Consider the following 57,671-nt stretch of genomic DNA (forward strand, 5'->3'; position numbering starts at 1 on the left):
TTCTGGCGGGGGGGGGGGGGTTCCTTGCGCGGGGTGGGCGCCGGGACCCCGTGGTAGTGGGCGCGGTCGGCCGCGACAGCGAACAGGTCGATGCCGCGTTCGACGAGGTGGCGCGGCGCTGGAACGGCGAACTGAACGCGCTGGTCAATACGGTCGGCCCGAATGTGCAGGGCCGCTTCGACATCCTGACCGACGATCAGTGGCGAGAGGCCGTCGACGACGGCGTGCTGTCCATGGTGCGTTGCGTCCGTGCGGCGCTGCCGCTGCTGCGGCGGGCCGAATGGGGCCGCATCGTCAATTTCGCGGCGCATTCGACCCAGCGCCAGAGCGTTCCGCTGGCGGCCTATACCGCCGCGAAGGCCATGGTGACGAGTGCGTCGAAGAACCTCTCGCTGCTGCTGGCCGAGGACGAGATCCTGGTGAATGTGGTGTCGCCCGGGACCTTCGTGACCCCGTCACTGGTCGAGTGGGCCCGCTCGGTCGGCATCGACGGCGACGACCCGTATCGGCTGATGGCGGGGATCTCCGAGCATTACGGGCACCCGGCCCAGCTGCCCCGCGCGGGCCGTCCCGAGGAGATCGGTCCGGTCGTCGCCTTCCTCGCGTCCCGTCGCAACTCCTATATGACCGGCGCGAATATCAACGTCGACGGCGGTTCCGATTTCACCTGAGCCGCGGAAAATTCACCGAACCCGCGACCGCGTCAGGCGACCAGGCCGTCCGGCTCGAAGGGAGCGAAGAACGCGCTCATCCCGCGCGGTGTCAGCGCGTCGCCGAGCGCGACGAAGTCGTAGGACAGCTCCGGATTCCCTTCGACCCGGCCCACTTCCGCGAGCGCCTCGTGGCTGCCGTCGGCCAGCAGTGCCCGGTGCATTCGAATGAGGTCGGCGTCGAGTGATCCCGTCGAGCGCTCCGCGTGCGCGATCATCAGGTGCAGGCACAGCTGCTGTGCCGGGGTGTCCGGACGCGGGTCGGGTCCCTGCGCGAGTTTCGTTCGCAGCTCGTCGAACGTCTGCTCGATGTAGTACAGGAATACCGGGCGGGGGCAGTGCAGGATCCTGGTTCGCACCTGGCGGGCCAGTGCTTCGCTCGCGGCCAGCAGGGCCTCGACAGTGCGAGGTGTGAGACCGGGTATCTCTGTGTCGCTCATCATCCCTCCACCGCTCTCGTTGCATTAACTGTAATAGACTCAGTACCTTGTCACAAGGATTTGTCGGGTCAGAGGCGATAGTCGCGCAGCACACCCTTGCCGATGATCCGCTTCTGGATCTCGCTGGTGCCCTCGCCGATCAGCATGAACGGCGCCTCCCGCATGAGCCGCTCGATCTCGTACTCGGTCGAGTAGCCGTAGCCGCCGTGGATCCGGAAACTGGCCTGGGTGACCTCGTTGCAGAATTCGCTGGCGAGGTATTTGGCCATGCCCGCCGCGACGTCGTTGCGTTCGCCGGAGTCCTTGAGCCGGGCGGCGTTGACCATCATCAGGTGCGCCGCCTCGACCTTGGTGGCCATCTCCGCCAGGGCGAAGCCGATGGCCTGGTGCTCGACGATGGGCCTGCCGAAGGCCGACCGCTGCTGGGCGTAGCGGGCGCCGAGTTCGAAGGCGCGCAACGCGATTCCGCAGGCGCGGGCGGCCACATTGACGCGCCCGACCTCGATGCCGTCCATCATCTGCTTGAAACCGTGGCCCGGCGCGCCACCGAGCACCGCGTCCGCCGGGGCAACGTAGTCGTCCAGTAGCAGTTCGGTGGTGTCGATGCCCTTGTACCCCATCTTGTGGATCTTGCCGGGAATCGTGAGGCCGGGCGCGACGGTGCCGAGGCCCGTGGGCTTCTCGATCAGGAAGGCGGTGAGGTTGTCGTGCGGTCGCTCCAGGCCCTCGTCGGTGCGGACCAGGACCGCCACCAGGTTCGCCGTGGATCCGTTGGTGAGCCACATCTTCCGGCCGTCGAGGGTGTATGCGCCGGTGTCGTCGCGGACGGCCTTGGTGCGAATGGCCGCCACATCCGAGCCGAGTTCGGGTTCGGACATCGAGAACGCGCCGCGCAGTTCGCCGGTCGCCATGCGGGGGAGGAACTTCCGCCGCTGTTCCGCGGTGCCGTGGTGGATGAGCAGGTACGCCACGATGAAGTGGGTGTTGATCACTCCCGAGACGCTCATCCAGCCCCGGGCGAGCTCCTCCACGCAGAGCGCGTAGGTGAGCAGCGACTCGCCGAGACCCCCGTACTCCTCGGGGATGGTGAGCCCGAACAGCCCCATCTCCGCCATCTGGTCGACGATGGCCTGCGGATAGGTGTCGGTATGCTCGAGTTCCTGAGCATGGGGGATGACCCGCTTGTCCACGAAAGTGCGGACGGCGGCGAGGATTTCGGTCTGTGCCTCGGTCAGGCCGTGTGTCTGTGCGAGTTTCACGAGGGTGTCCGTTCGGGTGGGGCGATGGTGATGAGCGGGTCAATCCACCCGCTCGAAGACCGCGGCCAGGCCCTGTCCGCCGCCTATACACATGGTCTCCAGGCCGTAACGCAGGTCGCGCCGGTGCATTTCGCGTGCGAGAGTGGCGAGCATGCGACCGCCGGTCGCGCCGACCGGATGGCCCAGCGAGATGCCGGAGCCGTGCACATTGGTGCGTTCGAGGTCGCCGTCGCCGAACTTCCATTCGCGCAGGACGGCCAGGGCCTGGGCGGCGAATGCCTCGTTGAGTTCGATCAGGTCGATGTCGGCGAGGGTGAGCCCGGCGCGGTGCAATGCCGCATCTGTCGCGGGCACGGGTCCGATGCCCATGATGTCGGGCCGCACCCCCGCCACCGCCCACGACTTCAGGGTCACCAGCGGTGTGAGCCCCAGCCGCTCGGCCGTGTCGCGCGTGGTGACCAGGCACATCGATGCGGCGTCGTTCTGGCCGCTGGAGTTGCCCGCGGTCACCGTGGATTCCGGATCGATGTGCGCGCGAACGGGTTTGAGTCTGGACAAGGTTTCCAGGGAGGTGTCCGCGCGGGGATGCTCGTCGGTGTCGACGAGGGTTTCCCCGCTGCGCGAGGCCACGGTGACCGGGATGATCTGCTCGGCGCTCGCACCGCTGCGGGCGGCCTCGATCGCGCGCCGGTGCGATCGGACGGCGAGCAGGTCCTGTTCCTCGCGTGCGATGTCGTAGACCCGGCGCAGGTTCTCCGCGGTCTCCAGCATGCCGCCGGGGACGCGATGATGCCGCCCGCCCGCCGTTTCGCGGCCGCGTGCGAGGCCGTCGTGCACACGCACGCCGTCGCGGGCGCCGCCCCACCGCATATCCAGCGAGTAGAACGCGGCATTGCTCATGCTCTCCGCGCCGCCCGCGATCACCACGTCGTTCGCGCCGCTGCGGACCTGCAGCACGGCCTGGATCACGGCCTGCAGGCCGGAACCGCATCGCCTGTCGATCTGCATCCCGCCGACCGTGACCGGTAGTCCCGCATCCAGGGCGATGACGCGACCGAGGGCGGGTGCCTCGCTGTTCGGGTAGCAGTGGCCGAGTACGACATCCTCGATCAGTTCGGGACCGATTCCGGTGCGGTCCAGCAGACCTCGCAGTGCGGTGACTCCGAGGTCGACCGCGGTGAGCGACCGGAACACGCCACCATAGCGGCCGATGGGGGTGCGGACGGGTTCGCAGATCACGGCCTCGCGCATGGAATCACTCTCCGGGAGAAGGGAATTCGGCGGTAAGAACGGTATGGGTCACCGGCTGTCCGGAGTCGTCACCGATCACGGCCACCGCAATGTCGGTGTCGCTGTCGCGTTGTCGCCGAATGCGGGCCGGGCTCGGGCAGAACAGCGGGGCCAGGTTGCGGTGGCGCAGTCGGACGGGTGTGCGATCGGGCATGTCCAGCCGAAGCGTCTCGGCCAGCGCCAATGTCATCAGCGGACCGTGTACCACGAGGCCGGGGTAGCCCTCCACCGTGGTGGCATACGGCCAGTCGTAGTGAATGCGATGGGAATTCGCGGTGGCGGCGCTGAAGCGCATCAGCACCGTCGGGTCCGTGCGCAGTTCCCAGTCCCGGTCCGGCAACCGTCGCAGCGGCGCTCCGACCGGCTCGATCGCCGCCGGGTGCACGGTGCGGGCCGCCGGTGGCCCGGCCTCGCGATAGATCAGATTCTGCCGTTCCACCATCGCCGGAACCTGCTGTCCAGCAAACAATTCGATCTCGACCACGACGACCACGAGCTGCCCGCTGCGTCCCGTCTTCGGGGTCACCGAGACCACCCGGGCCTCCCGCCGCACCGTCGAACCGACGGCGATCTCGCCGGACCATCGCACCTCGCCGCCCGCGAACATGCGCCGCGGCAGCTCCACCGGGGGCAGGAAGCTCCCCCGCTCGGGGTGTCCGTCGGAGCCGAGGGACGAGGACACCGGCCAGCGCGGCAGCGCGGCCCAATGCCACAGCGGCGGAAGGGGATCACCGTGACCGACGGCCGGTGCGCCGGAGTCGAATACCGCGTGCAAGGCGGCGACCGGTGCGGGATCGACATACTCCTCGGTGACGACGGTGTGCGGTGTCCACGCGCTCACATGAACCGCCCGCCGGTCACTTCCAGCGTGGTGCCGGTCAGGTACGACGACAGGTCCGAGGCGAGGAACAACGCCACGTTCGCGACCTCCTCCGGCTCGCCCGCCCGCGACATCGGAATCTCCGACATCTTCTGCTCCCAGACATTTTCGGGCATGGCCGTGGTCATCGGCGAGCGAATCAGTCCGGGCTGGATCGCGTTGACCCGCACCCCGTATCGTGCCGCCTCCTTGGCCGCGGCCTTGGTCAATCCGACGATTCCGGCCTTCGCCGCCGAATAGTTCGTCTGCCCGGCCATGCCGACCTTGCCGGACAGGGAGGAGATGTTGACGATGCTGCCGCTCTCGCGTTCGCGCATGACGGCGGCCGCCTGGCGGGTGCCGTGCCAGGTGCCCTTGAGATGCACCGCTATGACCTGGTCGAAGTCGTCCTCGGTCATCCGTCGCATGGTGGCATCGCGGGTGATGCCCGCGTTGTTCACCATGATGTCCAAGGCTCCGAACTCCGAGAGTGCGGTGTCGACCAGGGCTGCGACATCGTCGGCCCGGGTGACGTCGCAGCGCACCGCGCGTACCACGTCCGGACCCAATTTGTCCTGGGCGAGACCGGGATTCAGGTCGCCGACGACGACCCTCGCACCCTCGCGCACGAACGCCTCGGCGATGGCGAATCCGATGCCTCGAGCGCCACCGGTGACGGCGGCGACACGACCTGCGAGCAGCGACATGGTGATACCTCTCAGAACTGGGTGGATCCCAGATCGACCGCGATCTGCGCGGCCGTGACATACCGTGCGTCGTCGCCCGCCAGCCAGCACACCGTGGCGGCGACATCTTCCGGCTCGGCTATCCACGCCGGGAGGAACGGTGTGATCATGTGGGCCAGAGGAGGATTGGTTTCGAATGCGCGGCCCAATGCGGCAACCATCTCGCCGCCGCCCATCGGAGTATCGACCGCTCCCGGGTGCACGCTGTTGACCCGTATGGAGTGTTTTCCGAGTTCGGCGGCCAGGGCGCGGGCCATGCCCGTGATGGCGTGCTTGCTGGCGGTGTAATGCACCATGAACGGCTGCATTTTCACACCGGCCGCCGAGCTGATCAGGATGATCGACCCACCGCGACCGCCGTCGATGATCCGCTGCGCACCGGCGGCGACGGTATTCCAGGTACCGGTGACATTGATGTCCATGACGTCGCGGAACGAGTCTGTTGTGATCGCGTCCCACGGCTCGGGCACACAGATTCCGGCATTGGCCACGATGGTGTCCAGGCGCCCCAGCGCGGCCACCCCGTCGTCGACCACCTTGCGAAGCCCGTCCAGATCCCGGGTGTCGACGGTGGAGGCGAGGATGCGGCGGCCGGTCCGCTCCACCAGGCGCACCGTCTCGGCGAGGTCGTCCGGGGTGGCCGAATCGTAGGGCACCGACGGTGGTAGCGGGCCCGCCACATCGACGGCGATGATGTCGGCGCCCTCGGTCGCCATTCGCACCGCATGCGCACGCCCTTGACCGCGCGCGGCGCCGGTGATGAACGCGACCTTGCCCGTGAGTCGGCCTGCCATCACGTGCCCTCCTCTTTGCCGTCGAGCAGCGACTGCCCGGTTCGTGTCCTCGGGCCGCGCCGCGGTCCCGCCGCTGCAGGCTTACGAAGCGCTGGACGTAGCTGTCGTAGGAAATATCGTAAGTGCAACAGTATCGCTTTTGGGATCACTGTATGGGCGCTGTGATCGCCACGCAAGGCGGTCGTTTCGCGGGCCGGTGCTTCTCCGGTATTTCCCAGTTCGAACCGGCGGCATGGTGTTACAGTTTGCGTTACTGGATGGGCCACTGTTCGAGGCTGTACCGTGTCCTCGACGCGGCGCCCGGGAAGATCGTGAGTGAGGAGTGCGCGGATGTCGCAGGTCGTCGGGTTCGTGGGGGCCGGGCAGATGGGTGAGCCGATGGTGCTCCGATTGGTGCGGGCGGGACACCGGGTGGTCGTCTTCGCGCGCCGGTCCTCGGTGCGGGAGCGAGTGCGGGCGGTCGGAGCCGAGGTAGTGGATTCGGTGGCCGAGGTCGCGGCCGCCGGAGACATCGTGGTCGTCTGCGTGTTCTCCGACGAGCAACTGGTCGAGGTGCTGGGCGGCCCCGCAGGCGTGCTGGCGGTGGCGGGCAAGGAGTGCGTCGTCGTGTCGCACACCACCGGCACGGTGTCCACGGTGCGTGGGCTGGCCGCGGGGTATCCGCAGGGTCCGGTGCTGCTCGACGGTCCGGTGAGCGGCTCCGCGGAAGATATCGCGGCGGGCAAGCTTACCGTGCTGCTCGGCGGCCCCGGGGCGGCGGTGGAGGCGGCGCGTCCGGTGCTGGAGTCCTACGCCGAAACGATCGCCGCGACAGGCGAATTGGGCACCGCGCTGAGCGTGAAGCTGGTGAACAACGCGCTGTTCGCGGCGAATGCGCAGTTGGTCGCGGCCGCGGCGGAGGTGGGTCGGCGCATGGGGATCGCCGACAACGACCTGCTGCGCGCACTGCTGGCATGCAGCGGTCGTAGCTACGCCGCCGAGTCCATTTTCCGCACCGGGGGGCTGCGGGGTTTCGAGCACATGGCCGCACCGTTTCTCCGCAAGGATGTGGCGGCGTGCCTGGCGGCTACGGCAGACAACGATATCGATCTCGGCCAGCTTTCCGCGGTGATTCACGATGGCCCGCTCGATCTCAGCTGAATTCCGAGGGAAAAGGCGTCACCCATGAGCACGGGAACCACCGAACCGGCGCTCGGCGATGCACGGGCCGAGCAGACGGGGCCTCCGGACCCCGCGGAGATTCTGACACTGCAGCGGCAGGCACACCTGCGGGCAGGTCCACCGTCGATCGCCATGCGGCGCAACAGGATCGACCGATTGCTCGCCATGGTCCTCGACAACCTCGACGAGTATGTCGACGCCCTGGCGCAGGATTTCGGAACCCGGTCGCGCACCGGGATCCTGTTCGCGGAGATCATGGGCATGCTCACGACCATCGAGCACACCCGATCGCACGTCGGCGCGTGGATGCGCCCGCGCAATCCCAAGCCGTCGGCCCGCCTGTACGGGATCCGCACCCAGGTGCGGCCCACACCTGTGGGCGTGGTCGGAATCATCGGTCCCTGGAACTTTCCCTTGCAGCTGGTCGTCGTGCCCGCCGCGGCCGCGTTCGCCGCGGGTAACCGGGTCATGATCAAGATGTCCGAGATCACCGCCCGCACCGCGGAACTGACCCGATCGCTGGCGCCCACCTATTTCGATCCGTCCGAACTCGCGGTGGTGACCGGCGGTCCCGAGGTGGCGGCGGCCTTCGCCCGACTGCCTTTCGATCACTTGTTCTTCACCGGATCGACCCGGGTCGGCCGCCTGGTGCAGCGTGCCGCCGCGGCGAATCTCGTCCCCGTGACCCTGGAACTGGGCGGGAAGAACCCGGTCGTCGTGGCGCCGGATGCCGATATCGCCAAGGCGGCCACCAGGATTGCCCGCGCCCGCATGGTCAACGGCGGGCAGGTGTGCGTGAGTCCCGACTACGTCTTCGTTCCCCAGGGCCGTCTGGACGCATTCGCCGACGGGGTCGGGGCGGCGTTCCGGGAGATGTTCCCGGCCATCGCCACCAACGACGACTACACGGCCTGCGTCGACCCGGCCAACTACGACCGGGTGCTCGCCCTCGTCGACGATGCCCGCGCCCGGGGCGCGCGCGTGGATCAGATCGCGCCGCCCGGTGAACCGCCGTCCGACCCCGGCTCGCGGAAGATCGCGCCCACCATCGTCCGCGACGTCACCGACGATATGCCGATCGCCACCGAGGAGATCTTCGGACCGGTTCTCGTCCTGCGGCCGTACGCGTCGCTCGCCGACGTGATCGATCACCTGAACGGAGTACCGTCGCCGCTGGTCGCCTACTGGTACGGGCCCGGCGGACGCGACTTCCGCTTCTTCGTCCGGAATACACGCAGCGGCGGCGTATCGCGTAACGACTTCGCGCTCAACATGTTTCCGGAGAACGCGCCCTTCGGCGGCGTCGGCGACAGCGGCATGGGCGCATATCGCGGCAAGGCGGGTTTCGACACCTTCACCCACTACCGCACCATCGGCGGCACCGATCTCCCGTTCGTCATCACCGCCTCGGCCGCTCCGCCGTTCACCCGGCTTCTCCGCCGCCTCATCGACATCGCACTGCGATATGCCCACCGCCGTACCCGCCGCCGCGTCCGGGGACGGCTCGGCCCCGGCGGCTCGGTGAGGTGAAGACAGTCCGCGGCTGCGCCACGCAGCAGACGACCCAGGAGGCACCGTTGTCTCGTTCCGCGACCGGATCCGAACCGAAGACGTCGCAGCTCACCCTCGTCGCGGCGGCCGATGCCGCGGCGGCCGCGCTCCCGGACCGGGAACTGGTCGTGCAGGGCGATCGGCGCTTCACCTACGCGCAGATCGCCGATCGATCGCGGCGGCTGGCCTCGTACCTGCGTTCTCGCGGACTGGGCTGTCGCACCGAGCGATCGGCGCTCGCGGGCCACGAGGTGGGGCAGGATCTGCTGGGCATCTATGCCTACAACGGGCCCGAGTTCGTCGAGGGGCTGATCGGCTCGTTCCGGGCGCGCGTGGCGCCGTTCAACGTCAACTATCGGTATGTCCGCAGCGAATTGCAGTACCTGCTGGTGGATTCCGGTGCGACGGCACTGATCTACCACGCCGCCTTCGCGCCCACGCTCGCCGAGGTTCTTGCCGAACTTCCCGACCTGCGTGTGCTCATACAGATCGCCGACGACTCCGGCAACGAATTGCTGGACGGCGCGGTCGATTACGAGAGCGTCGTGGCGTCGACCGAGCCGGATCCGTTGCTGCCGCAGCCGTCTCCCGACGATCTCTACGTCCTCTACACCGGCGGCACCACCGGCATGCCGAAAGGGGTGCTGTGGCGTCAGCACGACATCTTCATGGCCGCGTGCGGGGGCCGGGACAACAACACCGGTGCGGTGGTCGAATCCGTGGCCGAGATCGCCGCTCGGGCGGGGGCGAATCCCGGTGTCAACCTCATGATCCTGCCGCCGCTGATCCACGGCGCGGCGCAGTGGGCGGTCTTCACCGCGATGACGACGGGGCAGACGATCGTCTTCTCCTCGGTGGTCGACCGTATCGATGCCGGGGAGATCGTCCGCACCATCGAACGGGAGCGGGTCTCCATCGTGATCGTGGTCGGCGACGCGGTGGCCCGTCCGCTGCTGGCCGCGATCGAGACGCGGACGGCGGATGTGTCGTCGCTGGTGGCGCTGGCGAGCGGGGGCGCGGTGCTCAGCCCGGCGGTGAAGCAGCGCTTCATCGACGCGATCCCCGGATTGATCGTCCTGGATGCGGTGGGTGCCTCGGAGACCGGCGCGCAGCTCCACCACGTCTCCGGCGCCGGATTCGTGTCCACCGGCACCTTCGCCGCGGGGACCGATACCTGTGTCGTGGCCGAGGATTTCGGCTCCGTGCTGGCCCCGGGGCATGACGGGATCGGGTGGCTCGCGCAGCGCCGGTTCACCCCGCTCGGATACAAGGGCGACGCCGCCAAGACCGCCGCCACCTTCCCGCTCATCGGCGGTGTTCGCTTCGTGCTGCCGGGCGACCGGGCGCGGCACCTGGACAACGGGTCGATCGAACTGCTCGGACGCGATGCCGTCACGATCAACTCCGGTGGTGAGAAGATCTTCGTGGAGGAGGTCGAGATGGCGATCTCCTCCCACCCCGCCGTCGCCGACGTCGTGGTGGTGGGCCGCCCGAGTGAGCGATGGGGGCAGGAGGTCGTCGCGGTCGTCGCGTCCAATACCAAGGTCAGTGCCGAGGATCTGATCGCCCACGCGGCGAAATCCATTGCACGGTACAAACTTCCGAAGGCCGTCGTATTCCGGCCGGAGATCGTGCGCAGCCCGGTGGGCAAGGCCGACTATCGCTGGGCCCGCGAACAAGCGGTCGCCGCGGGCTGATTCGCGACAGCCGCCGAATCCGGCCCTTCACCTGCGGCGTTGGGCGCTCCTGACCAGGCCGCCGCCGATGATCAGGCGCTGGATCTCGCTGGTGCCCTCGTAGAGCCGCAGCAGCCGGACGTCGCGGTAGATGCGCTCGACCGCGACATCGCGCAGGTAGCCGGTGCCGCCGTGCACCTGGACCGCCGAATCTGCCACGCGGCCAGCCATTTCGGTGCAGTACAGCTTCGCCACCGACGGGGCCGTGCGCCGGTCCTCGCCACTGACCCAGGCGCGGGCGGCGTCGCGGACCAGGGCCCGGCCCGCCATCACGCCGGTCTGCATATCGGCCAGTAGCGCCTGCACCAGCTGGAACTGCCCGATCGGTGTGCCGCCCTGGGTGGCCGTCGCGGCGTAGGCCACCGACTCGTCCAGGGCGCGCTGGGCGGCGCCGACCGCCAGCGCGGCGATGTGGACCCGGCCGCGGGCCAGCGACGTCATCGCGGCGCGGTAGCCGATGTCCTCGCTGCCACCGACGAGTGCCTCGGGACCGACCCGCACGTCGTCGAATCGCACCTCGGCCGTCCAGGCGCCCTCCTGTCCCATCTTGCGATCCTTGGGCCCGACCTCGACTCCGGGTGTCTCGGCGGGCACGAGGAAGACCGAGATTCCGGGCCCGGCGTCGTCGGCGGGCCGGGTGCGGGCGAAGGTGACGAAGAGATCGGCCATCGGTGCGTTGGTGATGAATCGCTTCCCGCCGTTGATGATCCAGTGCTCGCCGGACCGGGTGGCCGTGGTCCGCAGTGACGCCGGGTTGGATCCCGCCCCGGATTCGGTGAGCGCGAACGACGCGACCACCGCCCCGGAGGCGATGCCCTCCAGCCACCGGGACTTCTGCCCGGTCGTGCCGTATCCCACCAGCACCTGCCCCGCGATGCCGTTGTTGGTGCCGAACAGGGAACGCAATGCGAGTGTGGTGTAGCCGAGTTCCATGGCCAGCTCGACGTCCTGGGCGAGATCCAGGCCGAGTCCGCCCCACTGCTGGGGTATGGCGTAACCGAACAGCCCCATGGCCTTGGCCTGGGCGACGATCTCGTCCGGCATGCGGTCGTCGTCGGCGATCTGCTGCTCCCGCGGCATCACCACGGATCGGACGAATTCGCGTGTCTGGGCGAGGATTTCGCGAAAATCCTCGGGGGTGACGGTATCGGCCTCGGTCGACGTGCTCGTCATGGCAGGCTCCTCAGGATCGGCCGCCCGGTGCGGCATTGCGCGGCACGTCCGTGCCGTTGGTAGCGAACTCGACGGTGGCGAAGCTGACCATGGCCAGTGCCGCCAGCTCCCTGCCGGGCATACCGATCACTTCGACCTGGACGACTATGGATCGCTTGCCCGCGTGCACGATCTTGGACAGCGCCCGTGCCGTGCCGCCGGTGATGGCGCGGAAGTAGCGCACGCTCAGATCCGAGGTGACCACGCCCCCGTTCGGCGGCCGCAGGTCGAGGGCGAGCGTGCCCGCCGCGATGTCGGCGAGCGTCGCGATCAGCCCGCCCTGCAGGCCGCCGGACGTGTTGACCACGTGCGGGGCGACCGGCAGCTCCCAGATGCGGGTGCCGTCGGAATCGCGTGCCGAGCGAAATCCGATGTGGTCCAGCAGTTCACCGATCGCTTCGACCGATTCCGTCTGTGTGGGTGCCATTTGTGTGCTTTCCGTTCACCGTGCGGGTTCGCTGAAGTGGAGGCGTACCGCGCTGAGATCAGCCTTGCCCGACGGAGTTCTCGGGATGGCTGGGACGATCGCGATATCGGTGGGAATCTCGTAGGGTGCCAGGCGGTCTCGGAGAAATTCGATCAGGTCGTCGGGCGCGGCCGACGCGGAGTCCCGCAGTTCCACCATCGCCACCGGCGTCTCGCCGAGGCGGTGGTGGGGCCGCGACACCACCGCCGCGCCCAGCACGGCGGGGTGGCTCTCCAAGGCGGTGCGGACATCGTCCGGCATGATCTTGAAGCCACCGCGGATGATCGCCTGGTCGGCGCGGCCCAGGATCCACAGGAATCCGTCCGCGTCGATGCGGGCCATATCGGTGGTCCGCATCCACTCCGCGGACGGTCCGAGCTGGCCGGGTACGACTTCCAGCAGGCCGGGCCGATCGACGCCCAGGTCCGCGCCGTCCTCGTCGACCACCCGCAACCGCGCCCCGCCGGTGGCGCGACCGACGCTGCCCCGCTTGGCATTCCAGTACTTCCGATGGTCGGGCAGCGTCCAGCCCGCGACGCCGCCGCCGAATTCCGTGGCGGCATACGAGGTGAGGACCGGGATTCCGAACTTCTCGTAGAACGCGTCGGCATCCGCGGCCGACAGCGGTGCGGTGCCCGAGGTGACGACCCGGATGCTCGACAGGTCTTCCCTGCGCAGTTCCGAGTGCAGCACCATGCGGACCGCCGCCGGGACGAGTGACACGGCCTTCGGCCGATGGGTGCGCACCGCGCGAGCCCACCGCTCGAGTTCGAATCGCGCCAGCAGCACGAAGGGGCGGGCGTCGACCACGCACTGCAATACCCGGAACACGCCGCCGATGTGGACCAGCGGGGCGTTGACGATCGCGATGCCGTGCCGCGGCTGCGCCGGGGCCGCGACCTCGTCCGGGTCCGGGCCGATCACGCTGCGGGCGAGCATGTCGTAGCCGATGTCGACGCGCTTCGGCGGTCCGGTCGTGCCGCTGGTGAGCATTCGCACCGCCACGCCGGACTGCGCCGTTCCGGTGAGAACCCGGCGGCCGGTGGCCACGGTCAGGTGCGGCTCGTCCGCCAGTCCGGAGATCGACACGGTGGCCGAGCCGGGTGCCCGTTCGACCAGGTTTGCCAGATCGTCCGCTGCTCCGATGATCAGGGGCAGGCGCAATGCGGCGATATCGGTCCGGGTGCGATGGTCGCCGCGTGCCGGGTTGATGACGACGACGGTGCCCTCGCCCAGCAGGACCCCGAGAAGCGCGGCCACGTGCTCGGGGCGATTGCGCAGCAGGATGCCGATCTGGCGACGGCCCCTGGGGTGTGCGGTAGTGAACGCGCGGACGCGTCCCGCGAAATCGCTCAGCTGGCGCCAGGTGTACCAGTGGTCGTCGAACTCGATCGCGTGCGTATCCGGCTGCAGGGCAAGGGTATCGGCGATCCTGCGAACCAGCGAATGGCCGGGGGAACTCATCGGCATCGCCATTCCGGCGTCCTCTTCTCGGCGAAGGCCCGGGGTCCTTCCAGCGCGTCCTCGGTGCGGGTCACGCGTTCGCGGAACGATTCCGCGAGCATCTCCGCCTCGTGCAGTGGCACGTCCAGGCCCTTGACGATGGCCAGCCGGGTTCCGCGAACGGCAAGGGGCGCATTGGAATTGACGATGTCGGCGATCTCGTGGGCGCGGTCGAGCAGCCGGTCGTGCTCGACGATCTCGGTGACCATGCCCAGTTCATAGGCCCGCTGCGCGCTCATCCGCTCGTGCTTGCCCAGCAATGCCATCCGCAACGCGACCGACCGCGGCAGCACCCGGGCCAGGCGCACCACCTCGCGGCCCGCCACGAGGCCGATGCTCACGTGCGGGTCGAAGAAGGTCGCCCGGTCCGAGGCGATGACGATATCCCCGGTGGTGACCCAGTCCAGCCCTGCGCCGCAACACAATCCGTTGATCGCGGCCAGGATCGGCTTGGTCATGGTGCGAAACGGCGGTGTGCCCTCCTGGGGTGCCTCCCACTGCTCGTAGGTGGACAGGTACGGCCGCTCGTTGATCACCTTGCCGTCGCCGGGAATCGCCTTCACGTCCGCGCCGGTGCAGAAGGCGCGACCGGTGCCGGTGACGATGATGGTCCAGACCTTGTCGTCGGCCTCGGCCTCGTCGTAGACGGTGCGCAGTTCGGTGATCATGTGCGGGCTCAGCGCGTTGAGGGCATCCGGACGATTGAGCGTGATCGTGGCCGTATGCCCGTCGACGTCGTACTCGATGGAGTCCAACGGCATCGGTTTCCTCCGCGGGATTGTGGTCGGGTCCTGGTGGGTGTACGCGTCTCACTCGGGCCTGTTCGAGGCCGCTGTACGGGGCATACTGATATATATACAGTATAGAATACCGTGAGTCTCCCGAAACGTGGTGAACCAGACACCGGCCGGGACAGCGACAGAAGGAAGACACACTCTGATGACCAGTTCCAGCACCGCCGACGGCCGCGTTCTCTGCGAGATGGACCCGGACCGGAGGATCGCCACCCTCACGCTGAACAACCCCCGCCAGCGCAACTCCTACGACGCGGCCATGCGCGACGGCCTGGCCCGCTACCTCGATCAGGTCGCCGAGGACGACGATGTCACCGTCGTGCTGCTGCGCGGAGCCGAGGGCGTCTTCAGTACCGGCGCGGATATGAACAACGCCTACGGCTGGTACGGCGACCGAGGTGGGGCGGCGAACGGTGACCGGCCCGCCAAGAGTCGGCCCAGCCAGCGGCGGAGGCTGACGGTGGATCGAAAGTCGTTCGGCTTCTATCACAATTTCATGGGCTTTCCGAAGGTCACGGTGGGGGAGATCAGCGGCTACGCGCTGGGCGGCGGCTTCGAGATGGCCCTGATGACCGACATCTCCGTGATCGCCCGCGACACCCGGATCGGCATGCCCGCAACGCGTTTCCTCGGGCCCGCGCTCGGCAGCCTGCACATGTTCTTCCACCGGCTCGGACCCGTACTCGCGCGCCGGTTGCTGCTGACCGGTGACATCATCGAGGCGGGTGCCGTCGAGCATCTCGGTGTCTTCACCGAGACCTGCGCTGCCGACGCCGTTATGGCGCGGGCGCGGTTCTGGGCGGAGAAGGCGGCGAAGATGCCCGCCGACGGCGTGGTCATCGCCAAGGAGGCATTCCGGCTCGTCGAACAGAGCCAGGCGTACCAGGGTGAGGAGGTGGCCAGCTACCTGTTCCACGCGTACGGCACGAATCTGCAGTTCGCCCCCGGCGAGTTCAATTTCGTCAAGACCCGCGCCGAGCACGGGACCAAGGAGGCATTCCGGTTGCGCGACGAACACTTTCACGTGCCGGAACCGGATGTGCGATAGCGCCTCTACGAGGCTGTTGCGTCGCGCCGACGGTGCGGCGCAACGGAATTCGTGCCCGCCGCCGCATTGGCTTCGATCAGCCGGCTCGTGTGATCGAGGATGCAGCGCAGCCCGTACTCGAAGTTGCGCTCGTCGGGCGCGCCCGATCGCATGCCCCTGGTCATGGCCTCGGCGAGCAGCGGTGTCGTCTCCGGATCGATCGGAATGCTGTCGTAGTACGCCCGCGCCTCCGCGCTCAGCCCCGAATTCTTGTCGTAGAGCCGTTGCAGCACAACCGATCCGCAGATGTGGAGGTTGATCGCCGAATAGGTGTCGACGGCCTGCTCGACCGACAGGCCCGCCTCCACCAGGATGGCCACCGTCCGCTCCACCTGCTTGGCCCCGACCCGGCTGGCGTGCTGGCTGAGCGCGGACCTGATCAGGATCAGATCGCACAGGATCGGGTTGTCCAGGAACGTGCGCCGCATGGTGCGAGCGTGGTTGTCCAGGGTCGCACGCCAGTTGTCCGCCTCGACGTACGGAAACGGGATGGCATAGACATGCAGCCGCAGTGCGCGGTCGGTCATCGCGTTGAGCAGATCGTCCTTCTTGCGGAAGTACCAGTAGATGCTGGTGACACCGACATCGAGGTGGCGGCCCAGCAGCGGCATGCTCAGGCCGTCGATCGAAACCCGTTCCGCGAGTTCGAATGCCCCGTCGATGATGTCGTCCGGGTTCAGCGAGCCCCGCTCGCGTCGCTGCCGCCGCTCTGCGGCTCCTCGCTTCGCCATCAGTGACCTCCTGTGCCCCAGGCGCCGGTGAAGACCGGCTCACGCTTCTCGGCGAAGGCCGCGAACGCCTCGATGACATCGGCGCCGGACAGGTTGATGGCCTGCGCCTTCGCCTCGTTGGCGAGCGCCTCGCGCAGCGTCCGATCGGTTCCGTCGTTGAGCAGCGCCTTGGTCTGCGCGAGCGCCATCGGCGGCCCGGCCGCCAGGCGCGCGGCCAGCTCGTCGACGAACTTGTCGAGGGTGTCGTCGGGTTGCACCCACGTCACCAGTCCGAGGGAGTGCGCCTCCTCGGCGCCGATCATGTCGGCCAGCAGGGCCAGGCGCTTGGCCTGCTGCAGGCCGACCAGCTTGGGCAACAGCCAGGAGCCACCGCAGTCCAGCGACAGCGCGCGCCGGGCGAAGATCTGGCAGAACCGAGCGTCGGGCGCCGCCACCACCAGATCGCAGCCGAGCGCGAGATTCCATCCCGCACCGGCCGCCACCCCGCGCACCTTCGCGATCGTGGGTACCGGGAGATCGTGCAGCTGCTGCACGGTTTCGTTGATCGCGCGCATCTCGCGGCTCGGATCGGGGAACTCGTCGACGCCCGCGGCATCGGAGATGTCGGCTCCCGAGCAGAACGCGCCACCGGCGCCGGTCAGCACCACCGCGCGGACGCCACGTCCGTGCGCGACCTGGTGAAAGGTGTCGCCTAGCGCCGCCCACAGGTCCCTGGTAACGGCGTTCTTGCGGTGTGGGCGATTGAGCGTCAGCGTCAGCACGCCGTCCACTTGCTGGGTGAGCAGCACGGATTGATCTGTCACGACGTCGTCCTAATCGGTAGTGGGGGTGGGGATTTCGCGTCGGTAACTGGGCCGACGGCGCCCCGGCCGCGCAGCCGCGCGATATCGTCGGAGTCGAACCCCGCTGCGGCCAAGACGGTTTCGGTGTGCTGGCCCAGGCCCGGGATCGCCCCCATCGGTGCCTCGTATCCCGCGATGACGGGAGGCGGCAGCAAGGCGGTGACCTCTCCCGCGGGTGTGTCGATCCGGCGCCAGCGATCGCGGGCCGCGAGGTGCGGATGCGCGACCATGTCGCCGGGTGTGTTGTAGCGGGAGTTCCCGATTCCGGCGGCGTCCGCGCGCGCCTGCACGGTGGCCAGGTCGTGCCGGGCGCACCAAGGTGCGATCGCGGCATCGAGTTCGGTTCGGTGCCTTACCCTTCCGGCGTTGGTGGCGTACCGCGGGTCGGCGGCCAGATCGGGCCGTTCGAGGATGTCGCGGGCCAGGCGCTGCCATTCCCGATCGTTGGTCGTGCCCAGCACGACCGTCCGCCCGTCCGCGGTGGGGTAGGCGCCGTAGGGGGCGACCGCGGGGGAACTCATGCCCAGTGGCTGCTGATCGACTCCGGTGTGCCGGGTATAGGTGAGCGCGTAGCCCATCAGTTCGGCTGCCGTGTCGAACAGGCTCACCGTCGCCGAGCGGGGGCCCTGAGCATCCCCGCCTGACCCTCGCCTGCCGCAGATCATCGCCACGATCGTCAACGCCGCGTACAGGCCCGAGCACACGTCGGCGATCGGCGGTCCGGGCTTGGCCGGGGAATCGGGGAATCCGGTGACCGCGCAGACCCCGGCTTCCGCCTGAATCAACAGGTCGTAGGCTCGTTTGTGGGAGAGTGGGCCGCCGGGACCGTAGCCATCGATCTCCATCACGATCACGTGCGGGTGCCGGGCGGCCAGATCGTCCGGAGCCAGGCCGAGCGCGGCGGTCGCGCCGGGTGCCAGATTGGAGACGAACACGTCGGCCGACGCCAGTATCCGGTGCAGGGCCGAAATCCCGTCCGGGTCCTTGAGATCGAGCGCCACCGACTCCTTACCGCGATTCACCCAGACGAAGTGTGCGGCGAGCCCGTTGACCACGTCGTCGTAGTGACGGGCGAAATCGCCGCCGCGCGGATTCTCGATCTTGATCACCCGGGCGCCGAAATCGGCCAGCGTCCGGGTGCACATCGGAGCCGAGACGGCCTGTTCCAGGGCCACCACCGTGATCCCGGCCAGCGGTCCCGCGGTCGGATCGGACATGGTCGGCGTCACCGAATTCCGTTGCGGCTCAGTCGATGACATCGAATGTGACCGGCAGTGTGTTGGGGGAGCGGAAGGGTTGGCCGAAGATGTGCGGATCCCCCTCGGGCAGGAGGGTGAACCCGGTCAGTCTGCTCAGCAGCGATTCCATCGCGACGCGCGTCTCCATGCGGGCCAGGTGCAGGCCGAGACAGGTGTGCGCGCCGGCGGTGAAGCTGATGTGCGGAGTATGCGTCCGGAAAATGTCGAACTCCTCCGGTCGCTCCCAGCGGGACTCGTCGCGGTTGGCGCCGCCCAGGCACAGGTCGAGCACCGCGCCCCGGGGGATGGTGGTGCCCTCCAGCTCGGAGTCCTCGGTCACGTACCGCTGCACCAGGGTGAGCGGTGTTTCGTAGCGGAGCCCCTCCTCGACGGCCTGCGGGATCAACTCGGGATTGCGCTGCACCGCCTCGAACTGCTCCGGATGGCGAAGTAGCAGGTAGAGCAGATTTCCGGAGGACCGGTAGGTGGTCTCCAGCCCCGCGGGCAGGAGCAGCCGGAGGAACGAGTAGATGGACTCTTCGGACAGATTCTCGCCGTCGATCTCGGCGGTGACCAGATCGCCGATGATGTCGTCGGTGGGTACCGACCGCCGCTGCTCGATCTGCCCGATGAAGTACTCCTTCAACTCGGTGGACGCCGCCAGCGCCTGCGGAACGCCCTTGGTGTAGTTGATGATGTCGACCGCGGCCTTGCGGAAGAAGGGCAGATCCTCCTCGGGCAGGCCGAGCAGACGCGCGATGACCCGGGTCGGGAACTCGAAGGTGAATTCCTTGACCAGATCGGCGTTCCCCCGCTCCGCGAACTCGTCGATGAGCGCATTGCAGATCGGCCGGACGATCTCCGGTTCCCAGCGGAGCAGCGACTGCGGCTTGAATGCCGCGGCGACCAGATTCCGGTGTGCCCGATGCGCCGTGCCGTCCATCGCGAGAATGGTCGGACCCATGAACAGCCCGATCGTGGAGTCGTAGAGCTTGGAGCTGTACACGCGGTTGTTGCGCAGCGCCGTGCTGACCGCCGAATACGAGACGGCGGCATAGGAATCCGCCGGGCGCAGTGACTCCGGAGTCCGGGTGTAGTCCATGACCGTTCCGTGGAACACGCCTCCCTCTCGCCGCTTCGCGGCGAAGAACGGGTAGGGGTCCCGGAGGTCGAGGGCGTTCCCGGCCGGTAGGGATTCGTCTTGAACAGGGATATCCACGGCTCACCTCTACATCGTTGCAGCGCGCACTGACAGTATTAGATACTGTAATCTATACAGTATATCGTGGAAGGGTCTGCGGGCGCGCGGTCGCGGGGCCGTCGCTACGGCTGAATCGGTGTCCCGGCCGCCAGTGGTGCGACGAATCCGCCGTCGACATGGATGTCCTGGCCGTTGATCCAGCGCGCGTCGGCCGAGCCGAGGAACGCGATCACGGGCACGATGTCGTCCACGGTGGCGTGCCTGCCGACCGTGGCCTTCACGGTGTCGAGGACGTCCTTGCCCATCGACGTCTCGAAATCGCCGAGGATCGGAGTCTCGGTCGGCCCCGGGCTCACGGTGTTCACCCGGATTCCGTACTTCTGCCATGCCGTCGGCGCCAGCCGCTTGGCGAAGATGATCGCGGCCTGTTTCGAGGTGCTGTACACCGGATAGGCGGGGTCCTGACCCTCTTGCCAGCGTTCGACGGCGACGGCGTCGGTGGCCTCGAGCAGGCCCGAAAGGTCGTTCACGCGCTGCTGCCAGCCGAGTGCCGCCACCGAGGCGACGGTGACGATCGCGCCGCCGTGCCGCAACAGCGGCAGCATGCCCTGGGTCAGCAGCCGCATCCCGAGGTAGTTCACCTTCAGCACGTCCGCGGCGGGTGCGGTGCCCGGCACCCCGGCGACATACGCCAGCAGGTCCCAGCCCGGGCCGACGCGGTCCAGCAGAGCCGCGATGGCCGAGGCGTCGCGCAGGTCGCACTGTTCGTGCCGGGACGCCGGAGTGTCGTTGGGGCGCAGGTCGACTGCGAGCACGAAATCGCCCCGCTCGTGGAAGTGGGCGGCGGCGGCAGCGCCGATGCCCGATCCGGCGCCCACCACGATGACCTTGCGTTTCTCGGATGCCATGGATACCACCGTTTCATGCGCCGGGGCGTTATAGAATGCTTGACAGTAAGGGCCACTATAAAACACTCTAGTGGCCGCTACAACGGCGCGGAACGGAAGAGCTGCTGATGGGTATGCCGATCGTCGACGATGCCGCGAAGGTACTCGCGGAACCTGCCGCATACGCGGATGAAGTGCGGTTGCACGCCGCCTTGACCGAATTGCGCGCCAACGCACCGGTGGCGCGAGTGGAGGTGCCCTCGTACAAGCCCTTCTGGGCGATCACCAAGCACGCCGACATCCTGGCGGTCGAGCGCGCCGACCGGCGGTTCACCAACTGGCCGCGGCCGGTGCTGATGACCGCGGCGTCGGATGAGATGCAGGCCGCGACCGGGATCCGCACGCTGATTCACATGGACGATCCCCAGCATCGGGTCGTGCGCGCCATCGCCGCGGACTGGTTCAGCCCGAAATCCATGAAGGCCATGGGGGAGCGGATCGAACAGCTCGCGAAACGCTATGTGGACCGGATGCGGGATGCGGGCGGGGAATGCGACTTCGTGCAGGAGGTCGCGGTGAACTTCCCGCTGTACGTGATCATGTCGCTGCTCGGCGTCCCCGAGTCGGATTTTCCGCGGATGCTGAAACTCACCCAGGAACTGGTGGGCAGCGACGACGACGAACTCAAGCGCAGCGCGCCCGCCGACGAGACGATGAATTCGCTGCTGGAGATGTTCCAGTACTTCCAGCACCTGACGGCGGGCTGGCGCGAAAACCCCACGGGGGACCTGGGTTCCACGATCGCCAACGCGCGCATCGACGGCGAACCGCTGTCGGATGTGGACACCATGTCCTACTACGCCATCATCGCCACGGCCGGGCACGACACCACCAGCAGCAGCATCTCCGGCGGCCTGCGCGCGCTGATCGAACACCCCGATCAGCTGGCGCGGCTACGCGACAACCTGGACCTGATGCCGCGGGCGACCGAGGAGATCGTCCGCTGGGTCACGCCGGTCAAGGCATTCATGCGCACCGCGGCCGAGGACACCTCGGTGCGCGGCGTACCCATCGCGGCCGGGGATTCGCTGCTGCTGTCGTATGTCTCGGGGAACCGCGACGAGGACGCCTTCGAAGATCCGTTCCGCTTCGACATCGAGCGCGAGCCCAACAAACATGTCGCGTTCGGATTCGGCGTGCACTTCTGTCTCGGTGCCGGACTGGCCCGCATGGAGATCAACAAGTTCCTCGCCGAGCTGCTGCCGCGGCTGACATCGATCGAACTGAACGGTGAACCCGAACTCAGCGCAACGACTTTCGTGGGTGGGCTCAAACATCTGCCGATTCGCTACTCGCTGACATGAGCGGCGGCGGCGCCGGATCAACTGACGAGGATGTGTCATGACGAATGCTCAGACCTGGAAGGAAACGCTCGAGGATCTCGAGCGCCGCCGGGAACGCGTGCGGGCGATGGGCGGGCCCGAGCGGGTCGCCAAGCACCGCGGGAAGGGCAAGCTCGACGCCAGGGGGCGCATCGAGCACCTGTTGGATCCGGGTACGTTCCAGGAGTTCGGAACCCTCGTGGGCGGCGAGGTCGCGGCCGACGCGATCGTGACGGGCTCGGGGCAGATCAACGGCTTCCCGGTGATGGTCGGTGCGGAGGACTTCACGACCCTGGCCGGGACCATCGCGCCGGGTAGCAACTCCAAACGCTACCGGCTGGCCGAACTCGCGGTGCGGAACAAGGTGCCGCTGGTGATGTTGCTGGAGGGCGCGGGCTTCCGGGCCACCGGCAATCATTATGGGCGCACCCCAACGGATCTGCTGGCCCAGGCGCGGTGCTCCGGCCGGGTTCCGATGGTCACCGGCGTGCTCGGTCCCTCGGCCGGGCACGGTGCGCTGGTCGCACCGGTGTCCGATTTCGCGATCATGAGCCGCCAGGGCGCGATCTTCACCGCCGGGCCGCCGGTGGTGAAAGTGTCCACGGGAGAAGACGTTTCGAAGGAGGACCTCGGCGGCCCGGATATCGCGCTGCCGAGCGGGGTGATCCACAATGTGGCCGACACGGACGAGGACGTCCTCGACGAGATCCGCCGCTATCTGTCCTACTTCCCCCCGAGCGCATGGTCGTATCCGCCCGTGTACCTGCCCGACGATTCCACCGGGCCGCGGGCGACGCCGGAACTGCTCGACATCATCTCCCGCGACAATCAGCACACCTACGATATGCGCGCCGTGCTGGACGTGGTCTTCGACGGCACCGACTGGTTCGAGGTGCAGCCCGGATTCGGCGGGGCGATCATCTGCGCCCTCGCCCATCTCGGCGGCCATCCGGTGGCCGTGGTGGCCAACCAGCCGCAGGTGCTGGCGGGCTCGATCGATTCCGACGCCGCCGACAAGGCCGCCCACTTCATCTCCGTGGCGGACGCCTTCCATCTGCCGATCATCTTCCTGGCCGACAATCCGGGCATGCTGCCGGGGAGCGAGTCCGAACAGCAGGGTGTATTGCGCAGTGGTGCAAGGATGTTCGTCGCGCAGACCGCGGCGACCACGCTGAAGGTGCATCTGACGCTGCGCAAGGCGTACGGGTTCGGCTCCATGGTGATGTCCCTGATCGGTTTCGACGGCCAGGAGTCGACCTTCGCCTACCCGGGGGCGACCATGGGCGCCATGGGCGCGGCGGCGCTGAGCAATGCCTCGCAGGCCGAGGAGGATCTCGCGGCCGCATTGCGTGACATGGAGCTGCGGGCCTCGTACCACTCCGCCGAGCACATGGGGTTCGACGAACTCGTCAGCCCCGAGGAGACGCGAAACGTCTTGCTGCGGTCCGTACAGCGCGGCATCTACGCCCGGCAGGCTGCCGCCGAGCCGGTGAACCGCACCGCCATCATGCCCTGACCGCCTCGCGGGGAGGCGGTACCCGAATCCGAATACCGAGGCCCGACGGCCGATCGGACCCTTGTGCAACGCACTACCGATAGGTATACAGTAGACATATCTATTCGACCTGCGGCAGGTCGTTCGACAGCAGGAGGTGGCGCCTGAGATGGACTGTCACACCGCACTATTCGGCTAGGTCGGCTGCCGGACACCCCTGAACGACCATCTGGCGAACTGGAAGGACGCTGATGACTGCGCTCGACTACAAGGCGATCGACGTCGACAACCATTACTACGAACCGCTCGACGCGTTCACCCGGCACCTGGACAAGAAGTTCCGGCGGCGCGGCGTGCAGATCGTCCAGGACGGCAAATACCACACGGCGATCATCGGCGACCGGGTGAACCGGTTCATTCCGAACCCGACCTTCGATCCGATCATCGTGCCGGGGTGCCTGGATCTGATCTTCCGCGGCCAGGTTCCCGAGGGCGTGGATCCGGCGACGCTGATGAAGGTCGAGAGCCTGGAACTGCGGCCGGAATACCGCGACCGCCAGGCCCGCGCCGCCGTGGTCGAGAAGCAGGGGATCGAGACGATCTTCATGTTCCCGACCTTCGGCTGCGGGGTCGAGGAGGCCCTCAAGGACGACGTGGAGGCGGCGATGGCGTCGCTGCACGCGTTCAACCTGTGGCTCGACGAGGACTGGGGTTTCGATCGGCCCGACCATCGGATCCTCGCCGCGCCGATGATCTCGCTGGCCGATCCCGAGGCAGCCGTCGCGGAGGTGGATTTCGTGCTGGAACGCGGCGCACGGGTCGTCCACATCCGGCCCGCCCCCGTGCCGGGTACGGGCAAGCCGCGCTCGCTCGGCCACCGCGCACACGATCCCGTGTGGGCGCGGCTGGCGGAGGCGAACGTGCCGGTCGCATTCCACCTGGGCGACAGCGGGTATCTGAAGATCGCCGCCATGTGGGGTGGGAAGGACACCTTCGAGCCCTTCGGCGGGCCCGGCGACGCGCTGGACAAGATCCTCGTCGACGACCGCGCCATTCACGACACGATGGCCTCGATGATCATTCACGGCGTCTTCGACCGCCATCCGGCGCTGCGGGTCGCCAGTATCGAGAACGGCTCGGACTTCGTGCATCGGCTGTGCAAGCGAATGAAGAAGCTGGCCAACCAATCTCCGAAATCGTTCCCCAACGACCCGGTCGACACTCTGCGCGAGCATGTGTGGGTAGCGCCCTACTACGAGGACGACCTGCCCGCGCTGAAGGAGAAGATCGGCGCCGAGCGCATCCTCTTCGGTTCGGACTGGCCGCACGGCGAGGGGCTGGAGGAGCCGGTGGCCTTCACCGACGAGCTGACCGCCTTCGACGCGGCCGACGTGCGAAAGATCATGCGCGACAACGCTCTCGAATTCCTGGGCGTGCCCGTCGCGGCGGCCGCGTGAGAGCACAGCGAGGAGCCGCGGTGATGAGTAAGCGACCGATCGTGGGCGCCGGTATCGGGGGGCCTCGTTGAGCGAATGGAGTATCGGGGCCGTCTTCGACGCTGTCGCGGAGGCGGTTCCGGATCGGACGATGACCGTCTGCGGTTCCCGGAGAACTACATTCGGCGAGTCGGCGCTGCGGACCCGCCGGTTCGCCAACTTCCTGGCGGACCGCGGATTCGGGGAGCACACACCCCGGCACGAGCTCGCCCGGTGGGAGTGTGGTCAGGACCGCGTAGCGCTGCTCATGCGCAGCGACATGTACCTCGACGTGCTGATCGGCTGCGCGAAGGCCCGCGTCGTCCCGGTGAACGTCAACTACCACTACACCCCGCGCGAGATACGGGAACTGCTGGCGTACGTCCGGCCGCGCGGGATCGTCTACCACCGGTCGTTCGGGCCGATCGTGTCCGAGGCGGCGCCGGACGACGTGGAACTGCTGGTGTCGATCGAAGACGGCAGCGACACCACCGAACTCGCCGACGCGGTGCCGTTCGACTCCGCCGTGCGGCAGGGTGATGCCGATCGGGTGATCGCGACGACACCCGACGATCTGGTCATGCTGTGCACCGGCGGCACCACCGGGCGGCCCAAAGGGGTGCTGTGGCGGCAGAGCGATATGTACGTGTCCTCGATGAACGGGGCCGACCACGAATCCGCAACGGCTCTACAGGATCTCGCGCGGGCGACCGGGCACGTCTGGTTCGCGGTATCGCCGCTGTCGCACGCCGCCGGAATCTGGACCGCGTTCGCCGGACTGCTGGCCGGGCAGACCATCGTGCTGTACGACGATCGTCACTCCTTCGATCCGCGCGTCGCCCTGGAGATCGCGCAGCGCGAGCGGGCCGCGCTGATGACGATCGTCGGCGACGCCTACGCCGGTCCGCTGGTCCGCGAGCTGCGCTCGGGTCGCTACGACCTGTCGTCGCTGCTGGCCATCGGGACCGGGGGAGCGGCAACCAACCCGATCCACAAACACGAACTGCTGGAACTGCTTCCGCACGTCTATCTGGTCGAGGGCTACGGCGCGACGGAGACCGGCGGTATGGCCTTCGGGCGCAGCCGCCACGGCGCCGAGGTCGAGACGTTCGCCCCGGGGCCGGGTGCGACGGCGGTGTCGCAGGACCGCACCCGCTTTCTCGAACCCGGGGATACGGAGATCGGATGGGCCGCCAGGACCGGCCGGGTCCCGCTCGGATATTTCGACGACCGCGAGGCCACCGAGCGCACATTTCCGGAGATCGACGGGCAGCGGATGGCCATACCCGGCGACCGGGCGACCATCGATGCCGACGGCACCCTGCGGTTGCTGGGCCGCGATTCGCTGGTGGTCAACACCGGCGGGGAGAAGGTCTTCGTCGAAGAGGTCGAAGAGGTGTTGCGGGCGCAGCCGGGAGTGGCCGACGCGCTGGTGGTGGGCCGGGCGAGCCCCCGCTGGGGTCAGGAGGTCGTCGCGCTGGTATGCCGCGCGCCGGATGACGCGATCACGGGCCTCGCGCTGCGGCAGGTGTGCAAGAGCGAGCTGGCCGGATTCAAGGTGCCGAAGGAATTCATTTTCGTGGCGGAGATCCGCCGCCTCGGAAACGGAAAACCGGACTACCGATGGGCCGCGAAACGGGTGGTCGCGGGAGTTCCCGGAGAAGTCGGGTCGGAGGAGATCGGGGCATGACTGTGCGCAAGGTGATCGACTGCCTGGTGAACGTCCATTTCGGGGAACGTGAGCAGCCGTCGTGGATGCTGAAGGTCCGTGACGACTACTTCAAGGGCCCGGCATCGCTGTACGAGCAGGTCGACATGGCGGAACTGCTCGACGAAATGGATGAGCAGGGTGTCGAGAAGGCCGTCCTGATGTATTCGATGGCGAAGCCGTCGACTACCGCGCTGAAGTTCGCGGAGGCGCGGCCGGACCGATTCTCGCTGGCGCTCAACGGAGTCGACCTGTTACACCCCGTGGCGTCCCTGCGTGAACTCGACGCGCTGGTGCGCGATCTTCCGGTGGCCTATACGGCCGTGGGGCCGAGTTTCTGGGGTGATGGGCAGTACCCGCCGACCGATGCGGCCTACTATCCGCTGTACTACAAATGCGCCGAACTCGGTCTGCCGCTCTGCATGAATACCGGTCTCCCGGGCCCGCCGATTCCGGGCGAGGTGCAGAATCCGATCTATCTCGATCGGGTGTGCTACCGATTCCCCGAGCTGCGCCTGTGCATGATCCACGGCGCGGATCCGTGGTGGGACACCGCGATTCGCCTTCTCATGAAGTACGAGAATCTTCGCCTCATGACCTCGGCCTGGTCCCCCAAGCGGCTTCCGGAGAGTTTGCTGCACTACATGCGGACGCGGGGGAAGCAGAAGGTGATCTTCGGCTCCGATTGGCCCGTCCTCCGCATGCGCCGGGTGGTGCCGGAGGCGCTGGCGCTCGATCTGCCGGAGGACGCGCTGGACAACTATCTCTACGCCAACGCACAGGAATTCCTTTTCGCCGAGCGATCCGCGAGCGACGGCGCTGCCCGCCGGAACGAGGAGTGAACAATGGACCGCTACGAATTGCGCAGGCAGGACTACACCCTGTCGGAAGACCAGACCGAACTCCGGTCCGCCTACGCGAAGTTCTTCAAGGCGCGGTGCCCGCTGGACGTGGTGCGCGCCGCCGAGGCGGAGGGTTTCGACAAGAATCTGTGGGAGCAACTGTGCGGCACCGGCGCGACCACCATGGCGCTGCCCGAATCCGCGGGCGGTGACGGGGCGACACTGGTGGATCTGACCCTGGTGGCCGAGGAACTCGGCCGCGCCCTCGCGCCGGTGCCGTGGATCGATCACGTATGCGCGGCGCGGCTGCTGGCGCGACTGGGAGCATTGCGGCCCGGTGCCGAGGATGCGGCGGATATCACCGAAGGCAGGCACCTGGTCGCGCTGGATCCGAGACTCGATGTCGCGGAAGGGATTCGGCTCATCGGGGCGGGTTCGGTCGCCGATCACCTCGTCCTGCGTGAGGGCGACGATATCGTCCGGCTGAGCTTCGACACCCGCCCCGCGAAGATCGACAACATCGGCCGCCTGCCCATGGCGTGGGTCGACCCGGCGGCGGCCGACCGGCGGACCGTGCTGGGCAGCGGCCCCGAGGCGCTCGCACACTACGAGCGGGCTCTCGACGAATGGCGGGTACTCACCGCGGCGGCGCTCGTCGGGCTTGTCGAAGAGACCATGCAGATCGCGGCGGAATTCGCGAAATCCCGCTACACCATGGGTGTTCCGATCTCGACGCTGCAGGGCATCTCCCATCCGCTGGCCGATATCGCGATCGTCGTGCAGGGCGGCCGCAGCCTCACCCGGCGCGCGGCGTGGTTCCTCGAATTCGAACCCGATACCCAGCCCGGGCTCGCGTCGGCGGCCTTCGTCTACCTGTCCGAGGAGGCCGCCAAGGCGGCCACCATGGCCGTGCACGTCCAGGGCGGACTGGGTGTGACCACGGAGGCGGCCGCGTCGGCCTATCTGGTGCGGGCCCGGGGATGGCCCTTGGCGGCAGGCGATCCGGGCGCGAGCGCCGTGCGGGTGGCCGAACTGTTCGCGCAGACAGCCGAGCTGTCCGCACAGGTTTAGGACGGAGATTCACGATGGACTTTTCCCGAGTCGACCTTTCCGCCGAGGATGCGGCATTTCAGGATCGCGTGCGCAAGTTCCTCGACACCCATGTCACCGACGACGTGCGGCGGCGCGACCGCGAAACCGGCGACAACTTCGACGAGGGCGTGCATCTGGCCATGGGTGCCGACGGGTGGTTGTCGGCCGAGATGAACACCGGTGCCGAGGGCGGTATGACGCGCGTGCAGCGGCGCATCTGGGATCTCGAGCGGCGGCGCGTCCACGTCCCGTGGGTCACCTGGGGGACCACCGTCATCGTGGCGAAATCGGTGGTGCAGTTAGGGTCGTCCGAACTGCAGGACGAGGTGATGCCCCGCGTCCTCACCGGCGAGGTCCGGTTCTGCCTGGGCTACACCGAGCCGGAGGGCGGGTCCGACGTCGCTACGTGCAAGACGCGTGCCGTCCGCGACGGGGATCAGTGGGTGATCAACGGCGCCAAGATGTTCACCACCGGCGCGCACAACTGCCAGTACGTCTTCCTGATCACCAATACCGATCCCGAGGCGCGTAAACACAAGAGCCTCACCATGTTTCTGGTGCCGCTGGACACCCCGGGCATCGAGATCCAGGGCATCCGGACCGTCGACGGCGACCGCACCAATATCGTCTATTACACCGACGTCCGCATCGACGACAAGTACCGGCTGGGCGAGGTGAACGACGGCTGGCGGGTGCTCATGGAGCCGCTCAGCACCGAGCACGGCATCGTCGACGCGGACCCGGACGGCCTGCAGGACGTCTCGATCATGGTCCACCAGGGGACCGTCATGGCGACGTCGGCGGACCGGGCCGCGGCGATCGCCGCGCGCCGGGGTCCGGACGGTCGCCGCCTGCTCGACGACGGGTCGGTCGCCTATCGCCTCGGGCGCAGCATCGCGCGGATGGAGGCGGCGCTATCGACGCCGAACATGTTCGGCCGCGTCGCTATCGCGCAGGCGATGCGCGACATCTCCCCGGATCTGATGGACATTCTCGGCTCCGCCGCGGCCCTGCCGATCGACACCGACGGCGCGATCGACGACGGCGGCGCCGAGTACATCTACCGCTGGGCCCCGCTGTGCGGGATCTACGGCGGCACCCTCGAGGTGTTCCGGAACCTGATCGCGCAGCACGTGCTCGGTCTCGGACGCCCCAACTATTCCCCGCCCAAGGCGAAAACCAGCTGAGAGGAGCGTGCCGCGATGCCGTCACGACAGGTCGGATTTCCGGTGTTCGACGCCGACAACCACATGTACGAGACGCGGGATGCGCTGACGAAATACCTGCCGGAACGCGCCGAGAATACGGTCCGCTACGTCGATCTGGACGGGCGCACCAAGATCGTGGTGCGCAATATGATCAGCGAGTTCATCCCCAACCCCACCTTCTCGGTGGTGGCGAAACCCGGTGCGCAGGAAGACTATTTCCGGCACGGGAACCCGGAGGGGAAGTCCTCGCGGGAGATCATGGGCGAGCCCATGAAGTCGATCCCGGCCTTTCGCGAACCCGCGGCCCGGCTGGCGAAGATGGACGAGCTCGGCATCGACTACGCCCTGATGTTCCCCACGCTGGCCAGCCTGGTGGAGGAACGGCTCAAGGACGATCCGGAACTCACCCACGATGTCATCCACGCGCTGAATCAGTGGATGCACGAGCAGTGGACCTTCGACTACGAGGGTCGCATCTTCGCGGTACCGGTGATCACCCTGCCGATCGTCGACCGGGCGCTCGAGGAACTGGAGTGGTGCCTGGAGCGCGGTGCCCGCACCGTGCTGGTGCGCCCGGCGCCGGTGCCGGGGTTCAAGGGGAGCCGATCGTTCGGGCTCGAGGAATTCGACCCGTTCTGGAAAGCCTGTGTGCAGGCGGGGATTCCGGTGTCGATGCACGCCTCCGACAGCGGCTATTCGGAGGTGCTGAACATCTGGGAACCGGCCGCGGAGTACAAACCGTTCATTCCCACGGCATTTCGCACCGCGGCCCTGGGCAGCCGGGCGATCGAGGACGCGATGACCGCACTCACCTGTCACGGCGCCTTGTCGCGGGTGCCGGACCTGAAGGTCGTGCTGATCGAGAACGGCGCCGACTGGCTGCCGACGCTGTTCCACAACCTCGAGCACGCCTATGCCAAGCTGCCGCAGCTGTTCCTGGAGAACCCCGTCGAGGCATTCAAGCGGTGCGTCTACGTGAATCCGTTCTGGGAGGACAACTATGCCGATGTCGTCGAGCTGCTCGGCGCCGATCATGTCATCTTCGGATCCGACTGGCCGCATCCCGAAGGGTTGCAGGATCCGCTGAGCCTGCTCGACCACTTCGGCGGGATCTCCGAGGGTGACGTCCGGAAGATCATGGGCGGCAACATGTTGCGGCTGCTCGGTCTCGATTCCAAGGTCGCCGCCGGTAGCTGGGCAGAGACGAAAGGTCGATCATGAGTACGGATCTCGTGTTGTACGACGCCGCCGAGGGAATCGCGACGATCTCGCTGAACCGTCCCGATGTGCACAACGCACAGAACATGGAACTGCTCGACGAGCTGGACGCGGCGTGGACCCGGGCGGAGCGGGATCCGGAGGTGCGGGTGATCATCTTGCGCGCCAACGGGAAACACTTCTCCGCCGGTCACGACATCGATCCCGGGACCTGGAACGACGGCCGGGACAAGTGGCTGGTCTCGGATATCTACGAGGTCGAGGCCCGCCGGTACGTGGGTTACTCACTGAAGTGGCGCAATGTTTCGAAGCCCTCGATCGCCGCGGTGCACGGCGTCTGCATCGCGGGCGGGCTGCTGCTGGCGTGGCCGTGCGATCTGATCGTCGCCGCCGACAATGCCCGGTTCTCCGATCCGGTCGTGGCGATGGGGATCGGCGGCGTCGAGTATCACGGCCACACCTGGGAGCTCGGTCCGCGGCTGGCCAAGGAGATCCTGTTCACCGGCCGGGCCATCCACGCCGACGAGGCGTTGCAGATCAGGATGGTCAACCGGGTGGTCCCCCGCGCCGAACTGGATTCCGCGACAAGGGAACTGGCCACCGAGATCGCCGCCAGGCACCCGTTCGCGCTGCGGGCGGCCAAGCGCGCGGTCAATCAGACCCTCGACATCCAGGGCTTCACCACCGCGGTGCAGTCGGTCTTCGACATCCATCAGCTCGGGCACGCCCACGCGATCTCCGAGACCGGGCAGCCGGTGATGGTGGCCTTGGCGGGGATGAAGGGTGAGATGTCCAAGCAGAAGTCGTCGGGCTAGTGTCCGCCGAACCGTCTCGGCCGTCGCCGTCGATCACGCCGCAGACCGAGTTCTTCTGGACCTCGGGTGCGGACGGCCGCCTGCGCATTCAGCAGTGCCGGTCCTGCTCCGCCCTGATCCATCCGCCGCAGCCGGTTTGCCGGTACTGCCGCGGCGAGGACATGGGCGAGCGGGTGGTGTCCGGGTTTGCCGTGCTCATCGGATTCACCGTCAATCACCGCTTCAGCCTGCCGGGCCTGCCCGCGCCCTATGTGGTGGCACAGGTTGCCCTCGAAGAGGATTCGCGGGTGCGGCTCACCACGAATGTCGTGGAGTGTGAGCCGGAGCGGCTGGAGCTGGGCCTGCGGATGCAGGTGGTGTTCGAGCAGCTCGGGGATGTCTGGTTGCCGCTGTTTCGTCCGGCCGCTGTGCCGAAACCGTTGGCGCCGTTACCCACCGACGAGATCGACCCCGCCGCGATGCCTCGCCACGTGCGACCGATGGCCTCGCCGGACAAGTTCGAGGACAAGGTCGCGTTGACCGGAATCGGGATGTCGCGGCTGGGGCGGCGCCTGATGGCCGACCCGCTGTCGCTGACCGTGCACGCCTGCCGCGCGGCGGTCGCCGACGCGGGCCTGAGCTGGGAGGATATCGACGGCCTGTCCACCTACCCGGGGCCGGGCGCCCTCGGACCGTTCACCGAAGGTGGTGTCACCGCACTGGAATCGGCCCTCGGCATCCGGCCGACCTGGTACAACGGCGGCGGGGAGACCTTCGGTCCCGGCGGTTCGGTGATCGCCGCGATGCTCGCGGTGGCGGCCGGTCTCGCCCGGCACGTGCTGTGCTTCCGCACCGTCTGGGAATCGACCTACGCGGAATTGGTGCGTGCGGGCCGGATCACGCCGTCCGGCGGCATCATCGACAGCTGGCTCGCGCCCTACGGCGCGATCTCGGCGGCGCATACGCTCGCCCAGACCGCGCAGCGCCACTTCCACACCTACGGCACCGACCGGGAGACTCTGGGCCGGATCGCGTTGAACCAGCGCGCGAATGCCGCGCTCGATCCGACCGCCATCTACCGTGATCCGCTCACGATGGACGACTATCTGACCGCACGGCCCATCACCACGCCGTTCGGGTTGTACGACTGCGACGTGCCGTGTGACGGTTCCGTGGCGGTGATCGTCTCCGCGCGCGACACGGCGCGGGATCTGGCGCAGCCGCCGATCCTGGTGGAGGCGGCGGGAACCCAGATCATCGAACGCCTGGAATGGGATCAGAGCACCCTGACCCACGAGCCGCAGGTGCTCGGCCAGGCCGCGCACCTGTGGACGCGCACCGACCTGCGGCCCCAAGACGTCGACGTGGCCGAGCTCTACGACGGGTTCACCTTCAACTGCCTGTGCTGGATCGAGGCCCTCGGGTTCTGCGGCATCGGCGAGGCGAAAGACTTTCTCGCGCAGGGCGAGACGATCGCGCGCGACGGACCGCTCCCGCTCAACACGCACGGCGGGCAGCTGTCACACGGCCGCACGCACGGCATGGGCCTGGTCCACGAGGCGATCACGCAGCTGCGCGGTCACGGTGGTGCCCGGCAGATTCCGGACGCCCGCGTCGCGGTGGTCACCAGCGGCGGCCTGACACCCAGTGGCGTGCTGTTGCTGCGCGCAGACCGATGACCGAAGGAAAAGCGCCGCAATGGAATACGTTCTCGAGTATCCGAGCGAACTACCGACCGCGTCCGGGGTGTTCCTGCGGCCGGAGGTGATCCGGGAGATCGTCACGACGGCCGAGCGGTCCGGTTTCTCGGCCGTGGCATTGAGCGAACATCCGGCGCCCTCGCTGAAGTGGCGCCGCAACGGCGGCCACAACACGCTCGATCCGATCGCGGCGCTGAGCTTCATGGCGGCAGTCACGACGCGGATTCGATTGCTGACGAACCTGTATGTGCTCCCGTTCCGCAATCCGTATCTGTCCGCCAAGGCGCTGGGCAGCCTGGATATCGTCTCGGGCGGGCGGTTGATCGCGGGTGTGGGCGCGGGCTATCTGCGCGCGGAGTTCGCGGCGGTGGGCGTCGAACACGCACGCCGCGCCGCGCTGCTCGACGAGGCGCTGGGCGCGCTGCGAAGGATCTGGACCGATCCCGAAACACCGGTTCAGGGAGATGATTTCGCGGCGCCCGGTCCGCTGTGGTTGCAGCGGCCCGCGCAACGGCCGCACCCGCCGATCTGGATCGGCGGCAACGGCCCGGCCGCCATCCGCCGGGTGGTCGAGCACGGTGCCGGATGGATGCCGATCATCGCCGACGCGCCCATGGCAGCCGCTATCCGCACCAGCGCCATCGAGAATCCTGAGCAGTTCGGTGACGGCGTGGACGCGCTGCGCAGGCGTCTGGAGAAGGCGGGCCGCGATCCGGATTCGGTCGATGTCCAGATCGTCTGCCCGCAGGTGGATTTCGGTGACATGGATACCGTCCGCGCCGCGGAGATGTATCTGGGCGATCTCGAAAAGCGCGGTGCCACTTGGGCAGTGGTGCGCGTCGATGGCTCGAGCCCGGAGGCCGCGTCGACCTTTGTCCGGACATTTGCGGAATTCGTGGCGGCCGAATGATCAGTGGCGGCAAGTGTGCTCTCGTGAGGACTGGAGGTGTCACGTGAAGGTTCCCTTCACCTGGAAGGTCACCGGGTGGTTCATGGTGGGTTGGTCGGCCGAATTTCCCCAGGGTGAGGCCCGGCCGCTCCGGTATTTCGGAGAGGATCTGGTCGCCTATCGCGACGACTTCGGTGAACTACATATCCTGACCGGACACTGCAGGCATCTCGGCGCCCATATCGGCCACGGCGGCAAGGTGGTCGGCGACTGCGTCGAATGCCCGTTCCACGGCTGGCGATGGGGTCCGGACGGCACCAATCGCAAGATACCCGGGGAGAACCGGACCAACCGGGGACTGCGATTGCGGGTCTACCCGGTCAACGAGCAGAACGGCTGTGTGTTCATGTGGCACCAGCCGGAGGGCAAGCAGCCGCAGTGGGAGATGCCCGACATCCTCGGGCTGTTCCCGGAACTCGGCACCGACCCCGCGGGCTACTACCGCCCGTACCCGGAGTTCTCCCGCAAGACCGAACGCGAGCCCGTGCATCCGCAGGTCGTCCTCGAAAACGGCCCGGACAGCCTGCATTTCGAGTATGTCCACGGCGCCACCGTGACCCCTCGCATGCTGGACTACAGCGTGGTCGACCACACCTGGAACTTCCTCACCGGATGGCCCGACGCGCGCAGCGACGATCCGGACAAGATGGCGTTGAAAATCCATGCGCAGATGTTCGGCCTGGGTGGCTCCATCAGCGCATTCGACGGATCGTCGAAGCACCGGCTCATCTTCGCCACGACGCCGGTCGACGACGAGTGCTCGGACCTGTTCTATTCGATCTGGTGGCCGCGGATCCCGGGGGACGCCTCCGACGTGCCGCCACCGGAGGTCCGCGAGCGCGTCGAGAAACAGTTCCTGGTGACGGTGTGGGAAGACTTGAGCATCTGGCGCTACCAGAAGTACGTCGAACGCCCACCGTTGTCGCCGAAGGACGCGAAACCGTATCTCTCGCTGCGCAAGTGGGCCACGCAGTTCTACGACGTCCCCCCGGTCGACACCGCGAGCACCCCGACGTGAACGAACGGTGCGGCGCCGGGCCGGGTCACGCCGCGGCGAGCGGTCCGGCGCCCGTTCCGGCGTTGCCCGGTTCGTAACGGACGTGCACTCCGGGGTCGTAGCGGACGCGCCATCCGGCGGCATGAAACTGCCAGGCCAGGTCGTCCCATCCGGTCATGCGTGACGCCATGTCGAAACCGGGCATCTCGCCGCCGATATCCGCGAACGCGTCGCGGCGAGCCAGCAGTGCCGTCGACGAGACGAACCCGATCGTTGAATCGGGGGTCACGCGAGCGGGCCGGTCGCCGAGATCGAGACCGTTCGCTCGAGTGCCCGGGGCCGTGATCCGCGGGGCGACCGCAGCGACCAGCGGATCGTCGAAATGTCCGGCGAGGCGTTCGATCCAGCCGGGGCTCGGCAGGCAACCGCTGTCCAGGTACGCGACGAGATCGGACTTGACCCGGTGCAGCGCGCACCTTCGGGCGGCCATCAGGTCCAAGCGTCCCTCGTGCCGCAACACGGTGATTCCCAAGCGGTCCGCCACGGCGGTCACCTCCGCCGGTGCTTCGGACTCGTCGTCGATCACCACGCGGACCGGGTACGCGCTCGCCAGTGCGGCCAGCGATCGCCGCAGGCGGCTCGGTGCGCTGCGGAGGACGACGATCACGGTGGCTTCGGGTCCGGTGCGCGGCGGGGGACAAGGGTGAGCGAAACCCGCGTCGGTGAGCAGGCGTGCCAGGTCACCCTCGGCTTCGCCGGAGATTCCACCCGCCTGAATACGTTGCCACAGCCGGTGGCCCGTGGACGTGAGGCAGATGATCTGGTTCGGCGCTCCGCCCCACCACAGCGTGTCGGAGATCATGCGCACATCCGGATCGATGACGATCGGAAGACCGGCGGGTAGTGGTTCGATCACGCGGACCTCCTCGGGAGAATGGTATTCTCACTTCTAAACTATAGGATTTTCACCCCGGGCCGTCTACGGCATCGGTCTCTCGCCTCAGTCGCTGGACGGCAGTGCCTTGGCCTGCTTGATTTCCAGGGGAGTGTCATCGACGGCGAGGGTGCCGAGGCCGGGACGGGTGACGAGAAGCTCGGCTCCGGTCTCGTGGACGTATCGCTTGCCGAGGGCCGCGCCGCCGGCGAATCGCGGGTCGAGATCGGTTGCGGCGCCCTTCTTCTCGCCGATCGGCACCATCGGGGCGCCGCCGCAGCGCAGCTTGTCGAGGGCGTCGGTCGCCCTGATGACGATCACCTGGGTTTCGCAGACCTGGCTCTCGAGCCGGGCGCCACTGTTGATCACGATGCCTCCTCGATGGTTCGTTCGGTCGGGGTGAGTTCTTCGACGAGGCTGCGCCGCAGCACCTTCCCGGTCGGAGTGGTGGGCAGCCGGTCGCGGAACACGACGCGGTCCGGTGTGCGCGAGCCACGGAGACCGGCCCGGACGTAGTCGCGCAGTGCCTGCGCATCCGGGGTGCTGCCGGGTATCGGGACGACGACGGCAACGATGATCTGCCCCCACTGCGGGTCGGCGACACCGACCACGGCGGCCTCGCGGACGTGCGGGTGTTCGACGAGGACATCCTCGAGTTCGGCCGGGGCGATGTTCTCGCCACCCCGGATGATGGTGTCGTCGCTGCGGCCGCCGAGGAACAGGTAACCGTCCTCGTCGAGAGCGGCGAGATCCCTTGTGGGAAACCAGCCTTCGTCGTCGAGCGCGGAACCGGTGCCCGTGTAGACTCCCGACACCTGGGGGCCGCGGACGAACAGCTCGCCCGTGTCGCCGGGCGCGGCCACCGCGCCGTTCTCGCCGCGGATCTGCAGTTCGACGCCCGGGACCGCCCGGCCGACCGAGCCCAGCCGTTTCGCGACGGCCGGATCCTCGGACCGGTACGCGTCTCGGTGATCGGCGGGGGTGAGCACGGCGATGGTCGAGCTGGTTTCGGTGAGCCCGTAGGCGTTGACCAATCCGACATCGGGGAGCAGCTCCAGGGTTCTGCGCACGAGCGGTAGCGGCGCCTTCGATCCGCCGTAGGCGAGGGTGCGCAGGGTCGGCAGCGCCGTCGGGGTCGCCTCCAGCGCGGTGACGATCCGGTCGAGCATGGTGGGCACGACGGTGGCGTTGGTGATCTTCTCGTCGTTCACCAGATCGATCCAGTGCCGCGGATCGAACTGCCTGAGATACACCATCTTTCGGCCCGCGTACAGATTGGACAGGGCCGCGCCGACGCCCGCGACGTGATACGGCGGCACGCAGATCAGCGCGGCGTCACCGGGCTCGGCCGAGGCGAAGTCGACGGTGCCCATGACGTAGCTCGTCAGGTTGGCATGGGTCAGCTCGACAGCCTTCGGACGCGAGGTCGTCCCCGAGGTGAACAGCACGACCGCGACGTCCCCGGGCGCGGCCTCGGCGTCCTCGGCTTCCGCCCCCGCGGACCGGGTGCTGGCGAGGAACAACTCCGAGTCGATGACGTGTTTGCCCGTATCCCTGATCGCTCCGGCGTATTCGGCGTCGGCCACCACCAGCGGGGCGGGTAGTCGAGCGATCAGCTCGCGCAGGGCATCCGCGCTCAGGCGGTAGTTCAGCGGAGTGAAGGCCCGCCCTGCGCGCGCGGAACCGAACAGCAACAGCGGCACCATGATTCCACCGGTGCCGACGTACGCGACATGATCGATTCCCGAGGAACCGAGCAATCCGGCCGCGCGCCGGGTCATGGCCCCCAGGGCCGCGGTCGTGACCCGGACACTGCCGGAGACGACCGCGGTCCGATCGGGATCGCTCGACTCGACCATGTCGAGCAACAGCGAAATGCTCAATTCCTCAGCTTCCGGTGTTCTGGGCGGTGGCCGCCTTGATCTGGGCCTGGAACTGCCGCAGCTTGTCCTCCGCGGAGGTGGACCGGTGGCTGCGCGCCTGGACGGTGACGTCGTGGCCCGCGGCCGCGGCGCGCAGCGCCCCGACGGTGGCCTTCTCGCGTGGCACATGCGCGAAGGGGTCGAAGGAGTACCAGCGCATCGCGTTCAGGTGCGTCATCTTGTCGATCTCGTCGTCGGGCACCTGCTCGCGTTGCAGCACGTCGTGCAGTGTCTCCGGCGCGTCCGGCCACATCGAGTCGCTGTGCGGGTAGTCGGCCTCCCACGAGATGTTGTCGACGCCGATCTCGTTGCGCAGCCGGACGCCGATCGGATCGCTGATGAAACAGGTCAGGAAGTGCTCCCGGAAGACCTCCGACGGCAGCTTGCCGCCGAAGTCCTGCAGGGTCCATGCCGAATGCATCTCGAACGTGCGATCCACGCGCTCCAGGAAGTACGGAATCCAGCCCGTGCCGCCCTCGGACAGTGCGATCTTCAGGTCGGGGTAGTCCTTGATCGGGCGCGACCACAGCAGGTCGGCGGCGGCCTGCACGATATTCATCGGTTGCAGGGTGATCATCACGTCCGGCGGCGAGTCGACCGCGGGAATCGACAGCCGTCCGGAGGATCCGATGTGGACGCTGCACACCGTGTCGGTGTCGACCAGCGCCTGCCACAGCGGATTCCAGTAGGGGTCATGGAAACTGGGGTAGCCCAGGGCCGCGGGATTCTCCGAGAACGTCAGCGAGTGCACGCCCTTCTCCGCGCAGCGGCGCACCTCGGCGGCCGAGGCTTCGGCGTCCCAGATCACCGGCAGCGCCATCGGAATGAAGCGCCCGGGGTAGGCGCCGCACCACTCATCGATATGCCAGTCGTTGTAGGCCCGGACCAAGGCCGCGGAGAACTCGGGATCCTCGGTGGCGAACAGGCTGGCGGCGAAGCCGGGGAACGACGGGAAATTCATCGACGCCAGAATGCCCCCGGCGTTCATGTCCTTGACGCGCTCGTCGACGTCGTAGCAGCCGGGCCGGATCTCGTCCAGCCCTTCGGGTTCGAGGCCGTACTCGTTCTTCGGCCGTCCCGCGACGGCGTTGAGCGCGACGTTGGGAACCACCTTCTCCCGGAACTTCCACACGTCGGCGCCGTCGTCGGTGTGTACCAGCCGCGGCGCGTCGTCGGCGTACTTCTTCGGTAGTCGGTTCTTGAACATGTCCGGCGGTTCGATGATGTGGTCATCGACGCTGATCAGGATCATGTCGTTCATATCCACGACCGCGCTCCTTTGGAGAGAGATATACAGTATGCCTTACAATATAGGTGATGGCGTCAGAGGACGGCGCCCGCGTCCTTGGCGGCGACGATGTCGTCCCACTCCAGGCCCAGTTCGAGCAGGATGGTCTCGGTGTGTTCGCCGTGCTCCGGTGCGCGGCTCGGCGCGGCCGGGGTCTCGTCGAATTGCACAGGGGCGCTGACCGTCCGGTAGGTTTTGCCGCGATCGTCGGTCAGCGACATCAGATAACCGTTGGCGGCCACCTGCGGGTCGGCGAGGACCTCCTGCGGGCTGGCCAGGGTGGACCAGACGGCGGGTTCGTCGGCGAGGACCTTCTGCCACTCGGCCAGATCGCGCTCGGCGAAGGTCCTGCGCAGTTCGGCCGTGGCGGCCTCGGCGTTGGCGACCAGATTCGCCAGCGGGACGAACCGCTCGTCGGTGGCGAGGTCGCCGCGGCCGATGCGTTCGCAGAAGCCCTGCCAGAACCGGTCGGTCTGCAACAGCATCAGCTGCACCCAGCGTCCGTCCCGGGTCTTGTAGCGGTTGACCGCCGGATTGAGCGCGGTACCCGCGCTACCGGCGGGAATACGGTCGATGCCGTAGTAGTCGGCGGCCGCGATATCGGGCGCGACGGCCCACATGCCCTGGGCCAGCAGCGAACTGTCGACCAGCGCGGCGTGCCCGGTGCGCTCGCGGTGAAACAGCGCCGTCGCGATGCCCCCGGCCAGCGTGATCCCGCCCTGCAGGTCGCCGAACGCGGGAGTCTGCGTCACGGGGAACTCGACGTCCGGCGGGGTCAGGGCGTAGGCGACACCGGCCCGGGCCAGGTAGCTCGCGGCGTCGAACCCGCCGCGGTCGCGTTCGGGCCCCCGGCTGCCGTGGCCGCTGCCGCGGGCGATGATCACATTCGGGTTGAACTCCCGGATCCGCTCGACCGTCAGCCCGGCTCGTTCGAGGGGCGCCGGTAACCAGTTGGTCAGGAACACATCCGCGTTCGCGATCAACTTGCCGATGATCTCGCGCCCGCGCTCGGACTTGATATCCACGCCGATGCTGCGCTTGCCGTGGTTGCCGAGTTCCATCATGAAGTTGGCCCGCACCGGTGACTGTGCCGGATCCAGGCCGCCGACCACCAGGTAGCGACACGGATCGCCGCCCTGGGTGTCCTCGACCTTGACGACGTCCGCGCCCCAATCCGCCAGTGCGGCACCGGCGCACGGCACGTACGTCCAGGACGCCAGTTCGACTACCCGGACGCCATTGAGCAAACCCGACATAGGTGCTCCCTTTCCTGCGATCGCTCACCCATCTTGAAGTACTATACGGTAATGGTTACAGTTAGTCATCCAGGAAGTTCTCCGGACGAGCAGGAGTAGCTGTGAGCGAATTGGTCGGCGAAATGTCGGCTCCCAGTGTGGAATTGGGCCGCCGGGCTGCCGAGCGAGCGGAATTCCGGATGCTGATCGGCGGAGAGCTGGTCGCGGCGGCCTCCGGTGCCGGATTCGACAATCTCGGTCCTGCGACCGGGGCGGTACTCGGCAGCACGGCCGCGGCGGGCCCGGAAGATATGCTGCGGGCGATCGCGGCGGCGCGGCGGGCGTTCGACGACAGCGATTGGTCGACGAACCGCGTGCTGCGACAGCGTTGCCTGGCGCAGCTGCAGCAGGCCCTCGAAGCCGAAAAGCACGAGCTCGGGGAGGAACTCGTCGCGGAGGCCGGGTGCCCGGCGATGACGCTGCGCAACGCGCAACTGGACTGGCCGCTGACCGAGTCGCTGCGCTATCCGTCCCGGCTGATCGACGAATTCGACTGGGAGCGGGTACTTCCGGCGGGTGCCCTGTTCGGTGAGCGCAATGTGCGCACCGTGCTGCAGGAGCCGGTGGGTGTGGTCGCGGCGATCTGCCCGTCGAACTTTCCGCTCGAGGTCGTGCTCAACAAACTGGGTCCGGCGCTGGCGGCGGGAAATACGGTGGTGCTCAAGCCGGATCCGAATACCCCGTGGAATGCCACGCGGCTCGGGCGCATGATCGCAGAGCACACCGACATTCCGCCGGGTGTCGTGAATGTCGTTCCCACGCCGTCGAACGAGGTCGCCGGACTGCTGGCGACCGATTCGCGGGTGGACATGATCTCCTTCACCGGGTCGACCGCGGTCGGGCGCACGTTGATGCGGCTGGGCGCCGACACGATGAAGCGGACATTCCTCGAACTCGGGGGGAAATCGGCGCTGATCGTCCTGGAGGATGCCGACCCGGCGGCCGCCTTGCGCAGCGCGGTCAGTGTATGTGTCCATGCGGGCCAGGCATGCGCTGCCACCAGCCGGATGCTGGTGCACCGCTCACGATTCGACGAGATGGTCGCGAGCGTGGCGGCGGCGTTCGACGCGGTGCCGGTGGGCGATCCGGCACTGCCGGGCACCCTGGTGGGGCCGGTGATCAGCGCCGCCCAGCGGGAGCGGGTGCTCGATGCGTGCCGACGGGCGACCGCGGCCGGTGCGCGCCCGGTCAACGGCGGCGGTGCGGTACCGGTTCTGCCACCCGAACTGGCCGGTGGCCACTACGTCCAGCCGACGGTGTTCGTCTGCGACGATCCGAGCCTGCCGATCGCCCAGGAGGAGATCTTCGGCCCGGTCCTGGTGATGATCCCGTTCTCCGACGACGAGGAGGCCGTGCGCATCGCCAACGACAGCGCCTACGGGCTGGCGGGCGCGGTGCTGTCGGCGTCGACGGACCGGGGCATGGGGATCGCGCGCCGCATCCGGACCGGGACCGTGGGTGTCAACGGCGGCATGTTCTACGGCGCCGACGCTCCGTTCGGCGGCTACAAGAACAGCGGTGTCGGCCGCCAGTGCGGTCTGGAAGGTTTCCGGCAGTACCTGGAGACCAAAACCATCGGCTGCCGAATTCCACGGCAGCACTGAACAATTCGCGGCACGTCCGCCTCTCGGGGAACGACGGGCCTACCACTGAACGACGGAAAGGGTTCCACCCGTGGGGAAATTGGACAACAAGGTCGCGGTGATCTCGGGCGCCGCGCGCGGGCAGGGACGGTCGCACGCGGTCAATCTCGCGGCCGAGGGCGCGAGCATCATCGCCTTGGATATCTGCGCCGACCTGGAAGGCAACACCTATCCGCTGGCCCGTCCGGAGGATCTCGAGGAGACGGCACGGCTGGTCGAGAAGGAAGGCGTCCGTGCCCATCCGGCGGTCGTGGACGTGCGGGAGCGCGGCGCGGTCTGGAGCGCGATCGCGGCAGGTGTCGAGGCGCTCGGTGGGCTGGATATCGTGGTCGCGAATGCCGGGATCGCCCCGATGGGGAAGGGGCAGACCCTGCGGTCGTGGTCGGACACCATCGATACCGACCTGGTCGGAGTGTTCAACGTCGTCCAGGCCAGCCTGCCGCATCTGAGCGCGGGAGCCTCCATCATCGCGACCGGCTCGCTGGCCGCCCAGCTCGGCAGTTCCACCAAGCAGGGCCCGGGCGGCTCCGCGTACAGCCTCGCGAAACAGATTGTCGCGCACTACGTCAACGACCTGTCGATCCAGCTCGCGAAGCAGTCGATCCGGATCAACGCGGTGCACCCGACCAACGTGAACACCGACATGCTGCACAACGAGGGCATGTACAGGGTATTCCGCCCCGACAAGGAATCGCCGACCCGGGAGGAGGCCGAGGTGGCGTTCCCGGCGATGCAGGCCATGCCCGTCCCGTATATCGAACCGCAGGACGTCTCCGATCTCGTTGTCTTCCTTGCCGGTGACGAGTCGCGCTACATCACCGGCAGCCAATTACGAGTGGACGCGGGCGGTTTCGTCAAGGCCGTGCCGTGGGGGAAGTGAGCGATGAACGAGACCACGACCGCGTACAAGCTGTTTCGCTGCGTGATCTGCGGATTCGAATACGACGAGAAAAAGGGGTGGCCCGAGGACGGCATCGAGCCCGGCACCCGGTGGGACGATATTCCCGACGACTGGACCTGCCCGGACTGCGGCGCCGAGAAGTCCGATTTCGAGATGGTGGAGGTGCCGCGGTGACGGTCGCGCCCGACGGTCGCGTCGTGATCGTGGGCACCGGAATCGCCGGAGCCACCGCCGCGGAAACGTTGCGCAAGAACGGTTTCGCGGGATCGATCGTCATGGCCGGGGACGATCCGTCGTCGCCGTATCGGCGTCCGATGGTGTCGAAGGAACTACTGTCCGGTGCTGCCGGTGCCGACAAGGCGCTCCTGCGGCCGGTGGAGTTCTGGGCGGGTAAGGACATCGATCTTCGTGCCGGGACGTCCGTGCGTGCCGTCGATGCGGCTGATGCCCGGGTGGAATTCGACGACGGGAACGAGCTGTCGTTCGACGCGCTGATCCTGGCGACCGGCGGTCGGCCGCGCCGCCTGAGTCCGCTGCTCGACGACGGGCACTGTCTGCGCCATATGCACGACGTCGGCCCGCTGCGCGCCGTGCTGGAAGCGGCGGCGTCCGGTGGTGACGTGCCCTCGCTGGTGATCATCGGCGGGGGACTGGTGGGCATGGAGGTGGCGGCGTCGGCGCGGGGCCTCGGCGCCGACGTCACGGTCCTCGAGGCGAGCGGGCGCATTCTCGAACGTGTACTGCCCGAACCGATCTCCGCGGCATGTGATCGGATGCACCGCGAACGCGGAGTGGTGGTGCAGACCGGGGTGCGGCTGGCCGAGGTGACCGATTCGCACGGCCGGACCCGGCTGACCGCCGCCGACGGGCGGGTGTGGATCGCCGATGCCGTGGTCGTCGCGGTGGGTATGACGCCCAACGACGAACTGGGCGAGCGGGCGGGCCTGGCGGTCGCCGACGGTATCGTCGTCGACGAGCGCTGTGCCACCTCGGCCCCCGGCATCTATGCCGCGGGCGATGTCGCGCGCTTCCCGAACCGGATCCTCGGCGGCACGCAGCGCGTCGAGCACTGGAGTCACGCCCAGGCACACGGCGCCGCGGCCGCGCGCGGTGTGCTCGGCGGGTCCGAGCCCTACGAAGAGGTGCCTTGGTGCTGGACCACGCAATTCGGCCGGACCCTGCAGATCTCGGGCTGGCCGGGGCGCGGGACCGAGCTGATGGTGTACGGAGACATCGACGGTGATTTCCTCGCTCTGAGTCTCGACGCCGATCGCCTCGTGGGCGTCATCGGTGCGGGTCGGCCGCGCGATGTCCGGGCGGCCCGGTCGCTGATCAAGGACGGGCCGTTCCTGCCGCGGGAACTGCTCGCCGGTGACGGCATCGATCTCGTCGAAATGAGCACCGCGCCAGAACGATTCGGTGCGTCGTCGGTGGCGGCCGCACCGGAATGACACTCGCGAACGTCGCTGGCAGATAATACTGTATGCCATACTGTATGTTGTAAAGTCGCATGAGGAAGCTGCGCCCGGGGCGTGGCTGGACAGCTCAGAGGTTGAGAACTATGGCCAAACCCGTCATCGTCGGCGCAGTCAGGACCGCGATCGGACGATCATTCAAAGGGGCGCTCGCCGATGTGCCCTCGGAAACATTGGCGACCACGATCCTGCCCGAGGCGATCCGCCGGGCGGGGATCGATCCGTCGGCCGTCGACGACGTCATTCTCGCCGAATTGAACTACGGCGGCGGCGATCTGGCACGGCATGCCGCGGTGGCGGCCGGTATGGAGAGCGTGCCGGGGCAGGCGGTGAATCGGCACTGTACGGGCAGCCTCACCGCGATCGCCAACGGTGCCGCGCACATCGTCTCGGGGATGGAGCGGGTGATCGTCGCCGGTGGCGTGCAGTCCCTGTCGACCGCACCGCTGATGAAATGGCGGGTGCCCGGCAAGGCCGAGCCGGAGTTCGTCGAGCCGTGGATGCCGCCGTCGCATCCGGAGACGCCGGACGCGCCCACCCTCGATATGGCGATCACCGTCGGCTGGAACACCGCGAAGAAGACCGGGATCAGCCGCGCCGAGATGGATGCGTGGGCGCTGCGCTCGCATCAGCGCGCCATCGCCGCGATCGATGCGGGGAAGTTCGCCGACGAGATCGTCCCGATGAAGATCCAGCAACTCGACGGCTCGGTGCGCGACTTCGCCGTCGACGAATTCCCGCGCCGGGACACCACTTTGGAGCGGCTGGCGTCCTTGCCCGTACTGCACCCCGAAATCGAGGGTTTCTCGATCACGGCGGGCAACAGCAGCGGCATCAACGACGCCGCCGCGGCGGTCGCGCTCGTCGGCGACGACTACGCCGCGGCCGAAGGACTCGAGGTGCTGGGTACGGTGCGGGCCTGGGCCAATACCGCCGTCACACCGGCGGACAACGGGCTCGCGGCCGGGAAGGTGATCGGCAAGATCCTGGATCGCGCGGGGCTGAAGCCCGCCGATGTCGCGCTGTGGGAGATCAACGAGGCGTTCGCGTCGGTGCCGATCGCCGCGTGCCGGGAGCACGGATTGGACGAGGAACTGGTGAACTTCTCGGGCAGCGGATGCAGTCTCGGACACCCGATCTCGGCCTCCGGTGCGCGGATGGTGACGACCCTGCTGTACGAACTGCGACGGCGCGGTGGCGGTATCGGCGTGGCGGCGATGTGCGCCGGTGGCGGTCAGGGCGGCGCGCTCGTGGTGGAGGTCTGATCGCGATGTCGGATGAAGTACTGCGGGAACGCCGCGGGCGCACCCTGGTGATCACGATCAACCGGCCGGAGGCGCGGAACGCGATCAACACCGCGGTCAGCCAGGGGCTGGCCGATGCGATCGACGAGCTCGACGAGAGTCCCGAACTCTCGGTCGCCGTGCTCACCGGCGCCGACGGAAACTTCTGCGCGGGAATGGATTTGAAGGCCTTCGTGGCGGGAGAGATCGTCATCGTGCCGGGGCGGGGTCTCGGGTTCACCGAGAAGCCACCGGTCAAGCCGATCATCGCCGCGGTCGAGGGGTACGCGCTGGCGGGCGGCACGGAATTGGTGCTGGCGACCGATCTGATCGTGGCGTCGAAGTCCGCGCAGTTCGGTATCCCGGAAGTCAAGCGCGGACTCGTCGCCGCCGGTGGCGGGTTGTTGCGGCTGCAACACCGCATCCCGCATCAGAAGGCACTCGAACTCGCCCTGACCGGGGACAATTTCACGGCCGAGGACGCGGCGGGCTACGGCCTGGTGAACGTGCTCACCGAGCCGGGCAGGGCGCTCGAGGAGGCGCTGGCACTGGCCGAGCGGATCACGGCGAACGGACCCCTCGCCGTCGCCAAGACCAAGGAAATCATCGTCAAGTCCAGCGACTGGACCTCCGGCGAGATGTGGCAGAAGCAGCTTGAACTCATCATTCCGGTATTCCAGTCGAAGGACGCCCAGGAGGGCGCGCAGGCTTTCGCCGAGAAGCGCAGCCCCAAATGGACGGGCGCGTAAGCGTTTTCGTTTCGCGCGCCCATCATGACCATCAACCCGAGATCAAGGAGACGCTGTGTCGTTCGAAGGTGAAGTAGTGCTGGTGACCGGCGGGGCCGGGGGATTGGGCGAGGCCACCGTGCGGCGGTTGCACGGCGCCGGAGCCGCCGTCGTCATCGCCGATGTCAACGATGACAAGGCCACCGCCCTGGCCGACGAGCTCGGCAACAAGGTCGCCTATGTGCGCACCGACGTGCTGGACGACGCGACCATCGACACCGCGTTCGCGAAGGCGGACGAGCTGGGAGCGCTGCGCAACGTGGTGATCGCCCACGGCGGTTTCGGTGTCCTGGAGCGGGTCGTCAACCGTGACGGCAGCCCGGCCACGCTGAAGGGTTTCACCGACACCATCGCCCTGTACCTCACCGGCACCTACAACGTGCTGCGGCTGGCGGGCGCGAAGATCGCGAAACTGGACCCCAAGCCCAACGGGGAACGCGGCGCGATCGTGATGACGAGCTCGATCGCCGGATACGAGGGCCAGATCGGCCAGTCGGCCTACTCGGCGGCCAAGGGCGGGGTGATCGCCCTGACGCTGTCCGGCGCCCGCGACCTCAGCTCGGTGGGAATCCGGTTGAACAGCATCGCGCCGGGCACCATCCACACGCCGCTCATGGATTTCCTCGGCGAGGAGAAGCTCGCGAAGTTCGCCGCGTCCGTGCCCTTCCCGAAGCGCCTCGGCGCACCCGACGAGTACGCGGCGCTGGCGCAGCATCTGCTCGAAAACCCTTACATCAACGGCGAAGTCGTGCGCATCGACGGCGCACAGCGATTCCAGCCGCGCTGATTCGACGGCGGGTCGGCCGCGACGACCGTCATGCCGGTAGCTGTGCGGCGCCGGTCCCGGTCGTCGCGGCGGCGGACCGTGCGCTCAGGAAGTCGTCGACGAGCTGGGCGCAGAAGGCGCGAGTGTTTCGGCCGAGGCCGGTGATCCTGAGGAATACCAGGGGGCCGACAAGCTGTGCCAACGCAGCGGTCGTGTCGAAGTCGCCGAGCGCGTCGCGCGCGGCCGCGCTGCCGAACAGTTCGTCGAACGGCTGACGGTACTGTTCCACGACGCGCTGTCGCAGCCATACGTCATGCGGCCCGGCGCCGTTTCCGCAGGTGCCCGCGTTCGTGAGCCAGGCCAGTGCCGCCGTGTGCTGCGGAGTCTCGTCGATGAACACCGCCTGCCGGTGCGTCAGCTCGATCAGTCGATCGCGCAGCGAGCCGACCGCAGTGGGTGGCTGTGGCGCTGGCAGGAGGCATTCCAGCGCCGCGGCGCGCAGCTGCATCGCGCTGCCGAAATGTCGATAGAGGGTCGTCCGTGCCACCTTGGACAGGGTGGTAACGGCATCGACCGTCACCCCTTCCACGCCCTCCGATTTCAGGAGGGCGACCGCGGCATCGAGCAACCTCGCCCGGGAGCGCAGCTTGCGTGGGTCGCCGTCTCCTGAATCGTCACAGGGGTTCTCTGCTGGCATCGGGACTCAACTTCTATCAGTCGGCCGTTCCTTCCCGGCGCAAAGGATTCGGAACGGACGGCTGTGGTTCGCCGCTGAGCTTCCGGAGTGTCGCGATGCAGGCATGCAGCTCGTCGAGCGACACGCCGGCGGCTCTGGCGCGAAAGTACGCGTGCAGCTGTCGCAGTGATTCCTGTTGTGCGGCAATGCCTTTGCGGGTTACCTCCAGCCTGCTCACCCGGCGATCGGCGGGAGACAACCTGCGCCGCAGCAACCCGGCCTCGACGAGCTTGTTGACATCCGACGACACCGTGCTCGGCAGTACGTTGAGGAATTCGACCAGCAGTCCCGGGCGGTCGAGGCCGGCGTAGACGAGGACGATGATGCCCAACGCGCGTTCGGAGAGCCCGCGCCGGCGGGCCACCGGCAGCGTCACGTTCGAAATCATCCGCCGGACATCTGTTACGGCGCCGAGGAACTCGACAATGTCCCCGTCGTCGGCAGCGCCAATCGTATCCGTCACGAATTCTCACGATACTACATTCTCCAAACTGTTCATTATCTGAACTATATGGACTACCCTGCACTCTGAGGCGAGAGTCGTCTCGCGCGCGATGCGCCGCGGTGATCGGCATGGAGTGCCATGAAGTCGTCAGAACCAGTTCGGAACCCGACAACCGTCGACCACAACGCCGAGAGACCGCGGCTGGCCCGGTCGTGGAAGGTCTTCGCCTGCTGGGCCGTCGCCGCAATCTCGACCGTCGTCATTCTGGCGACTTCGGAGAAGCACGGACCGGCGTCGCCGGACAACCGCAATCCGAACGGAGCGGACACACCGCTGCCCGTCGAGCCGCTGCTGTCCGGAATCGACTGGGTCACAGTGGGACAGGTCGCGGCCCTCGTCCTGTTCGTCGCCACCGTTTTCGTTTCGGTCCGGGTCTGGCGGCGCCACCCCGGGCATCCGGTGATCTTGATGGTGATCGCCTCCAGCACACTGCTGTGGCTCGACCCGTACAACAATTGGGCGATCGGTCTGGTGTACAACCCACGGCTCTGGCATTTCCCTCGGGATTGGCCGTGGCTCAACATATCTCCGATCATCGAGCCGCTGACCTCGTTCGTCTACGCGCCCTACATCCTGCTCCCGTACTTCGTGTCGCTGCCGATCCTGCGCGTCCTGCAGCGGCGCCGACGGCCGGACGCGTTCGTCTCGCGCCACCCCTTGATTTCCCTGGCGGTGCTGACGTTCGTCTGCGGCGTGATCTGGGACGCCGCGCAAGAGGTGTTCCTGGTGCGCACCCAGTTCCTGACCTACTCGCACGTCATCGAGTTCGGCACCCTGGATGCGGGCAAGAACAGCCAATTCCCGATGCTGATGGCCAGCGTGCTGATCACGATCGTGATGATTCCGGCCTCGCTGCTGCTCTATCGGGACGACACCGGGCGCTCGCAGGCGGAGAAGATCGCCCGGCGGTTCGGGTTCCACGGCCGCCATCCCAAGCTGGCCACCTTCCTGGTCATGGCGGTAGCCCTGAATATCGCGATGTTCGGTTTCAGTACGTCGTTCTGGGTGGTGCGCGCGACCGGCGCGGCTTCGACCGTCGCCTGCCCGTGGCCCTACCCGACGGCGAAGACATGGGATCCGCGCGGGTATTACGAATCCCAGGGCGCCCCTGGCCCGTTCACCGCCGGAGCGGCGAGCACATGGCAGATCGGACAGCCCGACGGCCGTCCCGTCGACATCGATCGGGAGTCCCAGCGCTGCGATCCGGCCTCCTGATCGGCCCGCGTGTCATCCGCGCACGGGTTTCGGCGCGCTGAGTTCCCGCAGGCACGACACGAACAGTTCGTCCATGCGGGGGCTCAGCTCGGCGAGTGTGGCGGCGTCGGCGTGGCCGGTGGAGCCGAAGACGCGGTCCAGTGCGACGGCGTCGGTGTCGGCGCCGAGCGACAGGCACAGGCATCCGACGCCGTCCGAGCGGAGTTCCTCGAGCGCCCTGCGGGCATCGGCCTCGGCGTAGTGTCCCTCGTAGCCACCGTCGTAGGGGAGCCCGTCGGAGAGCAGGAGTAGTAGCCTGTTCTGTGTTCCCGCTTGGGTTTTGAGGATTTCGCCCGCACCTCGGAGGCCCGCGCCCAAGCGGGTGTAGCCCGAGGGGCGGAGCCGATTCAACCGTGCTCGTCCGACGGCGCCGAAACGCTGTTCGAATGTTTTGATCGCGTGGAGATGGACCGCATGGCGGCCGTGTGACCGGAAGGCGTGTACGGCGACGCGATCGCCGAGTTCTTCGAGGGTGACGGCGAGCGTGGCGGCGGCGCGGCACTGGTTGTCGTGCACGGTGCGGCCCTCGGGTCCGGGCCCGGTGGCCGAGCCGGACGCATCGAGCAGGACGAGGACCGCGAGATCGCGTGCGGTCTTGCGATGTTCCCGGTAGATGTTTTCCGGTGGCGAACAACCCGAGCGCAGATCGACGAACAGGTCGATGAGGGCCTCGAGGTCGAACTCGTCGCCCTCGGGACGGCCGCGGAGTGCCTTGGGGCCCAAGCCGACTCGGGCCAGGCGTCGGCGCAGCACATCGTCCGGGGCGACACCGGTGTCGCTGATATCGCCGTCGGTGGTGAGCGGCGAGTGGATCACCCGGCACCACTCGGGACGGTACCGGTGCTGCCGGACATCCCACTCCGGGTAGAAGGTGTCGGCCATTCCGACGGCGGGACCGGTCATGCCGCCGTCGGTGAACCGAATCCGCGTGGGTCGCGACCGAGCCGGTTTCCCGCGCACGCGACGCATCGGTGACTCGGCACCGGCGGGCCCGCCCACGGACGCGCGCGTGCTGCCGAGCTGTTTGCGGAAGAAGCCTCCCAGGGGCCGCGACCTGAACAGCGGGTTGTCGAACAGTCTTCCGATCGTGGCGTCCCCTGACCGCTCGGCATCGCCGCCATCGGCCGCGGATACGTGCCGCGGCGCGAACGCCGGGCGAAGTTCCCCGGTCGTGCGCGTGCCCGGCGTGAGCAGGCGGGAGGGCCTGATGACGCCGAACCACTCCGGCGGCTCGACGACCGGTCCGCGCGCTCGGGCCATGGCGAGCGACTCGTCGGCCGTCGCGGTCTCCACTGCGCTGTCCGAGCACAGCGCGGCGGCGAGGGGGACCCGGTCGGCGAGTTCGGCGAGCACCCGCCGCCCTTCGAGGGACAGGTAGCGATGCGCCACCGACGGACGCCTCCGCAACCCCTTCACCAAACGCGGTGCCAGGCTTCCCGCGCCGAGCAGCGCGGCCTGCACCAGCAGTTCGCTGCGCTGCTCGGCGTCGGATCGGTCGGCCGCGACGAAGATGGTCCGGCCGTCGGTGTACGCGGCCGTCCCGGCCGGTGCCTGTGCGACCTCGACCGATCGTCGGGCGACGAAGGCGGCGAGCAACCGGAAACGGTCCGGGCCGTTCGGATCGTCGGTCATGGCCGCGGCAGGACGGCGTCGGCCAGTTCGCCCAGGGCGCGGACCACGTCGTGATCGTCGGACAGCACCTGTACGACGGCGGACCGTACGGCACCGCGCAGGCTCAAACCCTCCGCGACCAGGCCCCCGGCGAGCACCAGCATCCGCGTGGACGACGCCTCCCGCAGCGGTGACCCATCCAGAGTGCGGATCGCGTTGCCCAGCGTGACCAGTGCGCGGGCCGTATCGAGATCGATCCCGGCCTCGTGCGCGACCACCTCGGTTTCGATTGCGGGAGGCGGGAATCCGAGTTCGATCGCGATGAATCGCTGCCGCGTGGATTCCTTGAGGTTCTTCAGCACGCTCTGATAGCCGGGATTGTAGGAAATCACGAGTTGGAACCCGGGCGCCGCGGGCAAGGTCGTGCCGAGGCGATCGACCGGAAGCGCACGGCGGTGATCGGCGAGGGGATGGATCACCACGGTCGTGTCCTGGCGTGCCTCCACCACCTCGTCCAGATAGAAGATGGCACCATCGCGCACGGCGCGCGTCAACGGCCCGTCCACCCATACCGTCTCACCGCCCTGCAGCAGAAAACGGCCGACCAGATCCGCCGAGGTCAGGTCCTCATGCCCGGCCACAGTGATCAGTTCCCGGCCGATCTCGGCCGCCATGGCCTCCACGAACCGCGTCTTCCCACATCCCGTGGGGCCCTTCAGCAGAACCGGCAGCCCACGGCGGGATGCCGCGCGGAAGACCTCCGCCTCATCGCTGACGGCCTTGTAGAACGGTGGCATCCCGGAGGCGGCGGTGCGAACAGTGGATCCGTTGGTAGACATAGCGATTCCCCGATCGAAGATACGGTCTCAGAAGGTTCGTTCGCCGATGATCAGCTCGGCTGCCCGCTCGCCGATCATCATTGCCGCGGCGTTCGTGTTGCCACCCACGATGCGCGGCATGATCGAGGCGTCGGCCACGCGTAGTCCGTCCACGCCGTGTACTCGCAGCTCGGGATCGACTACCGCGCGCTCGTCGGTGCCCATCCGGCAGGTTCCGACCGGATGGTAGACGCCGGATGCGTTGCGGCGCACGAACTCTGCCAGGTCCGCACCGGTCCGGCCGGACCCGGGCAGCACCTCGCGACCCACCTCCGGGGCGACCGCGCCGTGCGCTACCGCCTCGCGGACCAGTTCCATCCCGGCGACGAGCGTCGTCAGGTCTCGCGGTTCGGCCAGGTAATTCGGGTCGATCAGCGGGGCGGTGAAGGGATCGGTCGACGCCAGCCGCACCGTTCCGCGGCTCTCGGGGTAGATCATCGTGGGCAGCAGCGTCAGCGACGGCGACGGATCGGCGGCCAGGTGAAGTCCGGGCTCGTCCTGGTTCTCCGGATAACTCATGGGGAGGATGAACATCTGCAGATCGGGCACGTCGGTGCGGGTTCGCACTCCGCTGTGCACGAAGGCGACCGCTTCGAACAGCGTGTGCGACAGGTGTGTCGACCGCGGCCGCAGACACTCGCGGGCCATCGCCCCGGCGAAGGTCACCGGTGATGCACTGCGGCCGCCGGGTGCGAGATAGGAAATCGGGACGAACAGATGATCGTGCAGGTTGTCGCCGACCGGGAGGTCGGCTGTCACGGCGATCCCGTGCTCGCGCAGGTGCGCCGCGTGGCCGATACCCGACAGCATCAACAGCCGGGGCGAGCCGAGCGCCCCGGCACTGACTACGACCTCGCGATCGGCGCGCGCGGGCTCGATCGGGCGACCGTTCGCACTCGCCAATTCCACTCCGACGGCGCGACCGTTGCGCACGATCACGCGGGTTGCCGTAACACCGCTCACCACTTCGAGATTGGGCGGGGCGTCCCGTAGATACCCGCGATCGGTGCCCACTCGCCGTCCCGCGCCCGCGCTCTGCTGCAATGCGGCCACACCGGTCTGCTGCTTCCCGTTGTAGTCGTCGTTCGGCTCGGTGCCGGTGGTCGCCGACAACGCGGCCATGAAACTCTCGGTGACCGGGGCCAGGCCCGTAGCCCGTTCCACCGTGATCGGTCCGGCGCCGCCGCGCAGGTCACTGGGCCCGTCCTCGAAGCTCTCCAGCCGCCGGAAGGACGGGAGCACGTCGGAGAACCCCCAACCCACGGCGCCCTCGGCCACCCAGTCGTCGTAGTTCTGCCGGTTTCCGCGCACGAACGCCATCCCGTTGATCACGCTGCCACCCCCGAGCGCTCGCCCGTGGGACTGGGGAAGCTTGCGGCCGTTCATATGTCGCTGCGCGATCGTGTACGCGGGCCAGGTGACGCGGCGCTGCAGCAGGGTCACCGCGTGGATCGCTCCGCACATTCCGGGGACCGTGACGAGTGGTCCGCGAAGCTGTCGCCCCGACTCGATCAGGGTGACGGCCGCCCCGGTGTCGGCCAGGCGCCGGGCGACGATCGCCCCGGCGCTGCCCGATCCCACGACGACGTAATCGGCGGGGGCCCGGCCGACCGAACCCCTGGCCATCCGTGCCCGCTTCATCCGAGACCTCCGTTGCCGAACCGCTGCGAGTTAATTCAGAATATGAAATTCTTGTTCGACGCTAGCACTGATCGGCGCGGAGCGGGAGTCGATGCGCCCGGCGCCCGGAATTTTGCGGCAAACCGCTGTGCGACCCGGTCGCGCTGATGTATCGTCGGTCACACTGTAATGCCAATAGTTGCCCATCCAGTCAACTCGGCATCGTTCGCAGTGCGCGAGCAGTCCACTGGAGGAGCGATGGAGGACCGATGGAGCCGCCACCGGCGTGGAACATAGTGCGCCGCAATTTTTCCGACACGGTGCTGACCAGCATCGCCACGCTGGGGCGGGCCCTGCGGATGAGTGTGCACGCGATCCGGATCGGCAGCGTCGATATGGCCCGGATGCGGTTCCAGGTGCACGAAACCCTCACGCAGGCATGGTTTTTGATAAAGGTGACCGGCATCCCGAGCGTGTTGATGGCGATTCCGTTCGGGGTGATCGTTTCCGCGCAGGTCGGGAATATCGTGTCGCAGTTGGGCGCGGATTCGATGATCGGTGCGGCCGGTGGGCTGGGCGTGATCAAGCAGGGAGCCCCGATGGCCAGCGCGCTGATGCTCGGCGGCGCGGGCGCCGCGGCGATCGCGGCCGATCTCGGAGCACGGACGGTGCGCGAGGAAGTCGACGCGCTGCGGGTGATGGGCGTGGATCCCGTGCAGCGGCTGGTGGTTCCGCGGATCGTGGCGATGATGCTGGTGGCGCCCCTGCTCACCATTCTCATCGTGGTGGTCGGCATCGGTTCGGGCTTCCTTGTCGCCGTCGCCGCGATGGACGTCACCCCGGGCAGCTACTGGTCGTCGTTCGGCGCCTTCACCACTCCGGTGGACATCTGGGTAGCGCTGATCAAGGCGCTGCTGTTCGGGTTCCTGGTCGTCGTGGTCGCATGCCAGCGAGGGCTGGAAGCCAAGGGGGGTCCGCGCGGCGTCGCCGACGGCGTGAACGCGGCGGTGGTGATGTCGGTCGCCGTGGTCACCGTGTTGAATACGGCGATTACGCAGGTGGTGACCATGTTCTTCCCGGTGAGGATGGCATGATGACGGCCTCGCCCTACGCTCCGCCGGGCTTGCGACGGGTAGGCCGGTTGCGCCGCCGGATCCATCCCTGGGCGCCGGTCGAATCGGTCGGGTTCGTGCTGGGGTTCGTGTGGCAGGCAGTCTCGGCGGTGCCGTACACGCTCGTGCATTATCGGCGCCAGACGGTCATGGTGATCACGGATATGACCTGGGGCCGTGGCTCGGTGATCGTCGGCGGCGGGGTGGTGCCGCTGATGCTGCTGATGGGGGCGGCGATGGGCGCCTCGATCGGTATCGAGGCGTACAGCGCGCTGAACCTGCTGGCACTGGGACAGCTCAGCGGTCTGATCTCGGCGTTCGGCGTGACGCGGGAACTGGCGCCGATCGCGGCGGGGGTGGGGTTCGCGGCGCAGGCCGGGTGCCGGATGACCGCGGAGATCGGATCGATGCGGATCTCGGAGGAGATCGACGCGATCGAGTCCCTCGCGGTCCGATCGGTGCCGTTCGTGGTGACCACCCGGGTCATCGCCGGAATCGTCGCGGTGGCACCGGCTTTCGTGGTGGCGCTGATCCTGGCCTACTTCTCGTGCCAGTTGATCGTGACGACGGTGCACGACACACCATCGGGCACCTACGATCACTATTTCGATCAGTTCGTGCTGGGCTGGGACGTGGTCGCCGCCACCGTCAAGGTGATCGTGTTCGCGATCGCGGTCGTGCTGATCCATTGCTATCAGGGCTATTTCGCCACCGGCGGCCCCGAAGGGGTGGGCACGGCCTCGGGGCGGGCGGTGCGGGCGAGCCTGGTCTCGATCATCGCGTTGGACATGGTCGCCACGATCGTGTTGTGGGGGTTCCAGTCTCCGATCACGTTCACGGGGTGACGCCGTGCCTGCCTATATTCTTCCCGGTACCGAGGTCGGGCCGCGCCGTGCCCGCATCATCGGCGTCGTCGCGATAGTGTGTGCGGTCGTTGCCGCCCTGGTGTGGCGAGGGTTCCCGGACTCCGAACCGGCCGGGCAGATCGAGATCTCGTTGATCACCGCGCAGGTCGGCGAGGGCGTCGCACCGGGGACGGATGTGCGGCTCGACGGGGTGCGCGTCGGCTCGGTGTCCTCGATCGACGGTCTCGGACCCGGAAGGCAGCGAATCGGCTTGAGCCTGCGGGATTCTCAGGTGGTCGGCCTCACCGAGGGGCTGAGCGTGGATTACGCGACGGGCAACCTGTTCGGAATCAGCGCGGTCGACCTCCATCCGGGCGGTGGTGGTGCGAAGCTGACGGGCGGATCCGTCATCGATCTGACCGGCCGCAACGCTGACCGGCTCAAAGACGCGACGCTGTCGACGCTGTTGGAGTCGACCGGTGGGCTCACCGCGGACGTGCTGACCCCGAAATTGGCCGCGCTGCTGGCGACGGCGGCGCGCGACGTGCGGGCGCTGAGCCCGATACTGCAGGCCATCGGCACCACGGTGCGATCGTTCACCGACACCCGGCTGCTGCCCACCGCACTGCTGCTGGACCGATTCGGATCGACGCTGGAGGGGGTTCCCGCGGCGCTGACGGGCGGGCTCACGGTGGTGCACTCGGTCTATACGAACCAATACCTGTCGACCCCCGAGCACATGACTCGATACGGCCGGTTGTTCGCCGAAATCCAGAATCAGCTGCTGCCCACGGCCACGCGGACCGCCTACACCGGCCAGCACTATTTCTCCGGGCTGATGCCCATGACGACCGCGATCCTCGACCGGCTGTCGGCGTCGGTCGGCACGCCGCAGCGTTCGGCCGACCAGCTGGGCGACCTGCTGGAACGCCTGGGCGCGGCATTCCACGACACTCCGAACGGGCCGATGCTCAACGCCAGCGTCGACCTCGAGGTGGTGCCCGCGCTCGCGGCGCCGCTGTCGACGATGCTCGGACTGCATCCCGCGCCGGGAGGTCGCTGATGTCGACACGGTCGCTGCTGTTTCGAGTCTCGATCTTCGTCGCGGTCATGGCTGTCGCGTTGATCGGCGTCTTCCGCGTTCTCGAACGGCCCGTGGCGGGCGAGACCGTGACCTACACGGCCCGATTCACCGATGCCAACGGTCTGCGCCTGGGCGACGACGTGCGGATGTACGGGGTGCAGGTCGGCAAGGTCGGTGCGGTCGAACTGGAGGGAAACCTTGCGCGGGTGCGCTTTACGGTGACCCGGGACCATGAGGTGTTCACCGACAGCAAGGTGGCGATCCGGTATCAGAATCTGACGGGGTTCCGATATCTGGAGATCCAGCAGCCCGATCGTCCGAGCCCACCGCGTCGGCCGGAGGCGGTGTTCGAGCCGTCGGAAAC

54 protein-coding genes (1 of these 54 running past the window's edge) are annotated in these 57,671 nt (G+C 67.8%); 29 read left to right on the top strand and 25 right to left on the bottom strand.

Annotated features, from left to right (window positions below):
* Window positions 1-671 (top strand): SDR family NAD(P)-dependent oxidoreductase (locus QH290_RS09925; RefSeq protein WP_280382632.1); only part of this gene is annotated, 671 nt, incomplete at its 5' end.
* A 32-nt stretch (window positions 672-703) separates the two neighbouring features.
* On the opposite strand, the gene QH290_RS09930 is transcribed toward QH290_RS09925, so the two are convergent.
* From QH290_RS09930 to QH290_RS09955, 6 genes are all read right to left on the bottom strand, one after another.
* Complete coding sequence (locus tag QH290_RS09930) at window positions 704-1,153, bottom strand: hypothetical protein (protein ID WP_280266175.1); 450 nt, start codon at window positions 1,151-1,153, stop codon at window positions 704-706.
* Between the two features lie 65 nt (window positions 1,154-1,218).
* Window positions 1,219-2,409 (bottom strand): acyl-CoA dehydrogenase family protein, encoded by a 1,191-nt coding sequence (locus tag QH290_RS09935; RefSeq protein WP_280382633.1) that lies wholly within the window; start codon window positions 2,407-2,409, stop codon window positions 1,219-1,221.
* Between the two features lie 39 nt (window positions 2,410-2,448).
* Window positions 2,449-3,660: an acetyl-CoA C-acetyltransferase gene (locus QH290_RS09940; protein WP_280266177.1), complete on the bottom strand. Its 1,212-nt coding sequence runs from the start codon at window positions 3,658-3,660 to the stop codon at window positions 2,449-2,451.
* A 4-nt stretch (window positions 3,661-3,664) separates the two neighbouring features.
* Window positions 3,665-4,540, bottom strand: a complete 876-nt coding sequence (locus tag QH290_RS09945) for an HTD2 family dehydratase (protein ID WP_280266178.1) — start codon at window positions 4,538-4,540, stop codon at window positions 3,665-3,667.
* Window positions 4,537-5,265, bottom strand: a complete 729-nt coding sequence (fabG, locus tag QH290_RS09950; RefSeq protein WP_280382634.1) for a 3-oxoacyl-ACP reductase FabG — start codon at window positions 5,263-5,265, stop codon at window positions 4,537-4,539. The genes QH290_RS09945 and fabG overlap by 4 nt, the downstream gene beginning before the upstream one ends.
* 11 nt (window positions 5,266-5,276) lie before the next feature.
* Entirely contained in the window at window positions 5,277-6,098 is an 822-nt protein-coding gene (locus tag QH290_RS09955; RefSeq protein ID WP_280266180.1) for a mycofactocin-coupled SDR family oxidoreductase, read from the bottom strand.
* A 330-nt stretch (window positions 6,099-6,428) separates the two neighbouring features.
* Here QH290_RS09955 and QH290_RS09960 point away from each other — a divergent pair, with 330 nt between their 5' ends.
* The 3 genes from QH290_RS09960 to QH290_RS09970 all read left to right on the top strand — a co-directional run bounded on the left by QH290_RS09960 (window position 6,429) and on the right by QH290_RS09970 (window position 10,507).
* A complete protein-coding gene (locus tag QH290_RS09960) occupies window positions 6,429-7,238 on the top strand; it encodes an NAD(P)-dependent oxidoreductase (protein ID WP_280382635.1) in 810 nt (269 codons plus the stop codon).
* 99 nt (window positions 7,239-7,337) lie between these two features.
* Window positions 7,338-8,789, top strand: coding sequence for an aldehyde dehydrogenase family protein (locus QH290_RS09965; protein ID WP_280382688.1), 1,452 nt, complete (start codon window positions 7,338-7,340; stop codon window positions 8,787-8,789).
* Window positions 8,790-8,836: 47 nt separating this feature from the next.
* Window positions 8,837-10,507 (top strand): acyl-CoA synthetase, encoded by a 1,671-nt coding sequence (locus QH290_RS09970; protein WP_280382636.1) that lies wholly within the window; start codon window positions 8,837-8,839, stop codon window positions 10,505-10,507.
* Window positions 10,508-10,534: 27 nt separating this feature from the next.
* Here QH290_RS09970 and QH290_RS09975 read toward each other — a convergent pair whose 3' ends face one another.
* Genes QH290_RS09975 through QH290_RS09990 form a run of 4 tightly spaced genes read right to left on the bottom strand, consistent with a single transcriptional unit; the run spans window position 10,535 to window position 14,488 of the window.
* The gene (locus tag QH290_RS09975) at window positions 10,535-11,719 is read right to left on the bottom strand and encodes an acyl-CoA dehydrogenase family protein (RefSeq protein WP_280382637.1); all 1,185 of its coding nucleotides are present in this window, start codon (window positions 11,717-11,719) and stop codon (window positions 10,535-10,537) included.
* A 10-nt stretch (window positions 11,720-11,729) separates the two neighbouring features.
* Window positions 11,730-12,185: a PaaI family thioesterase gene (locus tag QH290_RS09980; protein ID WP_280382638.1), complete on the bottom strand. Its 456-nt coding sequence runs from the start codon at window positions 12,183-12,185 to the stop codon at window positions 11,730-11,732.
* 15 nt (window positions 12,186-12,200) lie between these two features.
* Window positions 12,201-13,700, bottom strand: a complete 1,500-nt coding sequence (locus QH290_RS09985; protein ID WP_280382639.1) for a class I adenylate-forming enzyme family protein — start codon at window positions 13,698-13,700, stop codon at window positions 12,201-12,203.
* The gene (locus QH290_RS09990) at window positions 13,685-14,488 is read right to left on the bottom strand and encodes an enoyl-CoA hydratase/isomerase family protein (RefSeq protein WP_280266186.1); all 804 of its coding nucleotides are present in this window, start codon (window positions 14,486-14,488) and stop codon (window positions 13,685-13,687) included. Before QH290_RS09990 ends, QH290_RS09985 begins: the two co-directional genes overlap by 16 nt.
* A 178-nt stretch (window positions 14,489-14,666) precedes the next feature.
* Between QH290_RS09990 and QH290_RS09995 the strand changes: the two genes are divergently transcribed.
* Entirely contained in the window at window positions 14,667-15,569 is a 903-nt protein-coding gene (locus tag QH290_RS09995; protein WP_280382640.1) for an enoyl-CoA hydratase/isomerase family protein, read from the top strand.
* A 5-nt stretch (window positions 15,570-15,574) separates the two neighbouring features.
* On the opposite strand, the gene QH290_RS10000 is transcribed toward QH290_RS09995, so the two are convergent.
* The 5 genes from QH290_RS10000 to QH290_RS10020 form a co-directional block, all read right to left on the bottom strand.
* Window positions 15,575-16,339, bottom strand: a complete 765-nt coding sequence (locus tag QH290_RS10000; RefSeq protein WP_280382641.1) for a TetR/AcrR family transcriptional regulator C-terminal domain-containing protein — start codon at window positions 16,337-16,339, stop codon at window positions 15,575-15,577.
* Window positions 16,339-17,142: an enoyl-CoA hydratase/isomerase family protein gene (locus tag QH290_RS10005; RefSeq protein ID WP_280382642.1), complete on the bottom strand. Its 804-nt coding sequence runs from the start codon at window positions 17,140-17,142 to the stop codon at window positions 16,339-16,341. The genes QH290_RS10000 and QH290_RS10005 overlap by 1 nt, the downstream gene beginning before the upstream one ends.
* Window positions 17,139-18,440 (bottom strand): CaiB/BaiF CoA transferase family protein, encoded by a 1,302-nt coding sequence (locus tag QH290_RS10010; RefSeq protein ID WP_425303577.1) that lies wholly within the window; start codon window positions 18,438-18,440, stop codon window positions 17,139-17,141. Before QH290_RS10010 ends, QH290_RS10005 begins: the two co-directional genes overlap by 4 nt.
* Window positions 18,427-19,638 carry a cytochrome P450 gene (locus QH290_RS10015; protein ID WP_280382643.1) on the bottom strand — a complete coding sequence of 404 codons (1,212 nt, stop codon included), beginning with the start codon at window positions 19,636-19,638 and terminating at the stop codon, window positions 18,427-18,429. The genes QH290_RS10010 and QH290_RS10015 overlap by 14 nt, the downstream gene beginning before the upstream one ends.
* Before the next feature lie 104 nt (window positions 19,639-19,742).
* Window positions 19,743-20,528, bottom strand: coding sequence for a coniferyl-alcohol dehydrogenase (locus QH290_RS10020; RefSeq protein ID WP_280382644.1), 786 nt, complete (start codon window positions 20,526-20,528; stop codon window positions 19,743-19,745).
* A 107-nt stretch (window positions 20,529-20,635) separates the two neighbouring features.
* Here QH290_RS10020 and QH290_RS10025 point away from each other — a divergent pair, with 107 nt between their 5' ends.
* The 12 genes from QH290_RS10025 to QH290_RS10080 all read left to right on the top strand — a co-directional run bounded on the left by QH290_RS10025 (window position 20,636) and on the right by QH290_RS10080 (window position 35,388).
* Window positions 20,636-21,871, top strand: coding sequence for a cytochrome P450 (locus QH290_RS10025; protein ID WP_280266192.1), 1,236 nt, complete (start codon window positions 20,636-20,638; stop codon window positions 21,869-21,871).
* Between the two features lie 37 nt (window positions 21,872-21,908).
* A complete protein-coding gene (locus tag QH290_RS10030) occupies window positions 21,909-23,405 on the top strand; it encodes an acyl-CoA carboxylase subunit beta (protein ID WP_280266193.1) in 1,497 nt (498 codons plus the stop codon).
* A gap of 230 nt (window positions 23,406-23,635) precedes the next feature.
* A complete protein-coding gene (locus QH290_RS10035) occupies window positions 23,636-24,841 on the top strand; it encodes an amidohydrolase family protein (protein WP_280266194.1) in 1,206 nt (401 codons plus the stop codon).
* A gap of 67 nt (window positions 24,842-24,908) precedes the next feature.
* On the top strand, window positions 24,909-26,549 hold the full coding sequence (locus QH290_RS10040; protein WP_280382645.1) for an AMP-binding protein: 1,641 nt from the start codon (window positions 24,909-24,911) through the stop codon (window positions 26,547-26,549).
* A complete protein-coding gene (locus QH290_RS10045; RefSeq protein WP_280382646.1) occupies window positions 26,546-27,409 on the top strand; it encodes an amidohydrolase family protein in 864 nt (287 codons plus the stop codon). The genes QH290_RS10040 and QH290_RS10045 overlap by 4 nt, the downstream gene beginning before the upstream one ends.
* 3 nt (window positions 27,410-27,412) lie before the next feature.
* Window positions 27,413-28,480 carry an acyl-CoA dehydrogenase family protein gene (locus tag QH290_RS10050; protein ID WP_280266197.1) on the top strand — a complete coding sequence of 356 codons (1,068 nt, stop codon included), beginning with the start codon at window positions 27,413-27,415 and terminating at the stop codon, window positions 28,478-28,480.
* Window positions 28,481-28,494: 14 nt separating this feature from the next.
* Window positions 28,495-29,688, top strand: coding sequence for an acyl-CoA dehydrogenase family protein (locus tag QH290_RS10055; protein ID WP_280382647.1), 1,194 nt, complete (start codon window positions 28,495-28,497; stop codon window positions 29,686-29,688).
* 15 nt (window positions 29,689-29,703) lie between these two features.
* Window positions 29,704-30,930: an amidohydrolase family protein gene (locus tag QH290_RS10060; protein ID WP_280382648.1), complete on the top strand. Its 1,227-nt coding sequence runs from the start codon at window positions 29,704-29,706 to the stop codon at window positions 30,928-30,930.
* On the top strand, window positions 30,927-31,742 hold the full coding sequence (locus tag QH290_RS10065) for an enoyl-CoA hydratase (RefSeq protein WP_280382649.1): 816 nt from the start codon (window positions 30,927-30,929) through the stop codon (window positions 31,740-31,742). Before QH290_RS10060 ends, QH290_RS10065 begins: the two co-directional genes overlap by 4 nt.
* Window positions 31,742-33,400 (top strand): thiolase C-terminal domain-containing protein, encoded by a 1,659-nt coding sequence (locus QH290_RS10070; protein ID WP_280382650.1) that lies wholly within the window; start codon window positions 31,742-31,744, stop codon window positions 33,398-33,400. The genes QH290_RS10065 and QH290_RS10070 overlap by 1 nt, the downstream gene beginning before the upstream one ends.
* Window positions 33,401-33,419: 19 nt before the next feature.
* Window positions 33,420-34,331 carry a TIGR03619 family F420-dependent LLM class oxidoreductase gene (locus QH290_RS10075; RefSeq protein ID WP_280382651.1) on the top strand — a complete coding sequence of 304 codons (912 nt, stop codon included), beginning with the start codon at window positions 33,420-33,422 and terminating at the stop codon, window positions 34,329-34,331.
* A 43-nt stretch (window positions 34,332-34,374) separates the two neighbouring features.
* A complete protein-coding gene (locus QH290_RS10080) occupies window positions 34,375-35,388 on the top strand; it encodes an aromatic ring-hydroxylating oxygenase subunit alpha (protein ID WP_280382652.1) in 1,014 nt (337 codons plus the stop codon).
* A 25-nt stretch (window positions 35,389-35,413) separates the two neighbouring features.
* On the opposite strand, the gene QH290_RS10085 is transcribed toward QH290_RS10080, so the two are convergent.
* From QH290_RS10085 to QH290_RS10105, 5 genes are all read right to left on the bottom strand, one after another.
* On the bottom strand, window positions 35,414-36,283 hold the full coding sequence (locus QH290_RS10085) for a glycosyltransferase (protein ID WP_280382653.1): 870 nt from the start codon (window positions 36,281-36,283) through the stop codon (window positions 35,414-35,416).
* A gap of 84 nt (window positions 36,284-36,367) precedes the next feature.
* Window positions 36,368-36,670: a hypothetical protein gene (locus tag QH290_RS10090; RefSeq protein ID WP_280266205.1), complete on the bottom strand. Its 303-nt coding sequence runs from the start codon at window positions 36,668-36,670 to the stop codon at window positions 36,368-36,370.
* On the bottom strand, window positions 36,667-38,184 hold the full coding sequence (locus tag QH290_RS10095; protein ID WP_280382654.1) for a class I adenylate-forming enzyme family protein: 1,518 nt from the start codon (window positions 38,182-38,184) through the stop codon (window positions 36,667-36,669). The genes QH290_RS10090 and QH290_RS10095 overlap by 4 nt, the downstream gene beginning before the upstream one ends.
* Window positions 38,185-38,188: 4 nt before the next feature.
* The gene (locus QH290_RS10100; RefSeq protein WP_280382655.1) at window positions 38,189-39,490 is read right to left on the bottom strand and encodes an amidohydrolase family protein; all 1,302 of its coding nucleotides are present in this window, start codon (window positions 39,488-39,490) and stop codon (window positions 38,189-38,191) included.
* 56 nt (window positions 39,491-39,546) lie between these two features.
* On the bottom strand, window positions 39,547-40,767 hold the full coding sequence (locus tag QH290_RS10105; RefSeq protein WP_280269020.1) for a CaiB/BaiF CoA transferase family protein: 1,221 nt from the start codon (window positions 40,765-40,767) through the stop codon (window positions 39,547-39,549).
* Between the two features lie 122 nt (window positions 40,768-40,889).
* Here QH290_RS10105 and QH290_RS10110 point away from each other — a divergent pair, with 122 nt between their 5' ends.
* The 7 genes from QH290_RS10110 to QH290_RS10140 all read left to right on the top strand — a co-directional run bounded on the left by QH290_RS10110 (window position 40,890) and on the right by QH290_RS10140 (window position 47,683).
* Window positions 40,890-42,410, top strand: coding sequence for an aldehyde dehydrogenase family protein (locus QH290_RS10110; protein ID WP_425303578.1), 1,521 nt, complete (start codon window positions 40,890-40,892; stop codon window positions 42,408-42,410).
* Between the two features lie 70 nt (window positions 42,411-42,480).
* On the top strand, window positions 42,481-43,329 hold the full coding sequence (locus tag QH290_RS10115) for a mycofactocin-coupled SDR family oxidoreductase (RefSeq protein WP_280382657.1): 849 nt from the start codon (window positions 42,481-42,483) through the stop codon (window positions 43,327-43,329).
* A gap of 3 nt (window positions 43,330-43,332) precedes the next feature.
* Window positions 43,333-43,524, top strand: coding sequence for a rubredoxin (locus tag QH290_RS10120; RefSeq protein ID WP_280382658.1), 192 nt, complete (start codon window positions 43,333-43,335; stop codon window positions 43,522-43,524).
* A complete protein-coding gene (locus QH290_RS10125) occupies window positions 43,521-44,801 on the top strand; it encodes an NAD(P)/FAD-dependent oxidoreductase (protein ID WP_280382659.1) in 1,281 nt (426 codons plus the stop codon). Before QH290_RS10120 ends, QH290_RS10125 begins: the two co-directional genes overlap by 4 nt.
* A 110-nt stretch (window positions 44,802-44,911) precedes the next feature.
* Window positions 44,912-46,090, top strand: coding sequence for a thiolase family protein (locus QH290_RS10130; protein WP_280382660.1), 1,179 nt, complete (start codon window positions 44,912-44,914; stop codon window positions 46,088-46,090).
* Window positions 46,091-46,095: 5 nt separating this feature from the next.
* Window positions 46,096-46,857, top strand: coding sequence for a crotonase/enoyl-CoA hydratase family protein (locus tag QH290_RS10135; RefSeq protein WP_280269014.1), 762 nt, complete (start codon window positions 46,096-46,098; stop codon window positions 46,855-46,857).
* Between the two features lie 55 nt (window positions 46,858-46,912).
* Window positions 46,913-47,683, top strand: a complete 771-nt coding sequence (locus tag QH290_RS10140) for an SDR family oxidoreductase (protein ID WP_280382661.1) — start codon at window positions 46,913-46,915, stop codon at window positions 47,681-47,683.
* A 28-nt stretch (window positions 47,684-47,711) separates the two neighbouring features.
* On the opposite strand, the gene QH290_RS10145 is transcribed toward QH290_RS10140, so the two are convergent.
* Window positions 47,712-48,359 carry a TetR/AcrR family transcriptional regulator gene (locus tag QH290_RS10145; protein ID WP_280269012.1) on the bottom strand — a complete coding sequence of 216 codons (648 nt, stop codon included), beginning with the start codon at window positions 48,357-48,359 and terminating at the stop codon, window positions 47,712-47,714.
* A gap of 16 nt (window positions 48,360-48,375) precedes the next feature.
* Window positions 48,376-48,861, bottom strand: coding sequence for a MarR family winged helix-turn-helix transcriptional regulator (locus QH290_RS10150; RefSeq protein WP_280269011.1), 486 nt, complete (start codon window positions 48,859-48,861; stop codon window positions 48,376-48,378).
* Window positions 48,862-48,981: 120 nt separating this feature from the next.
* Here QH290_RS10150 and QH290_RS10155 point away from each other — a divergent pair, with 120 nt between their 5' ends.
* A complete protein-coding gene (locus tag QH290_RS10155; protein WP_280382662.1) occupies window positions 48,982-50,118 on the top strand; it encodes a spirocyclase AveC family protein in 1,137 nt (378 codons plus the stop codon).
* Window positions 50,119-50,130: 12 nt separating this feature from the next.
* On the opposite strand, the gene QH290_RS10160 is transcribed toward QH290_RS10155, so the two are convergent.
* Genes QH290_RS10160 through QH290_RS10170 form a run of 3 tightly spaced genes read right to left on the bottom strand, consistent with a single transcriptional unit; the run spans window position 50,131 to window position 54,287 of the window.
* Complete coding sequence (locus tag QH290_RS10160) at window positions 50,131-51,789, bottom strand: nitric oxide reductase activation protein NorD (protein WP_280382663.1); 1,659 nt, start codon at window positions 51,787-51,789, stop codon at window positions 50,131-50,133.
* A complete protein-coding gene (locus QH290_RS10165; protein WP_280382664.1) occupies window positions 51,786-52,607 on the bottom strand; it encodes a CbbQ/NirQ/NorQ/GpvN family protein in 822 nt (273 codons plus the stop codon). Before QH290_RS10165 ends, QH290_RS10160 begins: the two co-directional genes overlap by 4 nt.
* Window positions 52,608-52,634: 27 nt before the next feature.
* Entirely contained in the window at window positions 52,635-54,287 is a 1,653-nt protein-coding gene (locus QH290_RS10170) for a GMC family oxidoreductase (protein WP_280269007.1), read from the bottom strand.
* Between the two features lie 248 nt (window positions 54,288-54,535).
* Here QH290_RS10170 and QH290_RS10175 point away from each other — a divergent pair, with 248 nt between their 5' ends.
* The 4 genes in view from QH290_RS10175 to QH290_RS10190 are tightly spaced (at most 4 nt apart) and all read left to right on the top strand, a layout consistent with a single transcriptional unit that may run on beyond the window.
* Window positions 54,536-55,360, top strand: a complete 825-nt coding sequence (locus QH290_RS10175) for an MlaE family ABC transporter permease (protein WP_280269006.1) — start codon at window positions 54,536-54,538, stop codon at window positions 55,358-55,360.
* On the top strand, window positions 55,360-56,223 hold the full coding sequence (locus QH290_RS10180) for an ABC transporter permease (RefSeq protein ID WP_280269024.1): 864 nt from the start codon (window positions 55,360-55,362) through the stop codon (window positions 56,221-56,223). The genes QH290_RS10175 and QH290_RS10180 overlap by 1 nt, the downstream gene beginning before the upstream one ends.
* A gap of 4 nt (window positions 56,224-56,227) precedes the next feature.
* Window positions 56,228-57,286: an MlaD family protein gene (locus tag QH290_RS10185; RefSeq protein ID WP_280269005.1), complete on the top strand. Its 1,059-nt coding sequence runs from the start codon at window positions 56,228-56,230 to the stop codon at window positions 57,284-57,286.
* Window positions 57,286-57,671, top strand: the 5' portion of a protein-coding gene (locus QH290_RS10190) for an MlaD family protein (protein ID WP_280269004.1). Its footprint extends 619 nt past the window's final position; the window shows 386 of its 1,005 coding nt (coding positions 1-386); the start codon lies at window positions 57,286-57,288; its stop codon lies beyond the right edge, outside the window. The genes QH290_RS10185 and QH290_RS10190 overlap by 1 nt, the downstream gene beginning before the upstream one ends.

The organism is Nocardia wallacei, from assembly GCF_029869545.1.
Lineage (GTDB): Bacteria > Actinomycetota > Actinomycetes > Mycobacteriales > Mycobacteriaceae > Nocardia > Nocardia wallacei_A.

Coding starts and splice junctions, on each gene's coding strand:
- QH290_RS09930 (WP_280266175.1), bottom strand. CDS start 1,153: ATGATGAGCGACACAGAGATACCCGGTCTCACACCTCGCACTGTCGAG.
- QH290_RS09940 (WP_280266177.1), bottom strand. CDS start 3,660: ATGCGCGAGGCCGTGATCTGCGAACCCGTCCGCACCCCCATCGGCCGC.
- fabG (WP_280382634.1), bottom strand. CDS start 5,265: ATGTCGCTGCTCGCAGGTCGTGTCGCCGCCGTCACCGGTGGCGCTCGA.
- QH290_RS09955 (WP_280266180.1), bottom strand. CDS start 6,098: ATGGCAGGCCGACTCACGGGCAAGGTCGCGTTCATCACCGGCGCCGCG.
- QH290_RS09960 (WP_280382635.1), top strand. CDS start 6,429: ATGTCGCAGGTCGTCGGGTTCGTGGGGGCCGGGCAGATGGGTGAGCCG.
- QH290_RS09975 (WP_280382637.1), bottom strand. CDS start 11,719: ATGACGAGCACGTCGACCGAGGCCGATACCGTCACCCCCGAGGATTTT.
- QH290_RS09980 (WP_280382638.1), bottom strand. CDS start 12,185: ATGGCACCCACACAGACGGAATCGGTCGAAGCGATCGGTGAACTGCTG.
- QH290_RS09985 (WP_280382639.1), bottom strand. CDS start 13,700: ATGGCGATGCCGATGAGTTCCCCCGGCCATTCGCTGGTTCGCAGGATC.
- QH290_RS09990 (WP_280266186.1), bottom strand. CDS start 14,488: ATGCCGTTGGACTCCATCGAGTACGACGTCGACGGGCATACGGCCACG.
- QH290_RS09995 (WP_280382640.1), top strand. CDS start 14,667: ATGACCAGTTCCAGCACCGCCGACGGCCGCGTTCTCTGCGAGATGGAC.
- QH290_RS10000 (WP_280382641.1), bottom strand. CDS start 16,339: ATGGCGAAGCGAGGAGCCGCAGAGCGGCGGCAGCGACGCGAGCGGGGC.
- QH290_RS10010 (WP_425303577.1), bottom strand. CDS start 18,440: ATGTCATCGACTGAGCCGCAACGGAATTCGGTGACGCCGACCATGTCC.
- QH290_RS10020 (WP_280382644.1), bottom strand. CDS start 20,528: ATGGCATCCGAGAAACGCAAGGTCATCGTGGTGGGCGCCGGATCGGGC.
- QH290_RS10025 (WP_280266192.1), top strand. CDS start 20,636: ATGGGTATGCCGATCGTCGACGATGCCGCGAAGGTACTCGCGGAACCT.
- QH290_RS10030 (WP_280266193.1), top strand. CDS start 21,909: ATGACGAATGCTCAGACCTGGAAGGAAACGCTCGAGGATCTCGAGCGC.
- QH290_RS10035 (WP_280266194.1), top strand. CDS start 23,636: ATGACTGCGCTCGACTACAAGGCGATCGACGTCGACAACCATTACTAC.
- QH290_RS10045 (WP_280382646.1), top strand. CDS start 26,546: ATGACTGTGCGCAAGGTGATCGACTGCCTGGTGAACGTCCATTTCGGG.
- QH290_RS10050 (WP_280266197.1), top strand. CDS start 27,413: ATGGACCGCTACGAATTGCGCAGGCAGGACTACACCCTGTCGGAAGAC.
- QH290_RS10055 (WP_280382647.1), top strand. CDS start 28,495: ATGGACTTTTCCCGAGTCGACCTTTCCGCCGAGGATGCGGCATTTCAG.
- QH290_RS10060 (WP_280382648.1), top strand. CDS start 29,704: ATGCCGTCACGACAGGTCGGATTTCCGGTGTTCGACGCCGACAACCAC.
- QH290_RS10065 (WP_280382649.1), top strand. CDS start 30,927: ATGAGTACGGATCTCGTGTTGTACGACGCCGCCGAGGGAATCGCGACG.
- QH290_RS10075 (WP_280382651.1), top strand. CDS start 33,420: ATGGAATACGTTCTCGAGTATCCGAGCGAACTACCGACCGCGTCCGGG.
- QH290_RS10105 (WP_280269020.1), bottom strand. CDS start 40,767: ATGTCGGGTTTGCTCAATGGCGTCCGGGTAGTCGAACTGGCGTCCTGG.
- QH290_RS10110 (WP_425303578.1), top strand. CDS start 40,890: ATGTCGGCTCCCAGTGTGGAATTGGGCCGCCGGGCTGCCGAGCGAGCG.
- QH290_RS10120 (WP_280382658.1), top strand. CDS start 43,333: ATGAACGAGACCACGACCGCGTACAAGCTGTTTCGCTGCGTGATCTGC.
- QH290_RS10130 (WP_280382660.1), top strand. CDS start 44,912: ATGGCCAAACCCGTCATCGTCGGCGCAGTCAGGACCGCGATCGGACGA.
- QH290_RS10135 (WP_280269014.1), top strand. CDS start 46,096: ATGTCGGATGAAGTACTGCGGGAACGCCGCGGGCGCACCCTGGTGATC.
- QH290_RS10145 (WP_280269012.1), bottom strand. CDS start 48,359: ATGCCAGCAGAGAACCCCTGTGACGATTCAGGAGACGGCGACCCACGC.
- QH290_RS10155 (WP_280382662.1), top strand. CDS start 48,982: ATGAAGTCGTCAGAACCAGTTCGGAACCCGACAACCGTCGACCACAAC.
- QH290_RS10160 (WP_280382663.1), bottom strand. CDS start 51,789: ATGACCGACGATCCGAACGGCCCGGACCGTTTCCGGTTGCTCGCCGCC.
- QH290_RS10165 (WP_280382664.1), bottom strand. CDS start 52,607: ATGTCTACCAACGGATCCACTGTTCGCACCGCCGCCTCCGGGATGCCA.
- QH290_RS10170 (WP_280269007.1), bottom strand. CDS start 54,287: ATGAAGCGGGCACGGATGGCCAGGGGTTCGGTCGGCCGGGCCCCCGCC.
- QH290_RS10175 (WP_280269006.1), top strand. CDS start 54,536: ATGGAGCCGCCACCGGCGTGGAACATAGTGCGCCGCAATTTTTCCGAC.
- QH290_RS10180 (WP_280269024.1), top strand. CDS start 55,360: ATGACGGCCTCGCCCTACGCTCCGCCGGGCTTGCGACGGGTAGGCCGG.